46 protein-coding genes and 1 pseudogene (1 of these 47 running past the window's edge) are annotated in these 57,671 nt (G+C 67.7%); 11 read left to right on the top strand and 36 right to left on the bottom strand.

The features are described 5' to 3' along the window. Nucleotides 1-630 precede the first annotated feature (630 nt). Nucleotides 631-3,669, bottom strand: a complete 3,039-nt coding sequence (locus MMF96_RS09320; protein WP_256883385.1) for a bifunctional [glutamine synthetase] adenylyltransferase/[glutamine synthetase]-adenylyl-L-tyrosine phosphorylase — start codon at nt 3,667-3,669, stop codon at nt 631-633. Nucleotides 3,670-3,677: 8 nt separating this feature from the next. Beyond that, the gene (locus MMF96_RS09325) at nt 3,678-5,018 is read right to left on the bottom strand and encodes a glutamine synthetase family protein (protein WP_176618391.1); all 1,341 of its coding nucleotides are present in this window, start codon (nt 5,016-5,018) and stop codon (nt 3,678-3,680) included. 166 nt (nt 5,019-5,184) lie between these two features. Here MMF96_RS09325 and panB point away from each other — a divergent pair, with 166 nt between their 5' ends. Then, nucleotides 5,185-6,093, top strand: a complete 909-nt coding sequence (panB, locus tag MMF96_RS09330) for a 3-methyl-2-oxobutanoate hydroxymethyltransferase (protein ID WP_256883386.1) — start codon at nt 5,185-5,187, stop codon at nt 6,091-6,093. A gap of 22 nt (nt 6,094-6,115) precedes the next feature. Here panB and MMF96_RS09335 read toward each other — a convergent pair whose 3' ends face one another. Continuing rightward, the gene (locus MMF96_RS09335) at nt 6,116-7,144 is read right to left on the bottom strand and encodes an SGNH/GDSL hydrolase family protein (protein ID WP_256883387.1); all 1,029 of its coding nucleotides are present in this window, start codon (nt 7,142-7,144) and stop codon (nt 6,116-6,118) included. Nucleotides 7,145-7,151: 7 nt separating this feature from the next. Beyond that, complete coding sequence (locus MMF96_RS09340) at nt 7,152-7,316, bottom strand: SPOR domain-containing protein (protein ID WP_256883388.1); 165 nt, start codon at nt 7,314-7,316, stop codon at nt 7,152-7,154. 82 nt (nt 7,317-7,398) lie between these two features. On the opposite strand from MMF96_RS09340, the gene map reads away from it, so the two are divergent. Next, nucleotides 7,399-8,277, top strand: a complete 879-nt coding sequence (map, locus tag MMF96_RS09345; RefSeq protein ID WP_256883389.1) for a type I methionyl aminopeptidase — start codon at nt 7,399-7,401, stop codon at nt 8,275-8,277. A gap of 60 nt (nt 8,278-8,337) precedes the next feature. After that, nucleotides 8,338-9,132, top strand: coding sequence for a polyphosphate--glucose phosphotransferase (ppgK, locus tag MMF96_RS09350; RefSeq protein ID WP_176618396.1), 795 nt, complete (start codon nt 8,338-8,340; stop codon nt 9,130-9,132). Nucleotides 9,133-9,160: 28 nt separating this feature from the next. Here ppgK and nrdR read toward each other — a convergent pair whose 3' ends face one another. The 26 genes from nrdR to dinB all read right to left on the bottom strand — a co-directional run bounded on the left by nrdR (nt 9,161) and on the right by dinB (nt 39,333). Continuing rightward, complete coding sequence (nrdR, locus tag MMF96_RS09355) at nt 9,161-9,637, bottom strand: transcriptional regulator NrdR (protein ID WP_176618397.1); 477 nt, start codon at nt 9,635-9,637, stop codon at nt 9,161-9,163. 91 nt (nt 9,638-9,728) lie between these two features. After that, nucleotides 9,729-11,027: a histidinol dehydrogenase gene (gene hisD, locus MMF96_RS09360; protein WP_256883434.1), complete on the bottom strand. Its 1,299-nt coding sequence runs from the start codon at nt 11,025-11,027 to the stop codon at nt 9,729-9,731. A gap of 120 nt (nt 11,028-11,147) precedes the next feature. Next, nucleotides 11,148-11,672 (bottom strand): hypothetical protein, encoded by a 525-nt coding sequence (locus MMF96_RS09365; RefSeq protein ID WP_176618398.1) that lies wholly within the window; start codon nt 11,670-11,672, stop codon nt 11,148-11,150. Beyond that, nucleotides 11,657-15,223, bottom strand: a complete 3,567-nt coding sequence (gene dnaE, locus MMF96_RS09370; RefSeq protein ID WP_176618399.1) for a DNA polymerase III subunit alpha — start codon at nt 15,221-15,223, stop codon at nt 11,657-11,659. The genes MMF96_RS09365 and dnaE overlap by 16 nt, the downstream gene beginning before the upstream one ends. Nucleotides 15,224-15,476: 253 nt before the next feature. Next, complete coding sequence (locus MMF96_RS09375) at nt 15,477-16,400, bottom strand: RluA family pseudouridine synthase (protein WP_256883390.1); 924 nt, start codon at nt 16,398-16,400, stop codon at nt 15,477-15,479. After that, on the bottom strand, nt 16,393-17,052 hold the full coding sequence (gene lspA, locus MMF96_RS09380; RefSeq protein ID WP_176618150.1) for a signal peptidase II: 660 nt from the start codon (nt 17,050-17,052) through the stop codon (nt 16,393-16,395). The genes MMF96_RS09375 and lspA overlap by 8 nt, the downstream gene beginning before the upstream one ends. A 219-nt stretch (nt 17,053-17,271) precedes the next feature. Further along, the gene (locus MMF96_RS09385) at nt 17,272-17,958 is read right to left on the bottom strand and encodes a DivIVA domain-containing protein (RefSeq protein ID WP_176618151.1); all 687 of its coding nucleotides are present in this window, start codon (nt 17,956-17,958) and stop codon (nt 17,272-17,274) included. A gap of 145 nt (nt 17,959-18,103) precedes the next feature. Then, a complete protein-coding gene (locus MMF96_RS09390; RefSeq protein ID WP_256883391.1) occupies nt 18,104-18,418 on the bottom strand; it encodes a YggT family protein in 315 nt (104 codons plus the stop codon). 133 nt (nt 18,419-18,551) lie between these two features. Further along, nucleotides 18,552-19,079 carry a cell division protein SepF gene (locus MMF96_RS09395; RefSeq protein WP_176618152.1) on the bottom strand — a complete coding sequence of 176 codons (528 nt, stop codon included), beginning with the start codon at nt 19,077-19,079 and terminating at the stop codon, nt 18,552-18,554. Nucleotides 19,080-19,170: 91 nt separating this feature from the next. Continuing rightward, the gene (locus tag MMF96_RS09400) at nt 19,171-19,911 is read right to left on the bottom strand and encodes a YggS family pyridoxal phosphate enzyme (RefSeq protein ID WP_256883392.1); all 741 of its coding nucleotides are present in this window, start codon (nt 19,909-19,911) and stop codon (nt 19,171-19,173) included. Then, nucleotides 19,908-20,696: a polyphenol oxidase family protein gene (locus MMF96_RS09405; RefSeq protein ID WP_256883393.1), complete on the bottom strand. Its 789-nt coding sequence runs from the start codon at nt 20,694-20,696 to the stop codon at nt 19,908-19,910. The genes MMF96_RS09400 and MMF96_RS09405 overlap by 4 nt, the downstream gene beginning before the upstream one ends. Nucleotides 20,697-20,752: 56 nt before the next feature. Next, nucleotides 20,753-21,931 carry a cell division protein FtsZ gene (ftsZ, locus tag MMF96_RS09410; RefSeq protein WP_176618154.1) on the bottom strand — a complete coding sequence of 393 codons (1,179 nt, stop codon included), beginning with the start codon at nt 21,929-21,931 and terminating at the stop codon, nt 20,753-20,755. A gap of 234 nt (nt 21,932-22,165) precedes the next feature. Beyond that, the gene (locus tag MMF96_RS09415) at nt 22,166-23,281 is read right to left on the bottom strand and encodes an FtsQ-type POTRA domain-containing protein (RefSeq protein ID WP_256883394.1); all 1,116 of its coding nucleotides are present in this window, start codon (nt 23,279-23,281) and stop codon (nt 22,166-22,168) included. Then, a complete protein-coding gene (murC, locus tag MMF96_RS09420; RefSeq protein WP_176618156.1) occupies nt 23,274-24,743 on the bottom strand; it encodes a UDP-N-acetylmuramate--L-alanine ligase in 1,470 nt (489 codons plus the stop codon). Before murC ends, MMF96_RS09415 begins: the two co-directional genes overlap by 8 nt. An 8-nt stretch (nt 24,744-24,751) precedes the next feature. Then, nucleotides 24,752-25,861, bottom strand: a complete 1,110-nt coding sequence (gene murG, locus MMF96_RS09425) for an undecaprenyldiphospho-muramoylpentapeptide beta-N-acetylglucosaminyltransferase (RefSeq protein ID WP_176618157.1) — start codon at nt 25,859-25,861, stop codon at nt 24,752-24,754. Continuing rightward, nucleotides 25,858-27,084 carry a putative lipid II flippase FtsW gene (ftsW, locus tag MMF96_RS09430; protein WP_256883395.1) on the bottom strand — a complete coding sequence of 409 codons (1,227 nt, stop codon included), beginning with the start codon at nt 27,082-27,084 and terminating at the stop codon, nt 25,858-25,860. The genes murG and ftsW overlap by 4 nt, the downstream gene beginning before the upstream one ends. Then, on the bottom strand, nt 27,084-28,628 hold the full coding sequence (murD, locus tag MMF96_RS09435) for a UDP-N-acetylmuramoyl-L-alanine--D-glutamate ligase (protein WP_256883396.1): 1,545 nt from the start codon (nt 28,626-28,628) through the stop codon (nt 27,084-27,086). The genes ftsW and murD overlap by 1 nt, the downstream gene beginning before the upstream one ends. Beyond that, complete coding sequence (mraY, locus tag MMF96_RS09440) at nt 28,625-29,737, bottom strand: phospho-N-acetylmuramoyl-pentapeptide-transferase (protein WP_176618159.1); 1,113 nt, start codon at nt 29,735-29,737, stop codon at nt 28,625-28,627. The genes murD and mraY overlap by 4 nt, the downstream gene beginning before the upstream one ends. Further along, a complete protein-coding gene (gene murF / locus MMF96_RS09445) occupies nt 29,734-31,296 on the bottom strand; it encodes a UDP-N-acetylmuramoyl-tripeptide--D-alanyl-D-alanine ligase (RefSeq protein ID WP_256883397.1) in 1,563 nt (520 codons plus the stop codon). The genes mraY and murF overlap by 4 nt, the downstream gene beginning before the upstream one ends. Before the next feature lie 6 nt (nt 31,297-31,302). Next, nucleotides 31,303-32,940, bottom strand: coding sequence for a UDP-N-acetylmuramoyl-L-alanyl-D-glutamate--2,6-diaminopimelate ligase (locus tag MMF96_RS09450; protein ID WP_306295816.1), 1,638 nt, complete (start codon nt 32,938-32,940; stop codon nt 31,303-31,305). Nucleotides 32,941-32,960: 20 nt separating this feature from the next. Continuing rightward, nucleotides 32,961-34,769: a penicillin-binding protein 2 gene (locus MMF96_RS09455; protein ID WP_256883398.1), complete on the bottom strand. Its 1,809-nt coding sequence runs from the start codon at nt 34,767-34,769 to the stop codon at nt 32,961-32,963. Nucleotides 34,770-34,830: 61 nt separating this feature from the next. Continuing rightward, a complete protein-coding gene (locus MMF96_RS09460; protein WP_256883399.1) occupies nt 34,831-35,463 on the bottom strand; it encodes a hypothetical protein in 633 nt (210 codons plus the stop codon). Then, complete coding sequence (gene rsmH / locus MMF96_RS09465) at nt 35,460-36,458, bottom strand: 16S rRNA (cytosine(1402)-N(4))-methyltransferase RsmH (protein WP_176618163.1); 999 nt, start codon at nt 36,456-36,458, stop codon at nt 35,460-35,462. The genes MMF96_RS09460 and rsmH overlap by 4 nt, the downstream gene beginning before the upstream one ends. 226 nt (nt 36,459-36,684) lie before the next feature. Beyond that, the gene (gene mraZ, locus MMF96_RS09470; protein WP_176618164.1) at nt 36,685-37,122 is read right to left on the bottom strand and encodes a division/cell wall cluster transcriptional repressor MraZ; all 438 of its coding nucleotides are present in this window, start codon (nt 37,120-37,122) and stop codon (nt 36,685-36,687) included. Nucleotides 37,123-37,566: 444 nt separating this feature from the next. Then, nucleotides 37,567-37,932: a DUF3040 domain-containing protein gene (locus tag MMF96_RS09475; protein WP_176618165.1), complete on the bottom strand. Its 366-nt coding sequence runs from the start codon at nt 37,930-37,932 to the stop codon at nt 37,567-37,569. A 216-nt stretch (nt 37,933-38,148) separates the two neighbouring features. Further along, complete coding sequence (gene dinB, locus MMF96_RS09480; RefSeq protein ID WP_256883436.1) at nt 38,149-39,333, bottom strand: DNA polymerase IV; 1,185 nt, start codon at nt 39,331-39,333, stop codon at nt 38,149-38,151. Between the two features lie 243 nt (nt 39,334-39,576). Between dinB and MMF96_RS09485 the strand changes: the two genes are divergently transcribed. Next, entirely contained in the window at nt 39,577-40,140 is a 564-nt protein-coding gene (locus MMF96_RS09485; protein ID WP_256883400.1) for a hypothetical protein, read from the top strand. Between the two features lie 80 nt (nt 40,141-40,220). Continuing rightward, nucleotides 40,221-41,324: a polyprenyl synthetase family protein gene (locus MMF96_RS09490; RefSeq protein ID WP_256883401.1), complete on the top strand. Its 1,104-nt coding sequence runs from the start codon at nt 40,221-40,223 to the stop codon at nt 41,322-41,324. Nucleotides 41,325-41,342: 18 nt separating this feature from the next. Here the strand turns inward: MMF96_RS09490 and MMF96_RS09495 are convergent, their stop codons facing one another. Further along, nucleotides 41,343-41,696, bottom strand: a complete 354-nt coding sequence (locus MMF96_RS09495) for an Rv2175c family DNA-binding protein (RefSeq protein WP_176618167.1) — start codon at nt 41,694-41,696, stop codon at nt 41,343-41,345. 197 nt (nt 41,697-41,893) lie between these two features. On the opposite strand from MMF96_RS09495, the gene MMF96_RS09500 reads away from it, so the two are divergent. After that, the gene (locus MMF96_RS09500; protein WP_256883402.1) at nt 41,894-43,456 is read left to right on the top strand and encodes a LysM peptidoglycan-binding domain-containing protein; all 1,563 of its coding nucleotides are present in this window, start codon (nt 41,894-41,896) and stop codon (nt 43,454-43,456) included. An 82-nt stretch (nt 43,457-43,538) separates the two neighbouring features. After that, a complete protein-coding gene (locus MMF96_RS09505; RefSeq protein WP_256883403.1) occupies nt 43,539-45,629 on the top strand; it encodes a Stk1 family PASTA domain-containing Ser/Thr kinase in 2,091 nt (696 codons plus the stop codon). 32 nt (nt 45,630-45,661) lie between these two features. Here MMF96_RS09505 and MMF96_RS09510 read toward each other — a convergent pair whose 3' ends face one another. Continuing rightward, nucleotides 45,662-47,071 (bottom strand): class II 3-deoxy-7-phosphoheptulonate synthase, encoded by a 1,410-nt coding sequence (locus MMF96_RS09510; protein ID WP_375141418.1) that lies wholly within the window; start codon nt 47,069-47,071, stop codon nt 45,662-45,664. A 94-nt stretch (nt 47,072-47,165) separates the two neighbouring features. Continuing rightward, nucleotides 47,166-48,176 carry a 1-acyl-sn-glycerol-3-phosphate acyltransferase gene (locus MMF96_RS09515; RefSeq protein ID WP_375141419.1) on the bottom strand — a complete coding sequence of 337 codons (1,011 nt, stop codon included), beginning with the start codon at nt 48,174-48,176 and terminating at the stop codon, nt 47,166-47,168. Between the two features lie 159 nt (nt 48,177-48,335). Between MMF96_RS09515 and MMF96_RS09520 the strand changes: the two genes are divergently transcribed. Together MMF96_RS09520 and MMF96_RS09525 are read left to right on the top strand one after the other, a co-directional pair. Next, nucleotides 48,336-49,112 carry an alpha/beta hydrolase gene (locus MMF96_RS09520; protein WP_375141420.1) on the top strand — a complete coding sequence of 259 codons (777 nt, stop codon included), beginning with the start codon at nt 48,336-48,338 and terminating at the stop codon, nt 49,110-49,112. After that, a complete protein-coding gene (locus tag MMF96_RS09525; protein ID WP_256883404.1) occupies nt 49,102-49,665 on the top strand; it encodes a hypothetical protein in 564 nt (187 codons plus the stop codon). Before MMF96_RS09520 ends, MMF96_RS09525 begins: the two co-directional genes overlap by 11 nt. Nucleotides 49,666-49,703: 38 nt before the next feature. On the opposite strand, the gene MMF96_RS09530 is transcribed toward MMF96_RS09525, so the two are convergent. Then, nucleotides 49,704-50,774, bottom strand: a complete 1,071-nt coding sequence (locus MMF96_RS09530; RefSeq protein ID WP_256883405.1) for an ROK family glucokinase — start codon at nt 50,772-50,774, stop codon at nt 49,704-49,706. Between the two features lie 164 nt (nt 50,775-50,938). Here MMF96_RS09530 and MMF96_RS09535 point away from each other — a divergent pair, with 164 nt between their 5' ends. Both MMF96_RS09535 and MMF96_RS09540 read left to right on the top strand, forming a co-directional pair. Further along, the gene (locus MMF96_RS09535) at nt 50,939-52,753 is read left to right on the top strand and encodes an AMP-dependent synthetase/ligase (protein ID WP_176618726.1); all 1,815 of its coding nucleotides are present in this window, start codon (nt 50,939-50,941) and stop codon (nt 52,751-52,753) included. Nucleotides 52,754-53,423: 670 nt separating this feature from the next. Further along, nucleotides 53,424-54,236 (top strand): annotated as a pseudogene (locus MMF96_RS09540) (IS110 family transposase); the annotation flags it as partial. 106 nt (nt 54,237-54,342) lie between these two features. Here the strand turns inward: MMF96_RS09540 and MMF96_RS09545 are convergent. Next, on the bottom strand, nt 54,343-55,623 hold the full coding sequence (locus tag MMF96_RS09545) for a MinD/ParA family protein (protein WP_256883406.1): 1,281 nt from the start codon (nt 55,621-55,623) through the stop codon (nt 54,343-54,345). Nucleotides 55,624-55,754: 131 nt separating this feature from the next. Next, a protein-coding gene (locus MMF96_RS09550; protein WP_256883407.1) for a pyruvate carboxylase crosses the window boundary here: on the bottom strand, nt 55,755-57,671 show its 3' portion. Its footprint extends 1,479 nt past the window's final position; the window shows 1,917 of its 3,396 coding nt (coding positions 1,480-3,396); the start codon falls outside the window, past its right edge — the gene reads right to left on this strand; it ends in the stop codon at nt 55,755-55,757.

Below are 57,671 nucleotides of genomic sequence, written 5' to 3' on the forward strand. Positions count from 1 at the left end.
GATCCACTGACCCGCCAACGCCGTCGAACCCTTCGCCGAATACGGCCAGATCCACTGACCCGCCAACGCCGTCGAACCCTTCGCCGAATACGGCCAGATCCACTGACCCGCCAACGCCGTCGAACCCTTCGCCGAATACGGCCAGATCCACTGACCCGCCAACGCCGTCGAACCCGACTCCGTGATTGAATACGGCCAAATCCACTGGCCCTGTGAGACCGCGGCAGCCGGGGCAACCTCCGTGCGGGAGACGTTCATGGCAGCCTGTGGGGCAGTGGCAGCTGAAGCCGCGCCAAATCCAAACAACATGGCCGCGGCGGTCAGCAGCGCACCCAGCACCGCAATCCTGCCGACCCGTGGTCGTTTAACCGCTTGACTTCTTAGCATGGAAGACCCCTCGAATGGTAGTACGTGCGACCGGCCGGACGGCCCCAAGGCCCTCCCCCAGGAAGGATTACCCTTGGCAGGCATAACTTTTGGAAGTATGCGCTTGTCACTTACAGTGTCAGCCACCCGCACCCAAAATGTCCAACATTAAACCACCCAAGTTGGTGCCAGCGTTACAACGGGCCATAACGGGCAGCAGCCGGGCCCAACATCCGGCCATCACCGGAAGCCGCCCGGCGCCCGCTATCCGTAGAAGAGGCGCTCAAAGACGGCCCGGGCCCGACGTGTGAGACCCAGGTAGTCCTCCTCGAAGGCGGCCGCATTGCCGGGTTCGTAGCCGCACCACCGGGCCACGGCCTCCAGGTCCCCGCGGGCGGACGGCAACACGTCCGAGGGCTTGCCGCTCCAAATGACATTGGCGTTGCGGATCTTGCCGGCCAGCCGCCAGGCGCCTTCGAGGACGCCGGCGTCCTCCCGGTCAACAATCCCCAGCGCAAGGGCGGCATGGAGCGCCCCGATGGTCTGAGTGGTCCGCAGGGACGCTTCGGCGTGCGCATTTTGCAGCTGCCACAGCTGCACCAGCCATTCAACATCGCTCAGGCCGCCGCGGCCCAGCTTCACGTGCCGTGCCGGGTCGGCGCCGCGGGGCAGCCGCTCCGATTCCATGCGGGCCTTCAGGCGCTTGATCTCACGCAGTTCGGTCTCCCCCAGCGCCGCCGGGTACCTGACCGGGTCAATCATGGCGATGAAGTCGGCGGCCAGTTCGTCGCTGCCGGCCATCGGCCGGGCCCGGAGCAGCGCCTGCGCCTCCCAGGGTGAGGACCATCTGGCATAGTACTCGCGGTACGCCTCGAGGGAACGCACCAGCGGCCCGTTCTTGCCCTCGGGACGCAGGTCCGCGTCAATGCTCAGCACCCGCTCGGCCATGATGGCAGGGCGGACGGGCTGGGTGAGCATGGACGTCAGTTTCGCCACGACGTCCTTGGCCTGCGCCTGGGCCTGCACCTCGTCGGCGCCGTCCACGGGCCGGTGGACAAACATGACGTCGGCGTCGGATCCGTAGCCGATCTCGCGTCCGCCCTGCCGGCCCATGGCCACCACCAGGACCCGGGTCAGGGCGGGCGCACCTGCCTGGACGTCGGCCTCGGCCACCAGCAGCGCCCCGAGCACCGCCGCCCGGTCCGCGTCACTGAGCGCCTTCGAGACCTGGTCCTGGGACAGGAGCCCGGAACAGTCTGCGATGGCCGTGCGCAGGACCTCGCGCTGGCGGATCAGGCGGATCAGCCGGATGGCCTCGGCGGGTTCCGGGTGCCGCGACATCTTGGATTGGATTTCAGCCCACTGGGCCTCAAACGCCACCGGGCGAAGTTCCTTGTCATTGCCGAACCAGGCCGTGGCTTCGGGGGAAACCTCCAGCAGGTCGGTCACGAGCCGGGAGCTGGAGAGGACATGGCACAGCCGCTCGGCAGCCGCCTGGTGGTCGCGCAGCATCCCCAGATACCAGTGGGAGGTCCCCAGCGCCTCACTGACCCGGCGGAAGGCCAGGAGCCCGGAATCGGGGTCGACGCCGTCCGCCAGCCACCCCAGCAGCACCGGCAGCAGCTGGCGCTGGAGGGCCGCCCGGCGGCTCACCCCGGCCGTGAGGGCCTCGATGTGGCGCTGGGCGCCGACGGCGTCGCGGTAGCCCAGCGCGGCCAGGCGGGCCCGGGCGGTGTCGGTGGTCAGGGCGGCATCCGCAGCGCTCAGGTGCGCGGCCGAGGCCAGGATGGGACGGTAAAAAATGTGTTCGTACAGCGCATGGACCTGCCGCTTGACCCGGCCCCAGTCTTCCATTAGGGATTCGGCACTGGGCCGCTTGAGGTTCATGGGGCCTGCCACGGCGCGCGCCAGGGCGCGCAGCTGGTCCGGTGCGGTGGGCATCAGGTGGGTCCGGCGCATGTGGACCAGCTGGATCCTGTGCTCCAGCACCCTCAGGTAGCGGTATGCGGCATCCAGCTTGGCGGCGTCGGTTCGGCCGATGTAGCCGGCCGCCGTCAGGGCCTGGATGGCCGCGGTTGTCCCCCGCTGCTGCAGGGAAACGTCGTTCTTGGCGTGGACCAGCTGCAGGAGCTGGACCGTGAATTCAACGTCGCGCAGCCCGCCCTTGCCCAGCTTGATCTGCCGGCCGGCCTCGGAGTCGCGGATGTTGGCGGTAACGCGCCGGCGCATGGCCTGCACGGAGGCCACAAACCCCTCCCGTTCCGAGGAGGTCCAGATCAGTGGCGCCACGGCGTGTTCGAACCGTTCACCCAGCTCCTGGTCGCCGGCCATCGCCCGCGCCTTCAACAGTGCCTGGAACTCCCAGTCGGCGGCCCAGCGCTGGTAATAGCTCAGGTAGGATCCCAGCGTGCGCACGAGGGGCCCGTCCTTGCCCTCCGGGCGCAGGTTGGCGTCCACTTCCCACAGCCCCGGTTCACGTTCCGGGGCGTAGATGGTTTGCGACACGGCAGAGGCCAGCGCACTGCCCACAGTGACGGCCTGCGCCTCATCCGGCAGCCCGGCACCGTCCACCTCGATCACGTACATGACGTCGACGTCGGAAATGTAGTTCAGTTCGCGGGCACCGCACTTGCCCATGCCGATGACGGCAAACTTGACGGCGGCAACGTCCCCGGCCGGGAATTGCGCTGCGAGCTCGGCCCGTGCCACGGCCAGGGCGGCCTCCAGCGCGGCTGCGGCCAGGTCCGCAAGTTCGGCCCCCACCATCGGCATGACGTCCTGCGGCGAGGCGGCACAAAGGTCCCGGATGGCCAGTTCCACCAGGTGCCGCCGGTACTGGGTCCGCAGCGCGATCCTTGCCTCCGTGCCGGTCAGCCCCGCCCCGGGAACGGCCGCCCCGGGGGAAGCGCGCACCGAGGACAGGAGCGAGTCACGCAGCACGGCCTGCGGAACCGCTGCCGGCTCCGGGGATGCCGGCGTGTCCAGGACGTCAAGGTGTTCAGGGTGGCGGATCAGGAAGTCCACCAGGGCCTCCGAGGCACCCAGCAGCCGGAACAGCGCCTCGTTGGGCACGGCCGCGCCCGTTTCGGGGTCGACGGCGGTGAGCCTGCCGCGGGCGGCCGGCACGGCGCTGAGCAGCCGCACCAGGGATTGCAGGGCCAGGTCCGGGTCGTTGGCGGATTTCAGTGCCGTGAGCAGTTCGTCCCGGTCGATGTCGGCAAGTTCCCGGAAACCCAGGAACCTCTCGCTCTTTTCCAGGTCGGAGAAGCCCAGGGTGATCAAGGTGCGCGTCAGGGAACTCATGGGTGGGCCTAAAGCACCCCCAGGTAGCGGTCGATCTCGTACGGGGTGACCTGGAGGCGGTAGTCCTGCCATTCGTCGCGCTTGTTGCGCAGGAAGTGGTCAAAGACCTGTTCGCCGAGGATCTCGGGCATGAGCTCGGATTCCTCCATCTGACGCACGGCGTCGTGCAGGCTGGACGGCAGCGGATGGTGGCCCAGGGCGCGGCGTTCGGCGGTGGTCAGGGCGCTGACGTCCTCCACGGCCGCCGGCGGCAGCTCGTAGCCTTCCTCAATACCCTTCAGCCCGGCCCCCAGCAGCACCGCATACGCCAGGTACGGGTTCGCTGCCGAGTCGATCCCGCGGTATTCCAGCCGCGAGGCCTGGCCCTTGCCGGGCTTGTACAGCGGCACGCGCATCAGCGCCGAGCGGTTGTTGTGGCCCCAGGAGACGTAGCTGGGCGCCTCTCCCCCGCCCCAGAGGCGCTTGTAGGAGTTCACGAACTGGTTGGTGACGGCCGTGAATTCCGGTGCGTGGCGCAGGATGCCGGCCATGAACTGGCGGGCCGTCTTGGACAGCTGGTACTCGGCCCCGGGCTCATGGAACGCGTTGGTGTCCCCCTCGAACAGGGAGAAGTGGGTGTGCATGCCGGAGCCGGGATGCTGTGAGAACGGCTTGGGCATGAACGTGGCATAGGTGCCCTGCTGGATGGCCACTTCGCGGATGACCGTGCGGAACGTCATGATGTTGTCCGCCGTGGCCAGCGCGTCGGCGTAGCGCAGGTCGATCTCGTTCTGGCCCGGTCCGCCCTCGTGGTGGCTGAACTCCACCGAAATGCCGACGTCCTCGAGCATCGTCACGGCCGTACGGCGGAAGTCCTGGGCCACCCCGCCGGGCACGTGGTCAAAGTAGCCGGCCTGGTCGACGGGAATGGGGATCCCGTCCGGGCCGGGCCTGTCGCTCTTGAGCAGGTAAAACTCGATCTCGGGGTGCGTGTAGCACGTGAATCCCATGTCGGCGGCCCTGGCCAGGGTGCGCTTGAGCACGTTGCGGGGATCAGCGGCGGAGGGTTCGCCGTCGGGCGTAAGGATGTCGCAGAACATGCGCGACGTCTGCTCGGTGGTCCCGCGCCAGGGCAGGATCTGGAAGGTGGACGGGTCCGGCTGGGCCAACATGTCGGACTCAAACACGCGCGAGAGGCCCTCAATGCTTGAACCGTCGAAGCCCAGGCCTTCGGTAAACGCGCCTTCAACCTCAGCCGGGGCCAGCGCCACCGACTTCAGGCTGCCCACCACGTCGGTGAACCACATCCGGACAAAACGGACGTCCCGTTCTTCGATGGTGCGCAACACAAATTCCTGTTGACGGTCCACTATGGCCCTCACTTCCTTTTCATTCACCGCGGATGGCTGAAGCCCTGTGCAGGAACCCGGCATCCATGGCTGGCGCCACCACCTCGGGCCTTCGAGTCATACTCTACTCAGTACTCCCGGGTGCCAGGACAAGAACTTGTGAACCGACTCGTAATAAGCTCTAGGCATGCCTTCAACAAGCACCCCAGAGCCTGCCCTGTCCGCCCCTGCATCGTCCGCCGCGGAGGCGCCCGTCCCCGCCGAAGTGGCCGCACCCTATGGCCGGGCCATTCCCGCGACGGCGGCCCGCGTCCGCACCCACCATTTGCAGGCGGCCAAGCGCAACGGCGAAAAGTTCGCCATGCTCACCGCCTATGACCAGTACACGGCCCAGATCTTCGACGAAGCCGGCATCGAAGTGCTGCTGGTGGGCGATTCGGCCTCCAACAACGTCCTGGGCAACGAGACCTCCCTGCCCATCACGCTCGATGAAATGATCATCTTTTCCCGCGCCGTCACCGCCGGCGCCAAGCGCGCCCTGGTGGTGGCCGACCTCCCCTTTGGCAGCTACGAACAATCCCCCGAACAGGCCATCGCCTCCTCCGTGCGGCTCATGAAGGAGGGCCTGGTCCATGCCGTCAAGATGGAAGGCGGCGCCTACTACGCCCCCACCGTCCGGGCGCTGACCCAGGCCGGCGTCCCCGTCATGGCGCACATCGGCTTCACACCGCAAAGCGAGCACATGCTGGGCGGCTACCGGGTCCAGGGGCGCGGTGACGCCGCCCGTGCCATGGTGGACGACGCCGTTGCCCTGGCCCGGGCGGGCGCGTTCTGTGTGCTGATGGAAATGGTCCCGGCCGACACGGCCGCCGCCGTGGAGGCCGCCATTGACGTGCCGACCGTGGGCATCGGGGCCGGGAACGGCACCACCGGCCAGGTACTGGTGTGGCAGGACATGGCCGGGCTGCGCACCGGCAGGATCGCCAAGTTCGTCAAGCAGTACGCCCAGCTGCGCACCGTGCTGGCCGACGCCGCCCACGCGTACGGCGACGACGTGCGCTCCGGCGCGTTCCCCGGCCCGGAGCACACTTTTTAGCCCTCCCGGGACCCGCGCAGGTTCACGCCCGGCCGGGGCCGGCCTTCCGGCGGACATGCGGGACGTGCCGGACGGAAATGTCGCGTCCCCGCCGGCCCGAGACGAGCCGCACTTCCGTCCCCGAGCGCCGCGAGGCCCGGAAGGCAAACCAGGCCAGGGGCCTCCGGCGCCCCTTCCGGTAGACCCGGTGCGGGACACCGGCCAGGCCGCCGTTGTTGTAGCCGGCAGCAGCCACCACACTGGGCAGCATCACCATGGCCGCCTGCGCATAGCCGTGGGCGGACGGGTGCAGGCGGTCGGTTGAGAACATCTGCTTGGGCTTGCGCCGGAAGATCGGTCCCAGGAGGTCCGCCAGGGAGACGGTCCGCCCGCCATTGCGCAGCACCACAATGGTCTGTCCGGTGGCCAGCATCAGGCTCATCCAGTGCGCGCTGAAGCGCAGCGGCTGCAGGAACACCGAGACGGTCCCCAGGTCCGGGCAGGAAGCGAGGACCACCTGGCTGCCGCGCCGCCGCAGGGCCCGGACCGTCTCGGCCAGGGCGGCCAGCGAGCGGCTGAAGTTGCGCAGGTGCAAGATGTCGTTGCCGCCAACAATGATGACCGCGACGTCGGGGCGCAGCCCCCGGGCATCAAGGGCGGCCACCTGGAGCACCAGGTCCTCGGAGGTGGCCCCGATGAGCGCCACGTTGTCCAGGGTGACGGGGCGGCCGGTGGCTGCGGCCAGGCCGTCGGCCAGCATGTAGCCGACCGAGCCTTCCGGCACGGCGGCGCCGTAGCCCACGGCCAGCGAATCGCCCAGCAGCGCCAGGCGCAACGGTTCCCGGCCGTCGTCGTGCCGGCCAAAATATCCGGTGGCGGGAACGGCGTCCACGCGTTCCTTCAGGGCCAGCCGTTCATAGGCCAGCAGTCCCTCGAGGACCGTGAGCACAGCCAGCCCGGCCACGGCCCCGCAGGCGATGGCCGCCGCCCTTCCGGCGCGGCGAAGAAGGGACTGTCCGGCCGGGTTCCGGCCGGCCAGGGCCCCGGGGCCCGCATCGACTGGCTGCTTCACGGCAGGCTCAGTCCTCGTCCCGGGCTTCCCACTCCTCGTTGCGCTGGTGGACCTTGGCCAGGGCCGCCTCGGCCTCCTCCCGCGTGGGATAGGGGCCGATCAGTTCCTTCCAGCCGGACTGCGCATCCTGTTCCACCTGGTGCGTGTTGACGTTGTACCAATACTGCGGCATTTTTCCTCCAGTGCGGCGGGACGGTTGTTGCCATCATAGGCCCGGCGCCACGGCCGTGCAGCAAAACTTATAGGATGGGTCCATGTCTTCCACTGCCGCCACCGCACCCCTTGGCACCCTGGTCCAGGGCACCGTCAGCCCGCAGCTGCCTGTCCCCGCCTCCATCGCCCGGCCCGAATACGTGGGCAAGGCAGGTCCGGCGCCGTTTACCGGCTCCGAAGTCAAGGACGCCGGGACGCTGGAAAAAATCCGCATCTCCTCCAAGATCGCCGCGCAGGCCATCGTTGAGGTGGGCCGGCACATTGTCCCCGGCGTCACCACGGACCAGCTGGACCGCGTGGGCCACGAATTTTTGCTGGACCACCACGCCTACCCGTCCACGCTGGGCTACCGCGGCTTCCCTAAGTCGCTGTGTTCCTCGCTCAACGAGGTCATCTGCCACGGCATCCCGGACAGCACGGTGGTCCAGGACGGGGACATCATCAACATCGACATCACGGCGTACAAGAACGGCGTCCACGGCGACACCAACTGGACGTTCACGGTGGGCGACGTCGACGAGGAGTCACGCCTGCTGGTGGAGCGGACCCGGGAATCCCTCAACCGCGCCATCCGGGCCGTGGCGCCCGGCCGGGAGATCAACGTCATCGGCCGCGCCATTTCCGCCTACGCCAAGCGCTTCGGCTACGGGGTGGTGCGGGACTTTACCGGCCACGGCGTCGGGGAGGCCTTCCACACCGGCCTGATTATTCCGCATTATGACGCCGCGCCGGCCTACAACACTGTGCTGAAGGAAGGCATGGTGTTTACCATCGAACCTATGCTGACCCTGGGCGGCATCGAGTGGGACATGTGGAACGACGACTGGACGGTGGTCACCCGGGACCGCAAGCGCACCGCCCAGTTCGAGCACACCCTGGTGGTCACCGGCTCGGGCGCCGAGGTCCTGACCCTGCCCTGAGCCTTTCCCGCCCGAACCAGTCCCCGCGAGAACCTGCCACTTCCACGTCTGGAGCCCTGCATGTCCAAGAAGCACTCGTCCACGGAAACCGTCATCGGCATTGACATTGGCGGCACCGGCATCAAGGGCGGGATCGTCCGCCTGGAAACCGGCGAGATGGAGGGCGACCGCTACCGGATCGACACGCCCCAACCGTCCACCCCGCAGGCCGTCGCCAAGGTGGTCAAGGAGATCGTGGACGAACTCATGACCCGCAAGCATGCCCCGGCCGCCGACGCGCCGGTGGGCATCACCTTCCCGGCCATCATCAGCCAGGGCATTGCCCGCTCCGCCGCGAACGTGGACAAGTCCTGGATTGACGCGGACGTGGACAAGATTTTCACCGATGAGCTGGGCCGCGACGTCCAGGTGATGAACGACGCCGACGCCGCCGGCCTGGCCGAGGCCCGCTACGGCGCCGGCAAGGGTGTCAAGGGCACCGTCCTGGTCATCACCCTCGGCACCGGCATCGGCTCCGCCTTCATCAACGACGGCCGGCTCATTCCCAATGCGGAGCTGGGCCACCTGGAAATTGACGGCTTTGACGCTGAATCACGGGCCTCGGCCAGCGCCCGTGAACGCGACGGCCTGAGCTGGGAGGAATACGCCGTGCGGCTGCAGCGCTACTTCTCCCACGTCGAATTCCTCTTCTCCCCCGAACTGTTCATCGTCGGCGGCGGGATCTCCAAGCGCAGCGAGGACTACCTGCCGGCCCTGAAGCTGCGCACCAAGATCATCCCCGCGGAGCTGGCGAACAACGCGGGCATTGTGGGCGGCGCCTTGCAGGCGGCCGTCCACTTCAAGATCACCAAGTAGCCCGGGGTCGCGGGTCCGGCGGCCCGGCCTAGGGGTTCAGCGACCCCGGCCGGCCCGCCGGATATTCGCGGCGCAACGCCTCGATGGACTTTTCAAAATCGTCCAGGGACTCGAAGGCCTGGTAGACGCTGGCAAAGCGCAGGTAGGCCACCAGGTCCAGGCGCTGCAGCGGTGCCAAGATAGCCAGGCCGACGTCGTGCGCGTCAATTTCGGCGGCGCCGCTGGCCCGGATGGATTCCTCGACCTCCTGTGCCAGCAAGGCCAGGTCGTCGTCCGTGACGGGACGGCCCTGGCAGGCCTTGCGCACGCCGCTGATGACCTTGCTGCGGCTGAAGGGTTCGGCCACGCCGGAGCGTTTGGTCACCGACAGGCTGGCCGTTTCCACTGTGCTGAAGCGGCGCCCGCACTCGGTGCACTGGCGCCTGCGGCGGATGGAGGACCCGTCGTCGGACACGCGCGAGTCAACCACGCGCGAGTCGGGATTGCGGCAGAACGGGCAGTACATCCGGCTCCCTCCAGGAACAATTGCTGTCAGTCTATGGCTACATATGGGGAAATTACAATCGCGTAAGTACCATATGTAGTGGTTTGCCGTCTCAGGCGAAGCGTGCCGAGACGGCGTCGCCGTGCGCGGGCAGGCCCTCGGCCTGCGCCAGCGCCACGACGTGCCCGGCCACCTGGCCCAGGGCCGCCTTGTTGTAGTTGATGAACTGGACGGCGCGCAGGAACGTGGTGACGTTCAGGCCGGAGGAAAAGGCCGCCGTGCCGCTGGTCGGCAGCACGTGGTTGGACCCGGCACAGTAGTCGCCCAGGCTCACGGGGCTGTAGTCCCCCACAAAAACGGCACCGGCGTTGGTGATCCGCGCAGCCACGCCCGCCGCGTCCTCGGTCACGACCTCGAGGTGCTCGGCCGCGTAGGCATTGCACACGGCAACACCTTGGGCGATGTCGTCCACGAGGACGGTGCCCGACTGCGGCCCGGATAGCGCCGTCTCCACACGTTCCCGGTGCCCCGTCCGGGCCACCTGGACTGCCAGTTCACGGTCGACGGCGTCCGCCAGCTCCATGGAGGTGGTCACCAGGACGGAGGCCGCGTTGGGGTCGTGCTCGGCCTGGCTGATCAGGTCCGCCGCAACATACGCCGGGTTGGCCGTGTGGTCGGCCAGCACGGCAATCTCCGTGGCCCCTGCCTCGGCGTCGATCCCCACCACGCCCTTGACCAGCCTCTTGGCGGTGGCCACGAAGATGTTCCCGGGTCCCGTGACCACGTCGACAGGCTCCAGGGCGTCGCCGCCGCCCTGGGCCGTGGTGCCGGCCGGGATGCCGTAGGCGAACGCGGCAATGGCCTGCGCCCCGCCCATGGCATAGACCTCCTCAATGCCCAGCAGGGCTGCGGCGGCCAGGACAGTCAGGTCCGGCAGGCCGCCAAATGCCTTTTGCGGCGGTGACGCCAGCGCCACGGATCCAACGCCGGCAGCGAGGGCGGGGACCACGTTCATGACGACCGAGGACGGGTAGGCCGCCAGGCCGCCGGGAACATACAGCCCGACGCGTCGCACCGGGATCCAGTGCTGGGAGACGACGGCGCCGTCGGCGACGGGATGGTCGACGTCGGCCGGGCGCTGGACGGCGGCAAAGGCCCGGGCCCGGGCAATGGACTCCTCCAGGGCCGCACGCACGGCGGGGTCCAGCTTTTCCAGGGCTTCGCGCAGCGCCGCGGCGGGGACGCGCGGGTGGGCCTGCTCCACGCCGTCGAATTTTTCAGCCAGCTCGGACAGGGCCGCAAAACCGCGGGTGCGCACGTCGGCGATGATGCCGGAGACGGCGTCCTCGGCCGTGGCGGCGGTGGCGGCTGCTGCGCGCGGGACGGCGCCCTTGAGCCCGGTCAGGGTCATGGTCTGCCCGCGCAGGTCGGTGCGGGAAAAGGTGAAACGGGCGCCGCTCCCCGGGGCGGTTGCCGCCGCGGCGTCGGAGGGATTGGACACGGGGGTTTCAGGGATGCTCACACGGCAAGTTTACCGGGTGGTGCGGGGCTGTGGCACAAAGGTGTAGGCGAGGAACGCGTAAACGAACACCACGGCGGAGGCTGCCAGGGGCCACAGCAGCAGGACCGAGGGCGACCGCAGCGAGAAGACCATGCTGGGGCTGGGCATGTTGTCCGGCGGCGTCTGGAAGAGGTCCCCCGCAAAGACACCGACCCGCCAGGCCAGGACCGAGCCGAGCAGCCCTCCCGCCAGCACCGCCAGGAAACGTGCGGCTGCGCCCGTCCCGTACCGGGCGGCGTGGCGGGCCAGCAGCATGCCCGCAAGGAGGCCACACAGTACGCACACGCCCGCCAGGACCAGGTCACGGCCCGGCCAGACGGTGTAATCCTTCCCCTGGCCGTAAAAGGCTCCGCCGGGAGCGGCGAGCCACCATACGATTCCCGCCACGATGCCGGCGGCCATGGAGAGGGCAAGCCACCGCAGCCAGCCCGGACGGGCCGGAGCCGTGGTACGCCGGGAACTGCGCCGCACCTCCACGTTCAGCCTTCCAGACATGCCGGACCCAACAGGACCTTGAGGTCGCCAAAGAGCGCGGGGGTCGGGTTGACCCGGTGGTGCAGGGGCAGCTTCATGACCTTGATGCTGCGGGTTCCGCTGAGGTGCATCTTGACCTCGGTGTTGCCCCGGTGGGTGCCCAGGACGTCCTTGAGGGCCAGCAGCACCGGCTCGGTGGCCTTGTGCTCGGGCAGGTGGAGGACCAGCGGGCCCGCGAGCCCCTCGCTGAGGTCCGGCACCGAGAGTTCCATGGCGTTGAGGGTGATGGCGCCGTCGTCGCGCTTTTGCAGCCGGCCCTTGATGACCACGATCAGGTCCTCGGCGAGGACATTGGCAATGGGGCCGTACACCTGGCCGAAGAACATGACCTCCACGGACCCGCCCAGGTCCTCCACCTCGCAGCGCGCGTAGGGGTTGCCGCTGCTCTTGGCGATGCGTCGCTGCAGGCTGGTGATCATGCCGGAGATGGTGATGATGTGCCCGTCCGCAGGGCCGTCGTCGGAAAGCACCTGGGTGATCGACATGTCCGCGTTTTGGCTCAGGATCCCTTCCAGGCCCTGCAGCGGATGGTCCGAAACGTACAGGCCGAGCATGTCGCGTTCAAAGGCGAGCTTGTCCTTCTTCTCCCACTCGGGCAGGTCCGGGATGTCGGTGACGAGGGCCGATTCGGGTTCCGCGTCCCCGCCGAGGCCGGCGAAGAGGTCGAACTGGCCCACGGCCTCGTTGCGCTTGAGCGTGATGACGGAGTCGATGGCCTCTTCATGGATCATGGCCAGCGCCCGTCGCGGGTGCCCCAGCGAGTCGAAGGCACCGGCCTTGATCAGGGACTCAATGGTGCGCTTGTTGCAGACCACGGCCGGGACTTTCATGAGGAAGTCGGAGAAATTCTCGAAGTGGCCCTTTTCGGTGCGGGATTCGACCAGGCCGTTGACCACGTTGGCGCCCACGTTGCGGATGGCGCCCATGCCGAAGCGGATGTCCTTGCCCACAGGGGTGAAGTTCAGCGCCGATTCGTTGACGTCCGGGGCCAGGACCGTGATGCCCATGTGGCGGCATTCGTTCAGGTAGAGGGCCAGCTTGTCCTTGTCGTCGCCAACGCTGGTGAGCAGCGCGGCCATGTATTCGGCCGGGAAGTGGGCCTTGAGGTAGGCCGTCCAGTAGCTGACCACGCCGTAGGCCGCCGAGTGGGCCTTGTTGAACGCGTAGTCGGAGAACGGCAGCAGGATGTCCCACAGGGTGGTCACTGCCGCGTCGGAATAGCCGTTGTCCAGCATGCCCTGGTGGAAGCCGGCGTACTGCTTGTCCAGTTCCGACTTCTTCTTCTTGCCCATGGCACGGCGCAGGATGTCGGCCCGGCCCAGCGAGTAGCCGGCGAGCTTCTGCGCAATGGACATCACCTGCTCCTGGTAGACGATCAGCCCATAGGTGCCGCCCAGGATTTCCGCCAGCGGTTCCTCCAGCTCGGGGTGGATCGGGGTGATGGGCTGCAGGCCGTTCTTGCGAAGTGCATAGTTGGTGTGCGAATCGGCGCCCATGGGGCCGGGCCGGTACAGGGCCAGGACGGCGGAAATGTCCTCAAAGTTGTCCGGGCGCATGAGCTTGAGGAGCCCGCGCATGGGACCGCCGTCGAGCTGGAAAACGCCCAGCGTGTCACCGCGCGCCATGAGTTCGTAGGACTCGGCGTCGTCCAGTTCCAGGTGCTCCAGGTCCAGGTCGATGTCCTGGTTGGCCTTGATGTTCTCCAGCGCGTCCGTGATGATCGTGAGGTTCCGCAGCCCCAAGAAGTCCATCTTGATCAGGCCCAGGCCCTCGGCGGTCGGGTAGTCAAACTGGGTGATGACCTGCCCGTCCTGGAAACGGCGCATGATCGGGATGACGTCGATGATGGGGTCCGAGGACATGATCACGCCCGCCGCGTGCACCCCCCACTGGCGCTTGAGCCCTTCCAGGCCCTTGGCTGTCTCAAAGACCTTGGCTGCCTCCGGATCGCTCTGCAGCAGCTGCCTGAAGTCCCCCGCCTCGCCGTAGCGCTTGGCTTTGGGGTCCTCAATGTCGGCCAGCGAAATGTCCTTGGCCATGACGGCCGGCGGCAGCGCCTTGGTCAGGGACTCGCCCATGCTGAACGGGTAGCCCAGGACGCGGGAGGAGTCCTTCAGGGCCTGCTTGGTCTTGATGCTGCCATAGGTGACAATCATGGCCACGCGCTCGTCGCCATATTTTTCGGTCACGTACTTGATGACCTCATGGCGGCGGCGGTCATCGAAGTCGACGTCAAAGTCAGGCATGGAGACGCGTTCCGGGTTCAGGAAGCGCTCAAAGATCAATCCGTGCCGGAGCGGGTCCAGGTCGGTGATGCGCATGGCGTAGGCCACCATGGAACCGGCACCGGAGCCGCGGCCCGGGCCCACCCGGATGCCGTGGTCCTTCGACCAGTTGATGAAGTCGGCCACCACCAGGAAGTAACCGGGGAAGCCCATCTTGATGATGACCTCGAGCTCGTAGTCGGCACGGGCCCGGACGTCGTCGGGAACGCCGTTCGGGTACCTGTATTTCAGCCCCGCGTCGACCTCCTTGACCAACCACGACGTCTCGTCGTCGCCGGGCGGGCAGGGGAACTTCGGCATGTAGTTGGCGTCGGTGTTGAACGAGACTTCGCAACGTTCGGCAATGAGCAGCGTGTTGTCGCAGGCCGACGGCAGCTCGGAGAAGAGGGCCCGCATTTCCGCCGGCGACTTCAGGTAATAGCCGCTGCCGTTGAAGGCGAAGCGGGAACCGCCCTGGTCGTAGGAGGGCTCCAGCAGGGTGGAGCCGGACTGCAGCGCCAGGAGGGCCTCGTGGGCCTTGGCATCGTGTTCGTGCGTGTAGTGGAGGTCGTTCGTGGCGACGAGCGGGATGTCCAGTTCCTTGGCCAGCTTCAGCAGGTCCTTGGTGACACGGCGCTCTATGTCCAGCCCGTGGTCCATGAGCTCGCAGAAATAGTTCTCCTTGCCGAAGATGTCCTGGAATTCGGCTGCGGCGGCCTTGGCCTCGTTGTATTGGCCCAGCCTCAGCTTCGTCTGGACCTCGCCGGAGGGGCACCCGGTGGTGGCAATCAGGCCCGGATGGTATTCATTGAGCAGTTCCCGGTCCAGCCGCGGGTACTTGCCGAACACGGAGTCCAGCGATCCGATCGAGGAGGCCCGGAACAGGTTGCGCATGCCCTGGTTGTTGTAGCTGAGCAGCGTCATGTGCGTGTAGGCGCCGCCGCCGGAGACGTCGTCGCGCTTTTGGCTTTCATCCGTGCGCCACTTCACGCGCGTCTTGTCGGTCCGCGCCGTGCCGGGGGTCACATAGGCCTCGACGCCGATGATGGGCCGCACCCCGGCGTCCGTGGCCTTCTTCCAGAAGTCGAACGCGCCGAACAGGTAGCCGTGGTCTGTGGTGGCCAGCGCCGGCATGCCCAGCCGGTTGGTTTCCTCGAACAATTCCGTCAGGCGGGCGGCGCCGTCGAGCATGGAGTATTCGGTGTGCGTGTGAAGATGGACAAAACTGTCGGTCGATGAGGAAGCCACCCCACCATCCTACGTGCCGCCCCGCCTTCACACACCCGCCCAGCGGCTGCCCCTGCCCCACAAACCCTCCCGCACAACCGGGGCCAAACCCACAAACCCTCCCGCACAAAGCGGCGTAGCTATGCCCCGTTGGAACTCCTATTGCTCCAACAAGGGGCCAAGAACGCCCCGCTCCCGCAGGAGCGTCACGACAAAACGCCCCGGTTGCGCGGGAGCATCACGACAAAACGCCCCGGTTGCGCGGGAGCGTTGCTTAGGGCTCGCCGCGGAGCGCCTTCAGGGCATATTGCAGGTCCTGCGGGTAGGGGCTGGTGACGGCCACAGGCTTTCCTGTGGAGGGGTGGGTGAAGCCGAGCTGGTGGGCGTGCAGCCATTGGCGGGTCAAGCCGAGCTCGGCGGCAAGCTTGAGATCGGCGCCGTAGGTGAGGTCGCCCGCGCAGGGGTGGCGCAGGGCGGAGAAGTGCACGCGGATCTGGTGGGTCCGACCCGTTTCCAGGTGGACCTCCACCAGGGTCGCCTTGCCGAAGGCCTCCAGCACCTCGTAGTGGGTGACCGAAGGCCGTCCGTCCTCGATGACGGCGAAACGCCAGTCGTGTCCGGGGTGGCGGCCGATGGGCGCGTCGATGGTGCCCTGCAGCGGATCGGGCAGGCCCTGCACCACGGCGTGATACACCTTGGACACGGTGCGGTCGCGGAAGGCCTGTTTGAGGACGGTGTAGGCGTGCTCGGTCTTTGCCACCACCATGGCGCCGGACGTTCCCACGTCCAGGCGGTGGACAATTCCTGCCCGCTCCTGCGCACCGGAGGTGGAAATGCGGAAGCCGGCCGCGGCGAGGCCGCCCACGACGGTGGGTCCCACCCAGCCTGGCGACGGGTGCGCGGCAACTCCCACGGGCTTGTCCACGACGACGAATTCCTCGTCGTCCAGCAGGATCTCCAGCCCGTCGACCGGCTCCACCACGACGGCGAGCGGGTCGCGCCGTTCGGGAATCGTCACCTGGACGCTCGCACCTGCCCGGAATTTCTCGGACTTGCCCGCCACCGCACCGTCCTGGAGCACATTGCCCTCCGCGCACAGCAGGGCCGCCGCGGAGCGGGAGATCCCCAGCAGCTCGGCCAAGGCCGCGTCGATGCGACGCCCGGCGGCCCCTTCGGGAACGGTAAACGTCTCAGTCATTGCCGGTCTCCCCCGCGTCCAGCTGCGGTCCGGGCTCCCCCGGGTCCCTGTCGGTGTTGTCCCGCCGCCCGCCAAGGGGCACGCCGATCAAGGTCAGCAGGCAGATGGCGATGACGCCGCCCACCACGCCCATGTCCGCCATGTTGAAGATGGCGAAATGCGGGAAGGAGATGAAGTCCACCACGTGGCCCATGCCAAAGGAGGGTGCACGGAAGAGCCTGTCGGTCAGGTTCCCCAGGGAGCCACCCAGCAGGAGTCCCAGTCCCAGTGCCCACCAAAAGGATCCGATCCGCTTCGCCAGGAAGATGATGATGAACGCAGCGACCGCGGCCATCACCAGGGTGAAGAACCACGTGAAGCCCTCGCCGATGGAGAACGCGGCGCCGGAGTTGCGGATGTAGTACCACTGCAGCACCCCTGGGATGACGGTGGTGCGTTGGCCCTCCACCATGGTGGAGGTGACCCACAGCTTGGTGAGCTGGTCACACACGTAGGCCAGCGCCGCAAAACCCAGCCAGACCGCCAGCAGGCCGCGCCTGCGGGGCAGGGCCCGCACGCCTGCCGCGGTCGCGGGCTCCGTGCCGGGGGTGTCGCCGGGATTGCGGCTCGCGTGTGCGTTGGTTGCAGGTTTCTGCGGGGAGTCGTCGCTCATGGCTCTTTCATTGTCACTGCTGTTGGTGTCAGCGGCGGAACCGTGGGATTCCGTCGTGCGGGGACACAACAATCATAGGTTGCCGGCCGGCCTTCGGAAGGCACGGGCCGTTCGGCCGCCACCCGTGGGGCCCGCCGGGTTAAAGGCAACAGGCCGGTGGTGCGGGAATTCCCGCACCACCGCCCTGCCGGCTGCCCGGTCCCTCAGGGACCGGCGTGCCTAGGACTCGTTGGCCCCTTCGGCGTAGTCCGGTGAAGCCACCGAGCCACGGGCGTCGAGGTCGCGAAGCTGGCCCTCGATGTAGGTCTTCAGGCGTGAACGGTAGTCACGCTCGAAGCCACGGAGCTGTTCAACCTTGCGCTCCAGGACGGAACGCTGCTGCTCCAGGGCGCCGAGCGTCTTGCGGCTCTTCTCCTGGGCATCGTTGACGAGCGAGCTGGCTTCAATCTGGGCCTCGGCGATGATCTTGTCGCGCTGCTCAACACCTGCATTGACGTATTCGTCGTGCAGCTTCTGGGCCATGGCAAGCACGCCTGCCGCTGATTCAACTCCCGTGGCGGCGGCTGCGGGGGCCGGTGCAGGGGCAGCTGCAACGGGCGCGGCTTCAGCCACGGGCGCTGCCGCGGCTGCCGGCTCGGCCGGCTTGCCCTTGGCCGGAGCCTCCGGAGCGGTTTCCGCTACTTCAGGAGCCTTGGACGCCAGGGGCGCCGCAGCGGCGGGTGCAGCCTTGGGGCTGTTTCCGCCATCGGCGAGCTGCTTGCGCAGTTCGTCGTTTTCCTGGTGAAGCCGGCGCAGTTCCACGACAATCTCGTCAAGAAAGTCATCGACTTCGTCCTGGTCGTAGCCTTCACGGAACTTGGTCGGCTGGAACCGCTTGTTGACAACGTCTTCTGGCGTAAGCGCCATCTAGTCACCTCGTTGGTCTAAGTAAGTTTCGAATCCGGCCGAAGCCGTTCAAACTACGGTACCTAATACAAATCATGTGATCCGTACTTGGGCTGTTTCGTTTTCACAATATAACCTTTTGGCCTTGAAAACTAACGGCGCGGCCCTAAACCGCCAAATTCCATGTGACGCTCATCCCTATGCCCACCGCCACCAGCAACAACAGGAACCCGATATCCAGCGCCATGCTGCCGATCCGCAAGGGCGGAATCAGGCGTCGGAGCGTGCGAAGGGGCCGGTCCGTCATCCGGTAAATAAACGACGCGCCCACCAGGGCGGCCCCGCGCGGACGCCATTCACGGGCAAAGACCTGGATCCAGTCAAATACCAGCCGGACCATGAGCGTGAGGAAGTACAGCAGCAGCAACAGGTAAAGAAGCCCAAAAACCAGGCTTAATGGATTTGACACGTTGGTGAACACATTCCCTAGGGAGCAGATGAAAGCGGAGCCGAAACGAATTAACCGTACCTGTTTTCCACAGTTACCGTATATAACGGATTGCCCGGGCACTTAGTGCCCGGGCAATCCGTTAAGGCTGGTGCGGTTGCGCCGCTCAGCTCTGGTTGAAGAAGCTGGCCTGGGTGTCCGAGACCTTCTTGTCGTCCCCCAGGACTTCAATATAGGAGGGCGAGAGCAGGAACACCTTGTTGGTGACGCGCTCGATCGAGCCGCGCAGGCCGAAGACCAGTCCGGCGGAGAAGTCCACCAGGCGCTTGGCGTCGGCTTCACCCATGTCGGTGACGTTCATGATGACGGGAATGCCGTCACGGAAGCTTTCACCGATGATCTTCGCGTCATTGTAGGACCGCGGGTGGACAGTGGTAATTTGACGCAAGCTTGCAGCCTCTTCCCGATTCGATGCGGCACGCTTGATGGGGGTCACCGGTGCCCGGTATTCTTCATCGCCCGCCTTGGGCGTTGCGGGCTCGGCCACGGGTGCCGGGGCGGCCTCCCGTACTCGTTCGAGATCCGGACCGGATTCCTCGCCCTTCTGGATTGAGGGGGCCTGTTCGGCCTCGTAATGCTCGTCACCGTCGGCGAGCCCAAGATAGATCATTGTCTTGCGCAGAGCGCCAGCCATGGTAGCTCCTCATTCGTTACGCGCTCTGCCAGTGCGGCATTGTGCGGGTGGGTCGAGTCGAATATTGCCGTTGTTGCCAACACCCAAAACGCTACAGCACGGCGGGGCGCGGGCCGAGTATATCGGAACCGACACGCAGGTGTGTCGCCCCGGCGGCAATGGCCTCCTCCAGGTCCTGGCTCATGCCTGCGGAGATGCCCGTGGCCGCGGGGTGGTCACGGACCAGGGCCGCTGAAATGCCGGCCAGCATTTCGAAGGCGGCGACGGGGTCGCCGCCCAGCGGAGCCACGGCCATGACGCCGGCCAGCGTGAGCCCGGGCGTCCCCGCCACGGCGTCGGCCAGGGCGGGGATGAGCGACGGCGCCGCCCCTCCCCTGCCGCCGGGGCCGGCGGCACTTCCGCCCGCGGATTCGGCGAGGTCCACCTGCAGGTAGCATTGGAGCGCGTCGCGGCCGTCCAGGTCCTGTTGGACGGCCATGGCCTTGCCCAGCGCGGCCACGAGTGACGCCCGGTCCACCGAGTGCACCGAGTGGGCGTACTTTACGACGGACTTGGCCTTGTTGCCCTGCAGCTGCCCGATGAAATGCCAGCGCAGGGCCGGATCGGCCACCTCGGCCGCCTTGGCCGCGGCTTCCTGGTCGCGGTTCTCCCCCACATCGGCCACGCCGAGGCCGCGCAGGAGCCTGACGTCCGCAGCGGGGTGGAACTTTGTCACCACGATCAGTGCCGGCATGGTGGCACGGGCGGCGGCGTCGGTGGCCCGGCGGATCCGCCCGTTGACCATGGCCAGGTTGTCGGCAAGCTGCACGGCCCGGGTGTCCAGGGAGTTCATGGGTGGGAAACTTTCACTTCGGGCCCGTCCAACGGGCCGGCGAGGGCGGCGAAACCGATGAACCTGCCCTCCGCTTCGCCGTCACGGACCGCGCGGCGGTGGGAAAACAACGTGCCGTGTTCAAGGGTGCAGGCCCCGACCTGGCGGGCCGGGACGCCGAGCCTCCCGAGCCGGGCGGCAACGGCTGCGGGCAGGTCCAGGGCCGGGGTCCCCCACGAGGTGGTGGAGTAGGCCGCCGGTTCAACGGCCGACACCGCGGCCCGCATCGGTGCGGGCACTTCGTAGCAGCGCCCGCACACGGCCGGACCGATCCAGGCCTGCAGGGACCCGGCGCCCGCGGCGCGCAGCCCTGCGACGGTGGCGGCGACGACGCCCTTTTCGACGCCGAGGCGGCCGGCGTGGGCGACACCCACGAGCGGGGCGCCGCCGGCGCCCGTCCCGGCAAACACGACGGGCACGCAGTCGGCGACCATGACGGCAAGGCTGGCCGCGCGCGAAACCATCCCATCCGCCGTCGGACCGGCAGGCAGCTGCCCGGCCACGGCTGCGGAGGCCGGCGCCTCCACCACGGCCACCTCCCGGCCGTGGACCTGGTCCATGTACTGCAGGTGCAGTCCGCCGGCCGCACCGGCAAGTTCAGCCAGCCGGGCATCCAGGGCGGCGCGGTTGGCGGCAACGCGGGCAGGGTCGTCGCCAACGTGAAAGGCCAGGTTCCCTGCTGCGGCGGAGGTGAAACCCACCCACAATCCGGGGCGGACCTCCTGGGAAAACCACAACTCGGGCACACTGGCCTTTCCACAAGGCAGCGCGCTGCGCTGCCCTGCTGTCACACGGGCGGGAGCTACTTCAGGAAGTCCGGCACGTCGAGGTCGTCGGAACGGTGGCCGGTGAGGTCCGGCTCAACGATCGCCGGCAGCTCCACGTCGAAGCCGCCGTCAGCCGGCACGTGCGCCGCAGACTGCTGGCCCCACTGGTTCAGGCTGGTCACTGAGGCACCGGAGGAGGGCACCGTGGCGGGGACCGGAGGCGCGGACTGGGCGGCTGCAGCCTGCTCGGGGGCCTCGGAGGCGCTGTCCGGGGAGTCGAAGCCGGCAGCGATGACGGTAACGCGTGCCTCGTCGCCCAAGGCGTCGTCGATGACGGCACCAAAGATGATGTTCGCCTCGGGGTGGGCCACTTCCTGGACCAGGCGGGCGGCCTCGTTGATCTCGAACAGGCCCAGGTCGGACCCGCCCTGGATGGAGAGCAGCACGCCGTGGGCGCCGTCGATGGAGGCCTCGAGCAGCGGGGAGGCGATGGCGAGCTCAGCGGCCTTGACCGCGCGGTCCTCGCCACGGGCCGAGCCGATGCCCATGAGGGCCGAGCCGGCGCCCTGCATGACCGACTTGACGTCGGCAAAGTCAAGGTTGATCAGCCCGGGGGTGGTGATCAGGTCGGTGATGCCCTGGACACCGGAGAGCAGGACCTGGTCGGCGGAACGGAACGCGTCAAGGACGGAGACGTTGCGGTCGCTGATGGAGAGCAGGCGGTCGTTCGGGATGACGATCAGGGTGTCAACCTCATCACGCAGCGCGTCGATGCCGTTCTCGGCGCTGGTGGCGCGGCGGCGGCCCTCAAAGGTGAAGGGACGCGTGACGACGCCGATGGTCAGGGCGCCGAGCGAACGGGCGATGCGGGCCACGACGGGCGCGCCTCCGGTGCCGGTGCCGCCACCTTCACCGGCGGTCACGAAGACCATGTCGGCGCCGCGGAGCACCTCTTCGATTTCTTCCTGGTGGTCCTCGGCGGCCTGGCGTCCGACGTCGGGGTTGGCGCCGGCCCCGAGGCCGCGCGTCAGTTCACGGCCGACGTCGAGCTTGACGTCCGCGTCACTCATCAACAGCGCCTGGGCGTCCGTGTTGATGGCAATGAACTCAACGCCGCGCAGGCCCACGTCGATCATGCGGTTCACTGCATTCACGCCGCCGCCGCCGATGCCGACGACCTTGATGACGGCCAAGTAATTCTGGGGTGCTGCCACGTTAAGTGTCCCTTGTTCGTAGTCTTGCTTGAAGTTCTGTGGGTGCTGCTGGGCCATGCAGCTTCAAGCAGTACTTGAAACTGTCTAGCTTAACCTTCAAGTTGAAGGTTATAGTTATGTCAACCAACTCTTGTCAGTGACGCTATGGTGCATCCGCCGCGCTTGCAATAACCGCCGCCGCGTGTCGCGTGAATCCGGGAGAAAAAAGCGTCCCGGAGGTCCTTCCGCACACCTCTAGCGTGTCACAGGATGGAGCGGCGCGCTGACGTCGTACACCTTCACCGGCGGTGCGGGGGGTGCCCCGTTGACCGGTACGGGTGCCGGGGCATTGATCAGGGCATCCAGGACCTGGGCCTTGAGCACCATGTCCGAGGCATTGCCCCAGACCACCGTCTTGCCGTCGACCATCTGCAGTTCGACGGCGTCCGGCGACTTCGCCGAGGCACTCGCCAGCTTGCCCAGGACGGACTGGGGCAGCGTGGCCAGGACCGCGGTGACCGCCCGGAACGTGGGAGTGCCGATGGCGGCCGTGCCCCCGTTGATCAGGGGCAGCGGCACCTTCGACTGGTCCGCGACCTTGCCCAGCGCCACGCCGTCCTGGTCGACCCGGATCCATCCCACGCCGGTCTTGAGCAGCGCCACGGGGACCCGCTCGACCACATGCACCAGCAGCGTTGACGGCGGGCGGGCCTCAATGCTCGAGGACTTGATTTGCGGCACCTTCGCCAGGAGCGCGTCCACGTCCGCCTGGGTCACCTGCGGCAACGGGCGGTCCAGCAACGGGGCAACCGTTGCCTGGAGCGTCTTGGCCGCCACGAGCCTGTTCCCGGTGAATGTGACCTTCTTCACCGCCAGGGCGGGGGAAAACAATGCCAGCGCCATGACCACGGCAAGGACGACGGCGGTTCCCGCCACTCCCAGCCAGGCCCGGCGGCGCCGGCGCTTGTGCGCCGGTTCCGGGAAGGCCAGCACCCGGGCGCCGGCCGCTCCCCCGCCGGTGCTTTGGCCGGCGGCGGCCGCCTTCGGCGGGCCGGAGCGAAGGTTTCGCCAGTTTCGCCAGGTCCCGTCCGGCTTGCCGGGCCCGGCATCGGCGGACTGTGCCTTGGGTGCCTTGGGTGCCTTGGGTGCCTTGGGTGACTTGGGTGCGCCGGATTCCTTGTCGGTCCTGGCCCGGCGGTTTCCCGTCCCTGCCGCGTCGTCCGCCGGCACCGGAGTGACGGTGACCTTGGGGCTCGTGCTGCGGGCCTTTGCTGCAGGCGTGCCGGTCTCCTGGTCCGGGGCGTCCTGCATGGCGCCCTTTGGGGTCCCGGACCGGGAGCTGATGATGCGCGGACGGCGGGGCTCAGCCATGGGTGCCGCCTGTTTCATTCCCGGCGGGTGCCGCGTTGAGTGCCGCGACCAGGGCAGGGCCGTAGGCCGTGACATCGCCGGCGCCGACGGTCAGGATGATGTCGCCGTCCCGGGCAGCCGCGGCGAGGGCGGCGACGGCGGCGTCGGGGTCGGGCGCGTAGCCCGGTGCAGCGGTCAGCGCATCGGTGACCAGCCTGCTGGTGACGCCCGGGATGGGTTCCTCGCGGGCCGGGTAGATGTCCAGGACGGCCACGGTGTCCGCCAAGTCCAGGGCGCGGGCAAAGTCGGCCGCGAACTCCCGGGTGCGGGAAAACAGGTGGGGTTGGAAGAGCACGTGCACCCGGTGGCCGGCGGCCACCGTCCGGGCCGCCGTGAGGGCGGCGGTGACTTCCGTGGGATGGTGGGCGTAGTCGTCAAAGACGCGGACGCCGCGCCCCTCCCCCTTGGGCTCAAAGCGCCGCGCCGCCCCGGTAAAGGCGGTCAGGGCGGCCACGGCGGCGTGGACATCCACGTCCAGTGACAGCGCCACGGCGACGGCGGCGGCCGCGTTGCTGACGTTGTGGGCGCCGGGCACGTGCAGGTGCAGCGGCACGGAAAGGTCCGCGCCGCTGCCCAGCAGGCGTCCGGGGATGGCCAGGGTGGTGTCCGAATCCAGGCCGACGCCGGAACCGGGCGCGATGCGGAGGTCGGCGGCGTCGGAAAATCCGTAGGTGACGGTGCGCGTGCCGGCGGCCGCCGCCAGCGCTGCCAGGCGGGCCGAGCCGGCGTCGTCCGCGCACGCCACGAGCACGCCGTCCTCCGGCAGCAGGGCCACAAAGGCCTCGAAGGCGGCGAAGACAGCCTCGGCGGTGCCGTAATGGTCCAGGTGGTCGGCCTCCAGGTTGGTCACCACCGCCACGAGCGGGCGGTAGTTCAGGAAGGAGGCGTCCGACTCGTCGGCCTCGGCGACGAACACGTCGGCCGTGCCGTGGGCCGCGTTGACGCCCAGCGCCTGCACGGTCCCGCCAACGGCAAAGGACGCGTCCACGCCCGCGCCGCGCAGCATGACGGTGATCATGGAGGTGGTGGTGGTCTTGCCGTGGGTGCCGGCCACCGCCACCACCCGGTCCGCGGCCATGGCGGCGGCCAGCGCCTGGGAGCGGTGCAGCACACGCAGCCCGGCCGCCTGCGCGGCCGTCAGCTCCGGGTTGTCGGCCCGGATGGCGGTGGAGACCACCACGGTGTCCACGGCGGCAACGTTTTGTGCGGCATGGCCCACGTGCACCTCGGCGCCGAGGGCCGCCAGCTCGGACAGCCCGGCCGAGGCCTTGGCATCGGAGCCGCTGACGGGCACGCCCTGGCCAAGCATGATCCGCGCGATCGCGGACATGCCGGCACCGCCCATGCCGATGAAGTGGACGCGGCCCAGCTCCGCCAGGGACGGGACCGCATAAGCGGCCGGGACGCCGTTGCTCTCAGGCATTGTGCCGCTCACTTTCGGGCTGCTTCGAGGACCATGCCGGCCATGCGGTCGGCGGCGTCGCGGATGCCCAGCCCGGAGGCCCGGGCGCCCATGGCGGCCAGCCGTGCACCGTCCAGGCACAGCGGAATGATGTTGTTTTCAATCCAGGCGGCGTCCAGCTGCGTGTCCGGCACCAGCAGGGCGGCGCCGGCGGCCACCAGTTCGGCCGCGTTGCGGGCCTGCTCGCCGTTGCCCACCGGCAGCGGCACAAATACTGCCGGAAGCCCGACGGCGGCCACCTCGGACACGGTCCCGGCGCCCGAGCGGCACAGCAGGACGTCGGCCGCGGCATAGGCGTCCTCCATGGCGTCCACGTACTCCACCTGACGGTACAGGGGCGCGGTGAGCGGTGCGCCCTCGCTCCCCGTGACCTGCTTGCCGTTGCCGGTGATGTGCAGGACCTGGATGCCCGCGGCCCCCAAAGCGGGTGCGGCACCGGCCACGGCCCGGTTCAGCCGCACGGCACCGAGCGAGCCGCCCGTCACGACCAGGGTGGGCAGTCCGGGGTCCAGGCCCAGCCGTTCGCGGGCCGGGCCTTGTGCCGCGGTGCGGTCCAGGGATGCCACAGCCGGGCGCATGGGCATGCCCACCACGCGGCCGTTGCGGATTTTGGTGGCGGCAAAGGCGGTGCCGACGCGGCTGGTGTAGCGTGCGCCGACCTTGTTGGCGAGCCCGGCCTTGGTGTTGGCCTCGTGGATGACGATCGGCACGCCCAGCGACTTGGCAGCCAGGTACATGGGCGTGCACACGTAGCCGCCCACCCCCACCAGGACGTCGGCGTGAGCCTCGCGCAGGATGTCCTTCGAACGCGTGACGGCCCGGCGCATCCGCCCGGGGAGCTTCAGCAGCTCCGGCGACGGCCGGCGCGGCATGGGGATGCGCTCGATGGTGGCCAGTTCGTGGCCCGCGGCGGGCACCAGCCGTGACTCGAGGCCGTCGGCCGTCCCGACGGCCAGGATGGCGGCGCCGGGCACGCGGGTGCGGATGGCTCCGGCGATGGCCAGCAGCGGGCTCACATGGCCGGCGGAGCCGCCACCGGCCAGGACCACGGAAAGTGCGGAGGGTGTGGTGTCAGTCATGGTTCCTTCAGGGCAGTTCTTTTGAGGGCCGGGTCTGCGCCCCGGCCGTGTTCCGGGGCCGACCGGGCAAAGGAGAGCACCACCCCCAGGGCGGCCAGGGTCACCACCAGGGCGCTGCCGCCATAGGAAATCAGGGGCAGGGGCACGCCGATCACGGGCAGGAGGCCGGCCACCATGGCGATGTTGACAAAGGCCTGGCCGATGATCCAGGCCAGGATGGAGCCGCAGGCAACGCGGGCAAAGGTGTCGTTGCGCTTCATGATGACGCGGAAGATCGCGAAGGCCAGGATGGCGTACAGCAGGATGATCACCAGCGTGCCGATCAGGCCCAGCTCTTCGCCGAGGATGGCGAAGATAAAGTCGTTGTGCGCTTCCGGGATCCAGCTCCACTTTTGCCGGCTCTGTCCCAGGCCGACGCCAAACCAGCGGCCGGAGGCCAGTGCGTAAAGCCCGTTCTGGGCCTGGTCGCACAAGCCCTGTCCGTTGTCACAATTGCCCAGCCAGGCGGACAGCCGGGAGGTGCGGTTTCCGCTTAGGGCGGCGAGCAGGACGGCCGCGAGCAGTCCGCCACCGCCGGCGGCGAGCAGCACCCGCTTGCTGCCGCCGGCAAAATACAGCCCGGCGGCGACAATGGACATGGTGATCACGGAGGTGCCGAGGTCGTGCCCCAACAGCACCAGGCCCACCACCGCACCGCCGACGGGCACGACGGGCAGCAGGGTGTGGCGCCATTCCCGGATGAGGTCCCCCTTGCGGGCCAGGACCATGGCCATCCACAGCGCGAGGGCCAGCTTGGCGGCCTCGGAAGGCTGAAAGCTCATGGTGTCGCCGAGGTTGATCCAGTTCCGGTTGCCGCCCACTGACTTGCCCATCGGGGTGAAGACGAGCAGGAGCAGGAACACGGACAGGCCCAGCACGGGCCAGGAGAGCCTTTTCAGGCCGGAGGGCGGCACGAAGGACAGGCCCATCATCAGCGCCAGGCCCGTCACGGCAAAGATGCTTTCCTTGATGAACAGGCTGTACGGGTCCTGGCCTTGGGAGATCGATTCGGCGGCCGAGGCCGAGAGCACGGTCATCAGGCCGATGCAGGTCAGCGCCAGGGTGGTGCCGATGATCCAGTAGTAGGAGACGCTGGGGCGTCCGGCCACTTCATTGAGGCGCCGGCGCAGGCGCTGCAGGCGCCCGTCTGCGGTGGTTCCCGGTTGTGCCGGCGTTCTGGCCACTATGACTCCTTATTGGCGCTCGCCCGTCGTTCCAACAACTCGCGGACTGCGTCGATGAACGCCTGCCCGCGGTGGGCGTAGGAGGAAAACTGGTCCATGGATGCGGACGCCGGGGCCATGAGCACGGTGTCGCCGTCCGCTGCCAGTCCGGCTGCGGCCGCAACGGCCTGTGCCATGACGGCGTCCCCAAAGATGGGTGTTTCCACCATCCCTTCCTTGCCAGTGTGGGCCCTCCCGGTCTCAATGACCGGCACATCGGGGGCGTGTCGGGACAATGCACCGGCCAGGGCGCTGCTGTCCTCCCCGATCAGGACCACGGCCTTGAGCCTGTCCGCATGGGCGGAGACAAGCGCGTCGTATTCCACGCCCTTGGACAGCCCGCCGGCAATCCAGATGACGGGATTGAAGGCCGACAGCGAGGCGGCGGCCGCATGCGGGTTGGTGGCCTTGGAGTCGTTGACCCAGAGCACCCCGCCCGCCTGGGCCACCGGCTGGATGCGGTGGTCGCCGTTCTCGTAGGCCTTCAGGCCGTCGCGCACGTTTTCCGGGGTGAGCCCGTAGGCGCGCACCAGGGCGGCGGCTGCGGCGGCGTTGGCCACCAGGTGCCGCGGCACCAGCTCACCAATGTCGCCCACGTGGGCCAGTTCGACGGCGGAGTCCTTGCGTTCGGCGATGAACGCCCGGTCCACGATGAGCCCCTCGACCACCCCGACCATGCTGATGGCCGGCATGCCCGTGGTGAAGCCGACGGCCCGGCAGCCGTCCAGGACCTCGGCCGCCTCCACCATGTGCTCGGTTTCGATTTGTTCGGCGTTGTAGATGCAGGCGACCTTGGTGTTGGCGTAGACCTTTGCCTTGTCGGCCGCATAGGCCTCGAAGCTGCCGTGCCAGTCGACGTGGTCCTCGGCCAGGTTCAGGCACACGCTGGAGACCGGTTCCAGGGACTGCGTCCAGTGGAGCTGGAAGGTGGAGAGTTCCACGGCCAGGGCGTCCCAGCCTTCCGGGTCGCGTACGGCGTCCAGGATGGGGGTGCCGATGTTTCCGGCGGCAATGGCGCGCAGCCCGGCGGCCTGGAGCATGTGCTCGACCATGGTGGTGGTGGTGGTCTTGCCGTTGGTGCCGGTGATCGTGATCCATTCGGCCGTCTTGCGGCCTTCGCGGATGCGCACGCGCCAGGCCAGCTCAACATCGCCCCAGATGGGGATGCCGGCGTCGGCGGCGGCAGCGAGCAGCGGGTGGGTGGGCTTGTAGCCGGGGCTGGTGACCACCAGTTCCGCCGTCCCGCCGTCCACGAGGGGCAGCACGGTGGAGGTTTCCTGGCCCAGGATCACCTGGTGCACGCCCACGATCTTCAGCGTGTCGGCGGCCCGGCGGGCGGCGTCGTCGTCCGAGGCGGCCACCACCACCACGCGTGCGCCCAGCTCGGCCAGGGTGTCCGCGACGGAGAAGCCGGTCTTGGAAATGCCGGTGACCACCACGCGCAGGCCCGACCAGTCCGCGTCCCAGCTGGTCAGTCCGGCCAGGCGGTTTTCCACGGTGCTCATAGTCGTACGATCCATTCTGCGTAGAAGGCACCCATGCCGACAGCCACCATGAGCCCGGCCAGTATCCAGAAGCGCACCACCACGGTCACCTCGGCCCAGCCCTTGAGCTCAAAGTGGTGCTGCAGCGGGGCCATGCGGAACACCCGCCGGCCCTTGGAGAGCTTGAAGAAGCCGACCTGGATGATGACGGAGAGGGTGATCAGCACAAACAGCCCGCCAATGATGAAGAGCAGGATTTCGGTGCGGGAGAGGATCGCGAAGCCGGCGATGGCACCGCCGATGGCCAGTGAGCCGGTGTCGCCCATGAAGATCTTGGCCGGGGAGGTGTTCCACCACAGGAAGCCGATGAGTGCGGCAAACATGATGACGGCGATCAGGGAGAGGTCCAGCGGGTCACGGACCTCGTAGCAGACCGTTTCCGAGGGGATCTTGCGGGAGCCGCAGCCCTGGCTCGTCTGCCAGAGGCCGATGAGCGTGTAGGCGCCGAACACGAGGATGGCGGCGCCGGTGGCCAGCCCGTCCAGGCCGTCGGTGAGGTTCACCCCGTTCGTGGTTCCGGCAATGATGAGGTTGGACCAGATGACGAACAGGACCACGCCCAGTCCCGCGCCGGCGAAGGCGAGGTTGAGCGAGGGGATGTCGCGGGCGAAGGAGATGAACGTGCTGGCCGGGGTCCTGCCGGCGCTGTCCGGAAACCCGAGCGCCATGATGGCGAAGGCGATGCCGATCACGGCCTGCCCCACCAGCTTGCCCTTCGCGTCCAGGCCGAGGCTGCGCTGGTTGGAGATTTTCAAGAAGTCGTCCAGGAAGCCCACCAGGCCCTGGCCCACCATCAGGAAGATCATCAGCAGCCCGGAAGCCGTGGGCCCCGGCGAGGCGGGGTTGACCAGCCACAGGATCAGGTGTGTCAGGAAGTACGCCCCCACCACGGCCCCGACCACCACGGTGCCGCCCATGGTGGGGGTGCCGCGCTTGATCTGGTGGGTGGTGGGGCCGTCGTCGCGGATGATCTGCCCGTAGCCCTTTTTCACCAGGAGCCGGATGAACAGCGGCGTGCCGACCATGGCGAACGCCAGGGCCAGGCCGGTGCCAATAAGCAGTGCAATCATGCCTGATTGGTCCTTTCACCGGGTGTCGGGGGGATGGTGGGGGTGGAGGTGCCGCCAGCAGCCAATGCTATCGGATGCTCCAGCAGCCGGTCCCCCAGGAAACGCAGGCCTGCGCCGTTGGACGACTTGACCAGCACCACGTCCCCCGGTGCAAGTTCACGCTCCAGGACCGTGAAGGCCGCATCGGCGTCGGGCACGAACATGGATTCCTCGCCCCACGAGCCTTCCATGACGGCCCCCACGTGCATGGACCGGGCCGGGGCGCCGACCACCACGAGGCGCGAGATGTTCAGCCGCACGGCCACCCGGCCGACGGCGTCGTGCTCCAGGACGGAATCATCGCCCAGTTCAAGCATCTCCCCCAGGACGGCCCAGGTGCGGCGGCGTCCGCCGTCGCCCAGCTCGGCCAGGGTTCGCAGGGCGGCCCGCATGGACTCCGGGTTGGCGTTGTAGGCGTCGTTGAGGACGGTGACGCCGTCCGGGCGCTCCGTGAGTTCCATGCGGTAGCGGCTGGCGGCACCCTGGGTGTTGAGGGACGCGGCAATCTGCGCGGGGGCGGCGCCGGCTGCGTGCGCAGCGGCGGCCGCGGCCAGCAGGTTTGCGACGTGGTGCAGGCCCAGGAGTCGGCTTTTGACGGGGTAACTGCCGGCATCGCCGGGAAAGGAAAGCTCGAATTCCGGGTGTCCGGCGGTGGTGCGCACCTTGCGCGCCTGGACGGCGCCGGCCCCCGTGGTGTCGGATTCAGTGGTGCCGGATTCAGTGGTGCCGGATTCCGCGGTGTCGGCGCTGGTGAACCAGGTGACGGGCGCGGTGGCCCGGGCGGCCATGGCCCGGACGCGGGAGTCGTCAAAGTTCAAGATGGCGGTGCCGCCGGCGGGAAGGGCGGCCACCAGTTCACCCTTGGCCTGGGCAATGTTGTCGATGGAGCCGAATTCGCCGGCGTGGGCGCTGCCCACGCACAACACCACGCCGATGTCCGGCTTGACCAGGTTCGCCAGGTAGTTGATGTGCCCGATCTTCGTGGCGCCCATTTCGATGACGAGGTAGCGGGTGCTTTCCACGGCGCGGAACACCGTCAGGGGCACGCCCACCTCCCCGTTGTAGGAACCCACCGGGGCCATGGTTGCGCCCAGCGGGGCCAGGATGCCGGCCAGCAGGTCCTTGGTGGTGGTCTTGCCGGCGGATCCGGTGATGCCGATGACCGTCAGGGGCGAGTGGGCGCGGATGCGGCGCACCACCTCGGCGGCCAGCAGGCCCATGGCCAGCACGGCGTCGGCGACGACGACCGTCGGAAAGGGCTCGCCGGCACCGGCCGTTTCCGAAGGGCGGGGGACGTCCCGCTCGGCCAGGGCCAGCACGGCCCCGGCGTCAAACGCTGCGGCAACAAAGTCGTGGCCGTCGGCGTGTTCGCCGGCCTTGGCCACATACAGGCTGCCGGCGGCGGCGTCGCGGGAGTCGGTGGCCACCTGCGCCACGTCGATGCGGATGTGGGGATCCGTGCCCGCGGAAAGCCGCCCGTTGCATAGCTCGGCAATCTCAGCCGCTGAAAAATCAATCATCTCGGTTTATGACTCTATCCTGCTGGCTGTGGCGGCGGGGAATCCAAAGTGCGCCAGGGCCGACCGCAGTTCCACCCTGTCGTCAAGGGCCACGTTGACGCCCTTGATCTCTTGGTAAACCTCGTGGCCGCGTCCGGCAACCAGGATGGTGTCCCCCGGTCCGGCAAGCTCGACGGCGCGGAATATCGCGTCGGCCCGGCGGTCAAATTCCTCGATGGTCCGTGCTGCGGCGCGGCCGGCGTTGGCCTCGGCCGCACCCTTGAGAACGTCCGCCCGGATGGCCGCCGGGTCCTCGTCGTGGGGGTCGTCGTCGGTGATGATCACCACATCCGCCCCGGCCACGGCCACGGCGCCCATGATGGGCCGCTTGCCCGCGTCGCGCTCTCCCGTGGCGCCGAACACGACGATGACCTTGGATCCGGCCGCCGGCGGGCGGACGGCCGCCAGCGCCCGTTGCAGGGCGTCAGGGTTGTGGGCAAAGTCCACCACCGCCACAGGGGCGGTGCCCACGAGCTGCATGCGGCCGGGCACGTCAACGGTGAAGGGGTCGTGGGCGTCCAGGGCGGCCTGGAGCACAGCCTGGACGGTGGACAGGGGGGTGCCGCCGTCGGGCGCCACGGACAGCTGCGCCGCCACCATGACGAGCGCCAGGGCCGCGTTGGAGACGTTAAAGTCCCCGGGCAGGCCCGTGTGCACGGTAAAGGAAGCACCGTGCGGGCCGTCCAGGCGGAAGCGCGAGCCAATGCCGTCACGTTCGACGCCGGAAACCTGCCAGTCCGCCGTGGTCCCGGGGACGGTGGCCAGGGTCTGCACCGGAACGGTGGCCCCGGCGGCCATGCGCCGGCCCCAGTCGTCGTCCACGGTGACCACGGCCCGCTTGGAACGGGCAGGGGTGAACAGCTGCGCCTTGGTGGCAAAGTAGTCGTCCATGCCGCCGTGAAGGTCCAGGTGGTCCTGGGTGAGGTTGGTGAAGCCCGCCACGTCAAACACCACGGAGTCCACCCGGCCAAACGCCAGGGCATGCGAGGACACTTCCATGGAGGCCGCGCCGAGCCCCCGTTCGGCCATGGCCGCCAGGAGGGCGTGCACCTCGGTCGATTCGGGGGTGGTCAGCTTGCTGGGGATGGGCTCGTCACCGGCCAGGATCTCGATGGTGCCGATCAGCCCCGTCGACCTGCCCAGGGCGCGCAGCAGCGAATTCAGGAAGTAGGTGGTGGTGGTCTTGCCGTTGGTGCCGGTCACGGCGAAGAGGGGCATGGCCGCGGCATCACGGTCCGCCGTGCCGTAGACCAGGGCCGCAATGGCCCCGGTGGCCCGCCGGGGGTCGGCACAGCTGAGCACGGGTACGGCCAGGGTCCCGGCGAGTTGGCGGGCGCCGGCGCGGTCCGTCAACACCGCCACGGCACCCGCGGACACGGCCGAGGCGGCAAAGGAAGCCCCGTGCGTGTGCGCCCCGGGCAGGGCGATGTAGAGGTCCCCGGGCTGGATGCTGCGGGAGTCGAGGCTGGCACCGCTGACGGCCACCTGCGCATTGTTCCCGTCCGCCGCCCCTGCGAGGTCCGCAATCTTTCCAAGCGCCACCGCGGCGTGATGAACCGGTCGCACCGGGGCTGCTGGCTTTTCCACCAAATCCTTGTCTTTCATGTTGGTCGTGCCGGGCCGGGCTACTTGTAGAACTTCGGCGGCTTGGCGGGCGGGGTGGTCGACGGCGGCACGTTGTAGGTGCGCAGGACCTCCCCCATCACCTGGTTAAATGTAGCCCCCTGGGTCACCCCGTAGATGCTTCCCTTGGGCCGCTGGACCGTGATTGACACCACGTACTGCGGGTCCTCCATGGGCGCCATGCCAATGAACGAGGACGTGTATCCGTCAAACCCCACGCCGTTCGCGGCCGGGGCCTGCGAGGTTCCGGTTTTCCCGCCCACGCGGTATCCAGGAATGCCGATGGCGTTGTAGTGCGACATGGTGGCCACGCCCTCCAGCATGAGCCGGTCCTCGGCGGCGGTCTTTGGCGTGATCACCCGGATGCCGGGGGCCTGCTTGACGGTGTCCACCGTGCCGTCTGCGGCGGTTGTGGAGTCGATGATCTGCGGCTTGAGCCGCAGCCCGTCATTGGCCACCGTCTGGTAGATGAACGCGGACTGCAGCGGGGTCTGGGCCACGCCCTGGCCGAACAGCACCGTGTATTCCTGCCGGCCGTCCCACTGCTGCCAGGGCACCAGGATGCCCGGGCTTTCACCCGGCAGGTCGATCCCCGTCTTCGTGCCCACGCCGAACTTTGCCAGCCAGTCGTAACGCTCCTGCTTGGTCATTTTGGAACCGGCCATGACAGTTCCCGTGTTCATGGAGTCTGCGATGATGCCGGCCAGCGTGCGTTTTTCCGTGCCGTGGACAAAGGCGTCGTCAAAGGTCTGGCCGCCAATGGTCAGTGACGGCGGGACGAGGAAATGGCTCATGGGCGTGAACAGGCCTTTTTCCATGACACCGGAGGTGGTGACGATCTTTTCGGTCGATCCAGGCTCCACCACGTCGCTCACCGTTCGCGAGCCGATGTCCGACTTCTTGGAGGCGCCGGGGTTGTTGGGGTCGTAGGAGTCGCTGTCCGCGATGGCGATGACCTTGCCGGTCTTGACCTCCAGCACGGTGATGCTGGCCCAGTCGGCGCTGTACTGCTCCTTCTGCTGCTGGGCCGCCTGTTGGGCGTAGTACTGGATGTCCTCGTTGATGGTGAGCTTGACCGTCTGCCCGTCAACGGCCGGGACGGTCGTGACGGGTGCCGTGGGAATGATGATGCCGTTCTTGCCGGCCTGGTAGATGCGGTAGCCGGGGGTGCCGGTGAGCTTGGCGTTCATGGTCTGTTCAATGCCGGCCAGGCCGTTGCCATTGGAGCCCACAAAGCCGACGATCGGCCCGCCCACCTGGCCCATTGGGTAGACGCGCTTGGTCTGGGCCTGCGAATAGATGCCCGGCACGCCGAGGGCCGCAACCTTGTCCTCCACGGCAGGACTGACGTCGCGCACGATGTAGTTGAACACCTTGGTCCCGGTGGCGGCCTTCTTCACCTGGTCAACCGGCAGCGAAAGGACGTCAGCCAACTGCTGGAGGCCTTCGGCGCGGGTGAAGGTCTGCGTTTGCTTCGTGTCCGGGTCATAGTGCTGGTAGCTCGGGTACAGGGCGCTGTTGACCTGGTTGACGGTGATGTCGTACCGCAGGATGCTTTCAGCCAGCACCTTGCCGTTGGCGTCCACGATCTTTCCGCGCATGGCGGGCAGGACCTGCTTGACGGTGCGCTGGGATTCGGCGGCCTCGGCCATCTTCCCCACGTCCAGGCCCTGGATCATGACCAGCTTGCCGGCGATGACCAGCAGGAACACGATCATGGCAATGAAGCCAATGCGCATGCGTCCGCGGCCGACCTTGTTCAGTTGGTGTGCACCTGCACCCCGTCCTGCCTTGGTGGAGTCTTGTGCCACTGCGTTTCCTTGCCGTCTAGCCTATGCGGACCCCTCGGCCCGCCGTGTGCCTGTCTCTACCCTAGCTGGCCCGCTGCGCCGGGGCCGGGATGGTGCCGCCATTCAAATCCGGTGTCACGGCCGACGGCGCCGCTGCGGCCGGGGTGCCCCCCACCGGCTTTTCGGCCTTGGGCTGGTCCACAGTGGTGGTGGATTTGACGCCCGCCGGCGGACGGTTGACGTCGGCCGGGGGAAGGACCACCAGCCCCTTGGTGTCTGCCGAGGCCGGCTGCGGATTCCCGGTCACCCGCTTGGTGCGCACATCGATCTGGCCGGGGGCCGCGGCCGGGACCATGCCCATGGCCGTGGCCTGTGCCACGAGGGCCTGCGGGGCCTCCTTGGCGGACAGTTCAAGGTCCAGCGCCTGGTTGGACTTTTCCAGGGCCACCTGCTGGTTCTTCAGGTCAACCAGCTGGTACTGGCCCTGTGAGACGGACACACTCATCACGAGCACTGCCGTCAGGGCGCCGAGCACCAGCAGGAACAGTGAGACCACGACGGGCTTCCTGCTTCGCCGCGGCGCGGACACCACCAGGGACAGCGGGGTACGGGGCGACTTGGCTGCCCCCGCCGGAGGATGCAGCTCCTCCAGGGACAGTGCGCGGGCGGTGTTGCCCACTGTCGTGGGGACTCTGCGTGATGCGGCCTGGCTCATGCGGCGCTCCTGACTTTCACTTTTTCCACTGCCCGCAGCCGCGCGGAGGCGGCCCTGGGATTTTCCTTTATTTCTTCGTCTGTGGGAATTTCCGTGCCCTTGGTCAGGCGCTTAAGCGTCGCCTGGTGTTCCTCAAGTTCCACGGGGAATCCGGCGGGGGCGCTGGATCGCGATCCCGCGGCAAAGACCGCCTTGACGATCTTGTCCTCCAGCGAGTGGTAGGACATGACCACGGCGCGCCCGTGCAAGGCCAGTGCGTCCACCGCGGCCGGGACGGCGCGTTCCAGGACGTCCAGTTCCTCGTTGACCTCAATGCGCAGGGCTTGAAAGGTCCGCTTGGCAGGGTGCCCGCCGGTGCGTGCCGCCCCGGCCGGCACCACGTTGCGGATGATCTCCACCAGTTCACCGGTGTGGGTCAGGGGTGCCTTGTCGCGGGCGGCCACGATGTGGTTCGCGATGCGGCCGGCGAACTTTTCCTCGCCCCACTTGCGGATGATGCGCACCAGGTCCTCTTCCGAGTAGCTGTTGACGACGTCGGCCGCCGTCTGCCCCCGGCTGGTGTCCATGCGCATGTCCAGCGGGGCGTCAAAGGAGTAGGCGAAGCCGCGGTCCCGCTCGTCCAGCTGCAGCGACGACACGCCCAGGTCCATCAGGACGCCGTCGACGGACGGTATGCCCAGCCGGGCCAGGACTGCTTCGATTTCGTCGTAGACGGCGTGGACCAGGTCGGTGCGGGCGGCGAACGGTGAGAGCCTCTCCCCGGCGAGGGCGAGGGCTTCGGTGTCCCTGTCGATGCCGACGAGGTGGAGGTCGCCAAAGCGCTCCAGCATGGCCTCGCTGTGGCCGCCCATGCCTAGGGTGGCGTCCACTACGACGGGGGTGCGTCCGGCGTGCCGGGCCGCTTCAAAGGCGGGGGCCAGCAGGTTGATGCAGCGGTCCTTCAAAACGGGTGTGTGGCGGGCGGACGTGGGTGGCGTGGGGGTCTCCGACGTCATCACGCCTCCGTTTCTCATGGCTATGGATGGGTCTGTCATGCTGCCCGGGTTTGGCCTGGACTGGCGTGCCTGGTTCCGTTCTTGAACCAGATCCCCCTCCGCGCCGGGCCGTGTCCCGCCTGGCTCCGGGGAAGGTGAGCCAGGTTTGACACTGCCGGGCGGGTGGAGATCTCATGCAAGATCCGGCCACCTGCGCTCTCAACGGGTCATTTCCGCTGGTGCGAGGTTACTGCGGGGTGCTGCCGGGGATGGTGTTCTCATCAATTTCCGAGAACGCCTTCTCCTGTGCTTCGAGGTAGCTGTTCCATGCGGTGGCGTCCCAGATTTCTGCCCGGTTGCCGGCGCCAATGACCACCAGCTCCCGTTCAAGACCTGCATAGGCGCGCAGTGTGGCCGGGATGGTCACACGCCCCTGCTTGTCCGGAACTTCATCCGACGCGCCGGAGAGAAAGACGCGGATATAGTCCCTGGCCTGCCGATTCTGCATTGGCGCGCCGACCATGTCCGCATGGACCTTTTCAAACTCCCTGGCACTGAAGACGTAAATGCAGTTTTCCTGCCCCTTGGTCAGGACAAGTCCGCCGGCCAGTTCCTCCCGGAACTTGGCAGGAAGGATGATCCGGCCCTTTTCATCAAGGCGCGGCGAATGTGTTCCGAGAAACATCCCCCACCACCTTTAGATTGAGACCCCTGGACTGCCTTCCACCATTCCCCTCTTACGCGCTCCACCTTACTCCACAATCCTCCACCGTCAACGCCAAACGACACAATCTGCGGGCGTGTCGTGGGGCCACTTCCGCGCCAATGCTTGGATCCGGCCGGTGGTGCGTGGTGGAGGGAAATTTCGGCACTCCGGCGCGGAGTCCTCCAGGCAGCGTCAGGAGTTGCCCCACAGCCCCCTTTTGCCCACCCGGGCAGGCCGGATTCCAGCCCCGGTGGGGCGAAGTGGAGGACCCCGGTGGGGCGAAGTGGAGCGGCTGCGTTCGGGCACAAAAAAAGCCCGCTCAGCGGGCTTGGATCGCACTCCCCCGTCGTGCACATGCATCTCGCGCAGGGATTCGCCCCATGGCGCGGGGGGCGTCGTGGGGCGGTCGGCTGTGTTATTCGGCTACTGGTCCTTGCGGCGTTCTTCCCAACGCTCTTCAAGGTTGTTCATGAAGCCGCTCTTTGGCTTGGTGGCGGACTTGGCACCGCCTGCGGGGCCGCGGCTGAACTTGGGCCGCGAAATGGCAATGTACACGCCGGCTCCCATGATGAGGAATCCAATGATCCCCACCACGATCACCTTGATCGCAACGCCACCCAGCAGCACCATGATGCCGGCAATCATGACCAGGATGCCGATCACAATGTGCCGTGTGGACAATGAACGCGCTGGATCCGATGCCAGGGTGTGGGCAAATTTCGGGTCCTCGTCGTGCAACTGCTGCTCCAGTTGGTCAAGCAGTCTTTGCTCGTGCTCCGAGAGGGGCATGACGACCTCCTTCATATCAGTGCCATAGGCGTCTTAAACCCATTAACGCCTTCACTGCCCGGAATAGTTCCCCGCGGCGTGCCGGCCCAAGCAATGGACCGCGTCCTGCGGAGCGCCAACGGGCCGTGAAGCCATTGATAAGCCAACTCCTACTACTAACAATAGGCGTGTTTTCGTTGAACTGAAACCCGGCGCCGGGCGGTTCGACAGGCGGTGTCAAAAACCCTCCCGGCCGCCCCGTTCCGGGGTGTTCCGGGTGGTCTTGAGCAGTCTGGCAGGCACGATTCCGGCCCGGCCAAACTTCGCCGCAATCGCGTCCCCCACCACCTCGGCGGCCCGGCTGTTGTCCTCACGCGGGTCCAGTGCGAGTTGCAGCGGTGCCGAGCTGGCCGGCTCCAGGGACTCCACCCGTACGCCGATCAGCCGTACGCTTTGCGGCCGGATGCCCAGGGCGCGCAGCAGGCCCGTGGCCCCGGCATATATTTGCCCGGCACTGTCAATGCCCGCGGGCATGGCCTTGGACCGGCTGATCGTGGAAAAGTCGGAGTACTTGATCTTCAGCGCCAGCGTCCGACCGGCCAGCCCAGACTCGCGGAGGCGGCCGGCCACGCGGTGCGAGAGGCGCAGCAGTTCCTTGGTGAGGACGTCGTCGTCGAACGTGTCGACGGCAAAGGTTTCCTCGGCGCCGATGCTCTTTTCCACCCGGACCGGGGTGACGGGACGCGGGTCGATGCCCCAGGCCAGGTTGTGAAGGGCCACGCCGCCGGCGCCGAGCGCCTTGTGCATGACGGCCACGGGGGTGGCGGCGACGTCGGCCACGGTAAAAATGCCCAGCCGCTGCAGGGACTCGAGGGTCCTGGCACCGACGCCCCACAGCGCCTGGACCGGCAGCGTGTGCAGGTACTCCACGGTGCGGTCCTTTTCAATGAGCAGCATGCCGTCCGGTTTGCACCGCGTGGATGCGATCTTGGCCACAAACTTGGTCGCCGCGATTCCGACCGACGCCGTAATGCCCAGTTCGGTGGCCACGCGCCGGCGCACCATGGCCCCGATGTCCAGGGGCGTGCCCAGGCGGCGCAGGGCACCGGAGATGTCCAGAAACGCCTCGTCCACGCTCAGCGGCTCCACCTTGTCGGTGATGGAGTTGAACAGGCCCATCACCTGCCGGGAAACTTCCTGGTAGTCCCCGTGCCGCGGTTCAATGACGACAGCGGAGGGGGCCATCCGCAGGGCCGTCGCCATGGGCATTGCCGAGCGCACCCCCAGCGCCCTGGCCTCGTACGATGCGGAGAGCACCACCGAGCGCCCCTCCGGAAAGCCCACAATCACCTGCCGGCCCCTTAGCCCGGGGCGCCGGCGCAGCTCCACCGAGACAAAAAACGCATCCATGTCCACATGCATGATGGTGCAGCCGGACTGGTCCAGCACGCGTCCGGCCTGCCCGCGGCGAAGCGCCTCCTCGGCGCGGCTGCTCTCCGGCCGGCGCGGTCGTTCCGGGATGCGGCGCGGTTGCTGTTCCACGGAACCAAGCTTACTGGCCGGCGGGCGCTTCCGGCCGAGGGCCCCACACGTGCGCCCGGCAGGCATTGGGTAAACTTGGAGGCGATCCGTTGCACCGCTCCCGGCAGCTAAGGAAACCAAGTCATGACCAGCAGCAACATTGCCCCCTCGCGCCCCTTCCGGCGGTGGCGGTGGGCCGGCCCCTCGGCGGCAGCCCTTGCCGCCGCGATGTTGCTGACGGGCTGCTCCGGCGGCACCGCCCCCGCCGCCACCGTGGCAACCACCGCCGCGGCGGTTCCGGCCAAGGCGGGCCCGACGTCGTCGTCCCCCTCCTCCGCCACGGCCGCTGCCACCCCCACCGCGCTCACGGCCAAGGACAAACTAGTGGCCGGATTCCCGGCCAGGCTCATCCCGGTCATGAAGGGCGCACAGGTCCAGTCGTCGAGCCTGCAGCACTCGACGCCCCTGTCGGTGGCAACCCTGATCGAGACCGTGACCGCCAAGCCCGCAGACGTGCTTGCCTTTTACACCAAGGTCTACGAGGGCCAAAAGTTCACCGCCCTGAAGGGTGAGAAGGTGGACGGGACCCCCTTGAAAACGTTTGTGCGCTCCGCCGGCCAGGAGACTGTCAACGTTGCCGTGGTGGAGACGGGCAACACCGCAACGGTGACCATCGGCGCGAATGTCCTGCCGGCGTCGCTCAAATAGTCCCGCCTTCACCTCCCGTTTTTTACGACAGCGACGGCCACGGCCGTCCCCCGCTCCACACATAGCAAGGATCCGCCCGCATGACCGCATTTGCCGCCACCCCCAAGGAATCAACGGCCGTTGAACAGGACGCGTTCGTCGCAGCGGTGGCCGTGAAACTGAAGGATTTCCTGGCTGAAAAGAGCGCCCTGTTGGCAGGCATCTCCCCCGATTCCCTGGTCCTTGTTGATTCAATCGCAGCCCTGGCCACGGGCGGCAAGCGCATGCGCGCGCTCCTTTGCTATTGGGGCTGGCGTGGAGCCGGCGGGGCCCCGGACGCGGCTGAAGTCATCATGGCCGGTGCCGCGCTGGAGCTGTTCCAGGCCGCCGCACTCATCCACGACGACATCATCGACCGTTCGGACACGCGCCGCGGCGGCCCCAGCGTGCACCGCCAGTTCGGCACCCTCCATGCCGCGAACGGCTGGTCGCTGGATGAGGAGCGGTTCGGCCACGCGGCCGCGATCCTCGCCGGGGACCTGTGCCTTTCCTTCAGCGAGGAGATGTTTGCCGCCATCGGCACGGGCCCGGACAGCCGCGCACGCGCCGTCTTCAACCTGATGCGCACCGAGGTCATGGCGGGGCAGTACCTGGACATCCTGGAGGAAGTTTCCGGACCGGCGAAGCCGCACAGCACCGCCGTCGCCCGGGCCGCGGCGATCATCCGCTTCAAGAGCGCCAAGTATTCCTCGGAGCATCCGCTGGTCCTCGGCGGGGCGCTGGCGGGAGCGTCCCCGGAATTCCTGGAGGGCTACAGCGCCTTCGCACTGCCCCTGGGCGAGGCGTTCCAGTTGCGCGACGACGTCCTGGGGGTGTTCGGGGACCCTGCACAGACCGGCAAGCCGGCCGGCGACGATCTCCGGGAGGGAAAGCGCACCGTGCTGGTTGGCCTGACCATTGACGCGGCGGGCGAAACTGACCGGGAATTTGTTGACAGCCATCTGGGCCGCCAGGACCTCAGCGACGCAGAAATCGACAAGCTGTGCTCGATCATCGTCGGCTCCGGCGCCTTGGCGGGGACCGAGGCGATGATCTCCGAACTCAGTGCCAGCGCCTTCGCCGCCCTGGACGGACTGCCCATCGACGACGAAGTTTCGGCAGCGTTGTCCGCCCTGGGCCGCGGCGCGGTCTCCCGCACGTCCTAGCGGCCAGGGCGGGCCCTGCTACCAGCCGAGGGCTGCGGCCCGGCGGCGGATTTCGGTTTTGCGTCCCTCGTGCAGGGCGTCGATGGGCCGCCCCGGCAGTGAATCGTCGGCAGTGAACAGCCAGGTGATGGCTTCCTCGTCGTCGAACCCGGCGTCGTGAAGGACCGTGATGGTGCCGCGCAGGCTCTCGATGATGTGGTCGTCGATGAAGAATTCGGCCGGCACGGCGCGGATCGAGCGCTCGCCCACACGGGCCGCCAGCAGGGATCCGTCCTTCACGAGGGCGTGGACTTTGGTGATGGAGACATCCAGCTTGGCCGCGACATCGGGCAGGGGCAACCATTCACTGACTACATTTTCAACTTTACTCACGTGTCCAAGGTTCCCACAGGAACGACCCGTCCGCACACCGGCGCCACGGGCCGGCGGCAAATTACACATCTGTGGTTTAGCCAGTTTACGCCCGGGGCACTGCTTGCTGAGCGGTTTTGGTGTAAATTCACATTAGTCACACAAGTAACATCATCATCATGAGCACCAATCGTCACGGAAACCAGAGGATCACACCCATGACTTCCCAACGTCCCTCCCGGCCCGCGCCCTCAAGCGGCAGGCAGCTGGCGGCTGTTGCCACGGCCGCCATTCCGGTGGTGATGCTTTCATCGCTGGCGCTGGCCCAGCCCGCCTCGGCGGCCGCTGTCCCGGCCGGCCCCAAAATCCTTCCCTCCGCAGTGACCCACGGCGGGCTTGCCACGGCAGTCCAGTCCGGACCGAAGGCGGCAGGGATCCCCGCCTCCGTGGTGGCCGGGTCCATTCCGACGCGGATCGCACCGCAGGCCCCTGCGGCGAAGACCTACAAGGTTGTCCCCGGCGACACCATTTCCGCCATTGCCGCCCGCCACGGGCTGTCCACGAACGCCGTGCTGGCGCTGAACAGGCTCAGCGCCACGAGCATCATCTACCCGGGCCAGCTGATCAAGGTCAGCGGCGGCGCCGCTGCCCCGGCACGGGCCAAGGCCGCGCCCAAGGCCGCGCCCAAGGCATCCACCTACACCGTCAGGGCAGGCGACACCATCAGCGGCATTGCCGCAAGGCATGGATTGTCCACGGCCTCCGTCCTCTCAGCCAACGGCATGAACAACTCCACCGTCATCTTCCCGGGCCAGACCATCAAGCTCAGCAGGTCCGCTGCCCCGGCCAAGGCTGCCCCGGCCAAGGCCGCGCCCGCCAAGGCCGCCCGGCCGGCGTCGTCCGCGGCCAGCTACGTGGTCAAGTCCGGTGACACCCTCTCGGGCATCGCCGCCCGGCACGGGGTGTCCCTGGCATCGGTGATGAGCGCCAACGGCATGAACAACGCCACCGTCATCTACCCCGGCCAGACCATCAAGCTCGCCAAGTCTGCGCCGGCCCCGGCGGCAGCTCCGGCCAGGGCCTCCAGCACCACGCCGGCGTCGAACGGCAGGTACGTCATCAAGTCCGGTGACACGCTATCCGGCATTGCCGCCCGGCACGGCGTCCCACTGAAGTCGCTCGCCTCCGCCAATGGGATTTCGGTCAACGGCATCATCTATGCCGGGAAGACACTTTCCATCCCCGGCGTCAGTGCGGCATCCAGTTCCATCACGCCGATCAAGCCGGCGGTCCCCAAGGTGCCCAGCACGTTCCTGCACTACACGTACCCGGCCGCCGTGGTGGCCGATGCCAACAAGAACCTGCAGGCCCTGCTCGCCGCACCCGTGCCGTCGCAGGCACAGATGAAGGAAATGGTGGCCCGGACCGCTGCCAGCATGGGCGTGGACCCGTCGCTGGCCATGGCGTTCGCCTACCAGGAATCCGGCTTCAACCAGCAGGTGGTCTCGCCCGCCAACGCCATCGGCACCATGCAGGTCATCCCCGACGCCGGCGACTGGGCGTCCGGGATGGTGGGGCGCAAGCTGAACCTGCTCGACCCGCAGGACAATGTCACGGCGGGCGTCGCCATCATCAGGGCGCTCCTGAAGGACGCCAAGACGGAGGACCTGGCGATTGCCGGGTACTACCAGGGGCAATATTCCGTCAGCGTCCACGGCATGTTCGCGGACACCAAGGCCTACGTGGCGAGCGTGAAGGCCAACCGGAAACTTTTCCGCTGATCCACTGCTTCCATGCAGGGCCGGGGGCCGCCAGCGAGTGTTGCTGGCGGCCCCCCTTCGTTTCACCCAATAAGATCGAAGGGTGCAAGACGAGCCGTTTGATGCCCTGATCGGGACCACAGTTGACGACCGCTACCTGGTGCTGGCCAAGGTGGCCCGCGGAGGCATGTCCACCGTCTACCTGGCCAAGGACGTCCGCCTCAACCGCAACATCGCACTCAAAATCCTGCACCCGCACCTGGCCACCGACAACGCCTTCCTCGAACGCCTGCAACGTGAGGCGTGGAGCGCGGCCAGCCTGTCCCACCCCCACGTCGTGCAGATCCATGACCACGGCGTCGGCGCGGAGCATGCCTACCTGGTGCTGGAGTACATAGACGGCCACACCCTGCGGGAGGTCATCAATGCCACGGCACCGCTGACCGCCGGGGCGGCGCTGGAACTACTGGACCCGATCGTTGAGGGGCTGGCCGCTGCCCACGCCGCAGGGCTCGTGCACCGGGACGTGAAACCTGAAAATGTGCTGGTCTCGCGCAGCGGCTGGGTAAAAATCGGCGACTTTGGCCTGTCCCGCGCCGTCACGACCACAACGAACACGGCAACCTTGATGGGCACCGTGGGCTACATCGCCCCCGAACTGGTCAACGGCGGCGGCGGGGACGCCCGCAGCGACATTTATTCCGCCGGCATCATGCTGTACGAGCTCCTTACGGGCCAGCAGCCCTTTCACGGCCAGGTGCCCATCGCCGTGGCCATGCAGCACGTGCGCGACGACGTGCCGGCGCCTTCCGCCGCCGTGCCGGGGCTCCCGGCGGAGATGGACGAGCTGGTGCGCTACATGACCGAAAAGGACCCGGACAACCGGCCGGCCAACGGTGCCTCGCTCTTGGAGGACCTGCGCCACATCCGCCGCACGCTGACGCCGGAACAGCTTGCCGCCGGCGGAATCGGCGCGGGATCCCGCCCCCTGCCCCCGGGCGCGGTGACCGAGGCCCTGGCCCCGCCCTACGGCAGCCCGGGCAACGAGACCGCCGTCATCGCCGCACCGGCAAACCCCACGAGTGTGCTTCCGTCCCCCGGCAGGTTGTATGTCGACGAGAACGGCCGTCCGTCAGCCTATGCCACGCCCAACATGACGATGGCGCTGGAGCCGGGGGCCGGCGTCGGCCGGAACGCAGCCGGGACGGGCGGGCAGGCGCCTTCCAAGCGGTCCGTGCGCATGGCAGCCCGGGAGCGCGCCCGGACCGCCGCCCAGCCGATCGCCACCCTGGGCACGGCCCATCCACGGCGCCGGGCCACCCTCTGGATCCTGGTGGTGGCCCTGCTGGCGCTGCTGGTGGCCGCGGCAGGCTGGTTCCTGGGGATGGGTCCGGGCGCGCTGGCCACCGTGCCGGACGTCCACAACAAGACCGTGGCGCAGGCGCAGGCACTGATCCAGGCCCGCGGGTTCCAGCTGGCCGCAACGTCGGAGGTCTTCAACGAAAAGACCGCCGCCGGACTGGCCGTGGACACGGACCCCACGGGAGGGACCGAACAGCGCAAATTCCAGGGCGTGACGATCCTGGTTTCCAAGGGTCCCGTCCTGTACCCCGTGCCGGCCCTTGCCGGCAAAACGCTCGCCGCGGCCCAGGCGGCGCTCTCGGCGGGCCACCTCGCCACGGGCACCGTGACGGAGGCATACGACGAAAAGGGCGCAGCCGGCACCGTCGTCAGCCAGAATCCGGCCTCCGGCACACAATTCCGGGGCAACACCAAGGTGGACATCGTGGTTTCCAAGGGCCCCAGGCCGATCCCGGTGCCGTCCGTCGTGGGCAGGCCCGCCGCCGCGGCACAGGCCGCGCTCAAGGAACTTGGCCTCGTGCCCGCCGTCGCGGCGGGGCAGGTCTACAGCACCACCGTCCCTGCCGGCTCCGTTGCCGCCCAATCGCCCGCCGGCGGCAACCTCACCGCCGGGGGCACGGTCACCCTGACCCTTTCCAAGGGCCCCAAAATGGTTGAGGTGCCCGATGTGGTGGGCAGGCAGCTGGACGACGCCCGCTCCCGGCTCGAGGCCCGCGGCTTCACCGTGAAGGTGGAAAAGCTGTTTGGCGGCTTCTTCGGCACGGTGCGCTTCCAGGACCCGCAGGGCGGGAAGGCCCCCGAAGGCAGCACGGTCACCCTGCAGGTCATCTGACCCGGCCGCCGGAGCCCGGCGGCCGGGCGGTGCTACTTGCTTTGGCTCAGCGCCCCCGCCACGAGGAAGGCCATCTCGAGCGACTGCTTGTGGTTCAGGCGGGGGTCGCACACGGATTCGTAGCCGGTCAGGAACGCTTCCTGGTCGATGGGGTCGGCGCCGCCGAGGCACTCGGCCACGTCGTCGCCGGTCATCTCCACGTGCAGGCCGCCGGGGAAGGTGCCCAGTGCCTGGTGGACCTCGAAGAAGCCGCGGACCTCGTCGATGACGTCGTCGAAGTTGCGCGTCTTGTAGCCGTTGGGCGAGGTGACGGTGTTGCCGTGCATGGGGTCGGTGACCCAGAGGACCTGGGCGCCGGAGGCGGTGACCTTCTCCACGAGGTTCGGCAGCTTCTCGCGAATGTTCGTGGCGCCCATGCGGGTGATGAACGTCAGGCGGCCGGGCTCGCGGTTCGGGTCCAGTTTCTCGATCAGGCGCAGCGCGTCGTCCGGTGAGGTGGTGGGGCCGAGCTTGACGCCGATCGGGTTCCGGACGCGGGAGAGGAAGTCCACGTGCGCCTGCTCCAGGTCGCGGGTCCGCTCGCCGATCCACAGGAAGTGTGCCGAGGTGTCATAGGGGGTTCCGGTGCGGGAGTCGATGCGGGTCAATGCACGTTCGTAATCGAGCAGCAAGGCCTCGTGGCTGGCAAAGAATTCCACCGTCTTCAGCGCCTCGAAGTCGGCACCGCAGGAGGCCATGAACTTGATGGCCCGGTCGATGTCCTTGGCCAGCTTCTCGTACCGGCTGTGCGCCGGGTTGGAGGTGAAGCCGCGGTTCCATTCGTGGACCAGCCGGAGGTCGGCGAAGCCGCCCTGGGTGAACGCCCTGATCAGGTTCAGCGTCGACGCGGAGGTGTGGTAGGCCTTGAGCATGCGCGAGGCGTCATGCCTGCGCGACTCGGGCGTGAATTCAAAGCCGTTGACAATGTCGCCGCGATAGGCCGGCAGGGTCACGCCGTCGCGGGTTTCGTCGTTGGATGAGCGCGGCTTGGCAAACTGGCCGGCCATGCGTCCCATTTTGATGACGGGCAGCTGGGCACCGTAGGTGAGCACCACCGCCATCTGCAGGATCGTCTTGACGCGCGAGCTGATCCGGTCGGCCGTGGCGGCCTCAAAGGTTTCGGCGCAGTCGCCGCCCTGCAGCAGGAACGCCTTGCCCTGCGCGGCCTTGGCCAGGCGGGAACGCAGTACATCGACCTCGCCGGCAAACACGAGCGGCGGCAGCGAGGAGAGCTCCTTCACGCTGGCGGAAAACGCCTCGGGGTCGGCCCAGGTGGGCTGTTGCGCGATGGGCAGTTCACGCCAATCGTCAAGGCCGGGATACACGGCAGCGCCGGGGAGGGACATGCCGGGAACGGACATGGCGGCGGGTGTGGGCGCTACGGGGGCATTTAGCTCAGTCACCCCTCAAGACTAACCCCCTGCGCAACTGCCGCGGGAACCTGTCCGAGTCATGAGATGCGACGGCCTTTCCGTGCGCACTCCCCTCCGCTTGGGCCTACCGTGGCGCTGTTTCCGGCGGCATTTCGCCCGGATCCGGTTCGTTCACGGCATCGGCCCCTCCTGCCGCCGGCAAAGGGTCCGTCAGGATGCCATCCGCCGTAACGTCATCGGCCGTAACGTCTTCCGCAATAATGCGCGGACGCTTCGGCCCGGCCTTGGCGCCGATCACGGTCACGGTCCCCGGGGCCACGGTCTCAGAGGGGTCGATGCGGACGGCGTCCGCGGCTTTCGCGCCGTCCTCCGGGGCGGCCGCTGCCTGGCCCGGCGCCTTGGGTTCAGCGCCGGACTTGGCACCGGCCTTGGCGCCGGCAGTCCTGCCGGCCTTTTCCGCCGCAATCCGGTCCTTGACGGTGCTGGCGTAGGAATCGACGTATTCCTGTCCGGAAATGCGCATCAGCTCATACATGATCTCGTCCGTCACGGAGCGTTGGACAAAGCGGTCGTCGTGCAGGCCCTGGTAGCGGCTGAAGTCCAGGGGTTCGCCAAAGATGACACCCAGGCGGCGGATGTTGGGGATGCGCCGGCCAATGGGCTGGACCTTGTCGGTGCCGATCATGGCGACGGGGATCACGGGCACGTTGGCGGTCAGGACCAGCTTGGCCACCCCCACCTTCCCGCGGTACAGCCGGCCGTCGGGGCTGCGGGTTCCCTCGGGGTAAATGCCCAGCAGGCCGCCGTCCTTGAGGACTTCCACCCCGGTCTGCAGCGAGTTGGCGGAGGCCTTGCCGCCGGAGCGGTCCATGGGCAGCTGGTTGGTCAGCTTAAAGAAGGCAGCGGTCAGCCGGCCCTTGAGGCCGCGTCCGGTGAAGTAGTCACTCTTGGCCAGGAAGACGACGGGGCGCGGGACCATCAGGGGCATGAAGATGGAATCGGAAAAGGAAAGGTGGTTGCTGGCCAGCACGGCCGGGCCGTCCACCGGCAGGTTGTCCAGGCCCTTCGTCCAGGGGCGAAACAGGATTTTAAGCACCGGTCCGAGGAAGATCTTCTTGAGCACCCAATAAATCACGGTAATAATCCTCTCCGGCGGGACCGGGTTCAGCCAGGCGTGCCCGATGCGTCCACCCGCACCCAACGTAACAACAGTAGTCTAGTAAGTGGGGCGCCATGGGTGGTGACGCGGATGCGTCGCACCTTTGGTGTCTGCCCGAAAATGGTGCTTATACTCATGGCACCTGACTTCACGGAGGCCACCATGGCAACGGCGCAATCCTTCCGCTCGGACGGACATGGCAGTTTGGCGCGCGTCGGTGTGGCACTCAGCCACGGCTTTACCGGCTCCCCCGTCAGCCTCCGCTCCTGGTCGGAGTCCCTCGCCAACGAAGGCTATGCCGTGAACATGCCGCTGCTGGCGGGCCACGGCACCACGTGGCAGGACCTTTCGCGCACGCCGTGGACCAACTGGTACCGCGACTTTGAAGCCGCCTATCTGGAACTCTCCGCCCGCTGCGACACCGTCTTTGTGGCCGGGCTGTCCATGGGCGGCGCCCTTGCCCTGCGGGTCGCGGCCAACCACCCGGTGGCCGGCGTCGCCGTCGTCAATCCCGGCCTGACGTTCAGCGACGGCCGGGCCAAATATTCGGGCCTGTTGCGGCACATGCTCAAAAGCGTGCCGGCCATTGGCGACGACATCAAGGCCCCGGGCATCACCGAGGGCGCCTACCTGCGGACGCCGGTGGCCGCCGTCCATGAACTCTCCAAGCTGTTCGCCGACACCATCGCCCAGCTGCCCCGCGTGGTGGCACCCACCATCGTTTTCCGTTCCACCGTGGACCACGTGGTGCCGGAATCCAGCATGACCGCCTTGCGGGCCGGCATAGGTGCGAAGGAGTTCGAGGTGGTGCCGCTGGGCAACAGCTACCATGTGGCAACCATGGACAATGACGCCGCACAGATCTTCTCCCAGTCCAGTGACTTCTTCCGGAGGCATGCACGTGCAGTCTGACCATGGCCACGACACCCCGAGCACCGGCGGCGACGACCGCGACGAGGCCGTCTGGCTCGACCTGGTGGCCCGGCTCCAGGAGCCTGACGACAGTTTCATGGAGGGCGCCCTCCCTGAGGCGGCGGACGAAGCCGGCACGCCCCCCGCTGCCCCGGCTGCCGGCCCGTCGAAGGGCGTGGACGACTTCGACCCCCTGGGCGTGTGGCGCCGGCAGCTTTCGCCCGCCCCGGAGGAACCGCCCTACGGCGGCGGCCGCGGCGGGTCCGCCTCCCCGGACACCGGTCCGCGCGACTACGCGGCAGCGGATCCGGACGACGAATTTGTCCCTCCGGTGCCGCCGAGCCTGGCCGGGGCGGAACCTGCCATGGTGCTCGCCTGGATCGGCGCCGCCGGCGGACCCATCTTCCTGGTGCTGGCCGCGATCTTTTGGCGCGGCATGCCGTTGGTGGCTGTCATCGGCGTGATCCTGGCCTTCCTGGCGGGCACCGGCTACCTGATTTACCGGCTGCCGAAGAACCGCGATCACGAAGGCGGGGACGGCGCAGTCGTCTAGCCGGCCTGGGCGCCCGGCCCATGTGGCGGCTGTTGCCCTTAGCTGCCCAGGGTGCTGCGGGCGTGCCTCGTGTGCCGGCGCCGCACCCCCAGGCGGTCGGACTGGCGTACCCGTGAGAGGTCCGCGGCACCGATCAGGCCGGCGGAGGGCCCCAGCTGCGCCCCCGTGATGACGGCCTCCTGCCGGAAGCCGCGGCCCGTGAGGTTCTTGGCGTAGGTACGCCGGGCCGGGGCCAGCAGCAGCTCGCCGGCCGCGGACAGGCCGCCGCCAATGACGAAAAGCGCCGGGTCCAGCGCCGCGGCCAGGTTGGCAATGCCCAGGCCGAGCCAGTCCCCCACTTCCTCAACCAGTTCCCGCGACGTCGGCTCCCCGGCCAGGGCAAGTTCCGTCACCACGGTCCCGGTGATGTCCTTGGGGCGCCCGTCAACGGCGGCCAACAGTTCGGTGGCCATCGGCGACTTCGCCCGGGCCAGTTCCCGTGCCTCCCTGCCCAACGCGTTGCCGGAGGCGTATTGTTCCCAGCAGCCGCGGTTGCCGCACTCGCAGCGGTGCCCGCCGGGCATGATGATTTGGTGGCCGAACTCCCCCGCCATGCCGAAGCTGCCCCGCTCCACCCGGCCGTCGACGACGAGTGCGCCGCCAATGCCGGTGCCCAGGGTCAGGCACACCAGGCGGTCGTGCCCGCGCCCGGCGCCGAAGCGCCACTCGGCCCAGGCGGCGGCGTCGGCGTCGTTGGCCAGCGCAACGGGCCGGTTCAGGAGCCTCTCCAGGTTTTCCCGCAGGGGCTCGTTCCGCCAGGCGAGGTGCGGGCTGAAGACGACCGTGCCGCCGTCGAGGTCCATCCATCCGGCGGCGCCAATGCCGACGCTGCGCAGCTCGTGGCGGGCGCCCAGCTCGCGGACCAGGTCCACGATGACGGCCTCCACGGCCCTGGGGTCGCGGCCCGGGGTCTCACGGCGCAGCTCCTCGCGGATGTTTCCCATGCCGTCCACGACGCCCGCGGCAACCTTCGTTCCGCCGATGTCTATGCCCAGGGCCAGGCTTCCACCGACGGCCGCCCGTCCTGGAAATCGCAGGGTGGGCCTGAAGACGGGGCGAGGTTGCTGCATCCCCCGAGTCTAGCCACCGCGGGCGGCACGGTCCCCGAATTGAATGTGTGATCCAAACAACATAAAGTTACTGATGAGTAACTTATTTCTTCGGACCGGCTGCTGCGGGCTCCGGATAGAGTAAGGCCAAGCCTTGTTTGGACTGTCATACGTAAGGAGCCACAGTGCGCGAGATTACCGTTCCGGCCCAGGTGGTCAGCCCGCGGACCATGAACACCACGGACCTTTTACTGCGCCAGTCGCGGTTGGATTCAAATCCCGCCCTGTTCTCCCGCCGCAACGCGGACAATGTCTGGGTGGACGTCTCCGCCAAGGAATTCCACGCCGACGTCTGCGCCATTGCCAAGGGCCTGATCGCCTCGGGCATCGGGGTGGGCGACCGTGTGGGCATCATGGCCCGCACCCGCTATGAATGGTCGCTGGTGGACTTTGCCATCTGGTTCGCAGGTGCCGTGTCCGTGCCGATCTACGAAACGTCGTCGCCGTCGCAGGTGGCCTGGAACCTGGGCGACTCCCAGGCCGTGGCCGTCATTGCCGAATCCGCCGGCCACGAAAACGTGATCCGACAGGCCGCGCACAATGAGGGGCTGGCGGCGCTGAAGAATGTCTGGCAAATGGAAGGCGACGGCCTGGACGCCCTGCGGGACGCAGGCCGCGACGTGCCCGACGCAGTGCTGGAGGTCCACCGCACCTCCAACAGCCTCGATGACATCGCCACGATCATCTACACCTCCGGCACCACGGGCCGGCCCAAGGGCTGCATGCTCATGCACCACAATTTCGTGGAACTGAGCGAAAACGCCTTGGCCGTGCTGGGCAGGGATGTTGTCCCGCCCGGCTCACAGACCGTCATGTTCCTGCCCCTGGCGCACGTGTTTGCCCGCTACATCTCCGTGCTGGCCGTGGCAGCCGGCGCCAAGGTGGGGCACACCCCCGACATCAAGCACCTGCTCGAGGACCTCCAAAGCTTCAAGCCCACCTTTATCCTGGCCGTGCCGCGCGTCTTTGAGAAGGTCTACAACTCCGCCGTGCTCAAGGCCGAGGGCGAAGGCAAGGGCAAGATCTTTGCCGCAGCCGCCCAGACGGCGATCGATTTCTCCCGCGCGGGCCAGGCAGGGAAGGTGCCGCTGCTGCTGAAGGCCAAGCATGCCCTGTTCGACAAACTGGTCTACGGCAAGCTGCGCGCAGCCATGGGAGGCAACGTCCGCCATGCAGTCTCCGGCGGCGGACCGCTGGGCGAACGGCTGGGCCACTTCTTCCAGGGCATTGGCCTGCAGATCCTCGAAGGCTACGGCCTGACGGAAACCACTGCACCCGTCACGGTCAACCGCCCCGAACTCATCAAGATCGGCACAGTCGGCGCCCCGCTGCCCGGCAACGCCGTGAAGATCGCCGACGACGGCGAGATCCTCGCCAAGGGCGTGTGCGTCATGAAGGGCTACTTTGGCCGCGATGACCTCACCGCCGACGCCTTCGCCGACGGCTGGTTCCGCACGGGCGACATCGGCGAGCTGGACGAACAGGGTTTCCTGAAGATCACCGGGCGCAAAAAGGAAATCATCGTTACGGCCGGCGGCAAGAACGTGGTGCCGGCACTGCTCGAGGACCAGATCCGCGCCGACGCCATCGTTTCCCAGTGCCTGGTCATCGGCGACAACCGCCCGTTCATTGCCGCCATCGTGACCCTCGACGCGGATGCCCTGCCGCAGTGGGGGCGCCACAACGGCCTGCCCGAGGGCATCACCGTGGAGCAGGCGGCGAAGGAGCCGGTGGTCATCGCCGCCGTCCAGCATGCCATCGACAAGGCAAACGGCTCGGTTTCCCAGGCCGAGTCCGTCAAGGCGTTCCGGATCATCGACACCGACTTCACCGAAACCTCCGGCCACCTCACCCCCTCCATGAAGGTCAAGCGCGCCCAGGTCCTGAAGGACTTCGACGCCGTGGTGGAGGACATCTACTCCGCAAAAAAGCCCGCCTGACCCACTTCCAACGCTCGGTTGCAACCGGGGCTGTTTTTCGCGACCGTCGGTTGCAATTGGGCGTGTTTTCCCAAACCCTCCCGCGCTTCCCCCGCGTCGACCCGCGATCGGGGCATGTTTTCCAACGCCCGGTTGCAACCGGGGCTGTTTTGGTAGACGCTGCCGCACGTTCGAGGGCGTGCTCATCGAGGCTGGGTTGCAACCGTCGGGAGGACTCGGCTGGGTGGCGGGGCCTGCATCACTGTGGTCACGCCGTGGGCCGCAGCCCCGGCAGCTGGGCGGAACGGGCGTGTCGGTCCTCTGCCTGTTGGGGCCCTATAGGGATGCAGAAACCGGCGTGTTCCCCCGGAGGCGGAGCCTTCAATCGAGTCCCGGACCCGGGCACGGGACAATTCGGATCCAAGGCCCACCAGGGGCCGAGGGGGTGTTGAGTCACCGTCATTGAAGAACAACCAGTACTTACCCTGCCAGCTAGTCACAGACCAGCCACTACAAAGACTTACAGGGGGGTGTTGTCACCGGGACGCAATAGGCGCCAGGGATATCGCTAATGGGGACCAGACCAGGAGAGGGAATCAGAGTGTAGGTCAGCCGTAACCAAAGATGCCGAGCCTTGCCGCCTTAGGACAAGCCAACGCGGTTTCATACGACAAATTCTGGGAGTTGTGCGTTGATCAAGAACCACGACGAAATCGATGTTTTCATAGGTGTTGATGTTGGCAAGAGCAATCACCACGCGGTCGCCATCGACCGTGCCGGCAAGAAGCTCCTGGATCGGGCGCTGCCCCAGGATGAAGCCAAACTCCGTGCAATCATCAAGGCCGTGGCCGGCAAAGGCACCGTATTGTTGGTCGTGGATCAGCCCTCGACCGTTGGTGCCCTACCAGTCGCTGTGGCCCAAGCTGAAGGCATCATGGTCGGCTACATTCCGGGACTGGCCATGCGCCGCATCGCCGACCTGCACCCCAACGAAGCCAAGACAGACGCCAGGGACGCTGCGATCATTGCTGAAGCTGCCCGGTCCCTGCCGCACACGCTGCGTTCCATCGTCCTCGCCGACGAACAAGCCGCCGAACTCTCCATGCTCTGCGGGTGTGACGATGATCTGGCCAAGCAGGCCACGGCGACTTCCAACCGGATTCGGGGCCTGCCCACGCAGATACATCCGGCGCTGGAACGCGTCATTGGTGAGCACCTGGATCACCCGGCCATGGCCGAGTTGCTGATCAAATACCCGACCCAGGAAAAGCTGCGCAAAGCCGGGCAGGCCCGCTTGGCGACACTGCTCTTGAAATATGCGCCACGGGCCGGGAAACGCTGGGCCGCCGATGTATTCACAGCCTTGAATGAGCAGAGTGTGGCGGTCTCAGGCACCGGCGCTGCAGGCGTTGTCTTCCCTCAGCTCGCCGCCATGCTCAGGCAACTCCGCACGGCCCGGGATGAGCTCCTCACCCAAGTCGAAGCACTCGTGGAGGCCCACCCCCCCCCCCAGAACGAACCACCGACCGGACGAACCACCCGGCCACCGGCGGCTTCAGGTCCCGACCGCAGCGGCGCCGCTGGCACGACTACAGGCGCCCCCGCCACGACTACCGCCGCTGCAGCTCCGTGACAACGAGTGACGCAAGTTCCTTGACAGCCAGGCGCGTGGCCGGGCGCAACTTGGCCAACTCGACGCGGGACCCTTCTGCCAGGTGCTTGTCATACGGAATGCGCAAGACATTGCGCACCCGGGACCTGAAGTGTTCCTCGATCTGGGCAATGTCCACTTGGGTTTCCCCGCCCGACATGTTGACCACCACGATGGCGTTGGCGACCAGGTCGTGGCGTCCGTGGGCTTCCAACCAGGAGAGCGTCTCCGAGGCGAGTCTTGCCTCGTCCACGCTTCCGCCGGAAACCAACACCACGGCGTCGGCCTTTTCCAGGGTGCCCTTCATGACCGAGTGGACCATGCCGGTGCCGGAGTCCGTGAGGACAATGGAATAGTACTTGCTGAGGATGTCCGTGACGGCCCGGTAGTCGGAATCGTCAAAGGCCTGTGCCACCGTGGGATCGGTATCGCTTGCGAGCACGTCCAGGCGTGAACCGTCGCGGGCCACATAGTTGGACAACTGTGAGAATGTGGTGACGTTGAAACGGTCCTTGACCAGGTTCCGGGCGGTAAAGTCCGCACTGCCGGGCGATCGGTCTGACAACGTGCCGCGGTCCGGGTTGGCGTCCATTGCAATGACGCGGTCCTCACGGGTGTCCGCCAGGACCATCCCGAGCAGCGTGGTGACGGTGGTCTTGCCGACGCCACCCTTCCGGGACAACACCGGCACAAAGCGGGTGCGCTCCCCCAGGCGCGAGGCAATCAGGTTGTCCTGCGCCCGTTCCAGGCGGACCTTGTCCGAGTCCCCCATATTGACCGAGCCGAAGCTGGCCTTGTACAGCCACAGCCGCCAGCCGCCTACGGGAGGCGCAGCGACCTTGTTCAGCAGGCGGTCGCTGGTGAGCGCCGCTGCGGGTTCGGGCCCGTCCTCACGCTGCCGGCGGGGGCTGGTGCCCTGCTGCACCGGTACTTCCAGGGGTTCCACCGTGGTCTGCGGCATGGAGGTGGCTGTAGCGCGAACGGCGCCTGAAGCCGGTTCAGTCTGCGGCCGTTCCGGGAGGGTTCCCAGGGTCACCTGCGTAATGGTTTCCACCGCTCCCGTTGACGCCGGATCGGCCGCCGCGGGCGCGAGGGCAACCCCGCCCGCCAGGTTCTCGGACGCCGGTGTCACGTCGGTGTCCAGCCCGTCCAGTTCGTCCAGCTCAGCCAACCCGCCCGCCGGGGCCTCCCCTGCCACGGGCCTGCCGGCTTCTTTCGGCTTGGTGTTTTTATTCGCCATGTCTCCGTTACCCACTAAAAATGCCACCGCGGCCGGAAGGAATTTTCCGGCCGCGGTTGCGGTGCCTGTTTGGTTTTTAGTGTAGCGCAGGGCGTTGGGGCGCCTTTCGGCACCCGACGCCGGCATCGGTCCTAGCCCACCACCACCAGCAGGTCCCCGCCCTGCACCTGTGACACGCCGTCCACGGCGAGCCGGGAAACGGTGCCGCCCACCGGCGTCGTGATGGAGGCCTCCATCTTCATGGCCTCGATGGTGGCCACGGTGGCCCCGGCCTCCACGACGTCGCCCACGGCAACCTTGAGGCTGACGGCGCCGGCGAACGGCGCGGCGATCTGTCCGGCCACTGCATTGTCCGCCTTTTCCGCGGCCTTGACCTTGCTCTCGACACTGTTGTCCCGCACAATCACCGGCCGGCTTTGGCCGTTGAGCTTGCACGTTACGGTGCGCATGCCCTTCTCGTCGGCCTCCGAAATGGTTTCCAGGGAGACAATCAGGCGTACGCCCTTGTCCAGTGCCACGACGTGCTCCTGGCCCCGCTGCAGCCCGTAAAGGTAGTCGCGGGTGTCCAGCACCGATACGTCGCCGTACGTTTCGCGGACCTTGGCGAAGTCCGTGGTGGGACCGGCAAAAAGCAGCCGGTTCAAGGCCGCGCGCCTCGTTTCGCTGTCCGCCGCCAGCTCTTCGCTGTCCTGCGGGCTGAGCGTGCCCACGCGTTCGACGACGGTGCGCCCCTGCAGCGCCTTGGTGCGGAACGGCTCGGGCCAGCCGCCGGGAGGTGTGCCCAGTTCGCCGCCCAGGAAGCCCACCACGGAATCCGGGATGTCGTAGTTCTGCGGGTTTTGCTCGAAGTCGGCCGGGTCGGCCTTGATGCCCACCAGGTGCAGGGCGAGGTCGCCCACCACCTTGGACGACGGCGTCACCTTGACCAGGTGCCCCAGGATCCGGTCGGCGGCCGTGTACATGTCCTCGATTTCCTCGAAGCGCTCCCCCAGGCCCAGGGCGATGGCCTGTTGGCGCAGGTTGGAGAGCTGGCCGCCGGGGATCTCGTGACGGTAGACGCGGCCCGTGGGCGCGGCCAGGCCGGACTCAAACGGCGCGTACACGCGCCGCACGGCCTCCCAGTAGGGTTCCAGCGAGCTGATCGCGGCCAGGTCGATCCCGGTGTCGCGGTCGGTGTGCGCCAGTGCGGCAACCAGGGCCGAGGCGGACGGCTGGCTGGTGGTGCCGGCCAGGGAGGCGGAGGCGACGTCGACGGCGTCGACCCCGGCGTTGACGGCGGCCGTCAGCGTCGCGAGCTGGCCGCCTGCGGTGTCGTGCGTGTGCAGGTGGACGGGCAGGTCAAAGCGCTCTCGCAGTGCCGTGACCAGTTTGGCCGCGGCCGCCGGGCGCAGCACGCCGGCCATGTCCTTGATGGCCAGGATGTGCGCGCCGGCGTCGACGATGCGCTGGGCCAGGTCCAGGTAGTAGTCCAGCGTGTAGATGGTTTCCGCCGGGTCCAGGAGGTCGCCGGTGTAGCACAGGGCCACCTCGGCCACGGCCGTGCCGGTGGCGCGGACCGCCCGGATGGCCGGTTCCATCTGGTCCACGTCATTCAGGGCGTCGAAGATGCGGAAGATGTCGATGCCGCTGGCGGCGGCCTCTTGCACAAATGCGTCGGTGACTTCTGCCGGGTACGGGGTGTAGCCAACGGTGTTCCTCCCGCGCAGCAGCATCTGGAGGCAGATGTTCGGCAGGGCCGCGCGCAGCTTGACCAGGCGCTGCCACGGGTCTTCGCCAAGGAAGCGCAGCGAGACGTCGTAGGTGGCCCCGCCCCAGGCCTCCACGGAGAGCAGCTGCGGCGTCAGCACGGATACCGCAGCGCCGGCAGTGGCCAGGTCGCGGGTGCGCACCCGGGTGGCCAGCAGGGACTGGTGGGCGTCGCGGAAGGTGGTGTCGGTGACCGCGACGGCGGTTTGCGCGCGCAGTGCGGCGGCAAAGCCCTCCGGGCCCAGCTCGGCCAGCCGCTGGCGTGATCCGGCCGGCGCCGTGTCCACGTCCACAAACGGCAG

Source organism: Arthrobacter sp. STN4 (assembly GCF_024539665.1).
Classification (GTDB): Bacteria; Actinomycetota; Actinomycetes; order Actinomycetales; family Micrococcaceae; genus Specibacter.

Bases quoted from the DNA above. Each gene is read 5' to 3' on its own strand.
- MMF96_RS09530 (WP_256883405.1), bottom strand. From the start codon at position 50,774: ATGCAGCAACCTCGCCCCGTCTTCAGGCCCACCCTGCGATTTCCAGGA.
- murD (WP_256883396.1), bottom strand. From the start codon at position 28,628: ATGAGCACCGTGGAAAACCGCCTGGCCGGACTGACCAGCTGGGACGCG.
- MMF96_RS09520 (WP_375141420.1), top strand. From the start codon at position 48,336: ATGGCACCTGACTTCACGGAGGCCACCATGGCAACGGCGCAATCCTTC.
- ppgK (WP_176618396.1), top strand. From the start codon at position 8,338: ATGTCCAAGAAGCACTCGTCCACGGAAACCGTCATCGGCATTGACATT.
- MMF96_RS09415 (WP_256883394.1), bottom strand. From the start codon at position 23,281: ATGGCTGAGCCCCGCCGTCCGCGCATCATCAGCTCCCGGTCCGGGACC.
- map (WP_256883389.1), top strand. From the start codon at position 7,399: ATGTCTTCCACTGCCGCCACCGCACCCCTTGGCACCCTGGTCCAGGGC.
- MMF96_RS09490 (WP_256883401.1), top strand. From the start codon at position 40,221: ATGACCGCATTTGCCGCCACCCCCAAGGAATCAACGGCCGTTGAACAG.
- murC (WP_176618156.1), bottom strand. From the start codon at position 24,743: ATGCCTGAGAGCAACGGCGTCCCGGCCGCTTATGCGGTCCCGTCCCTG.
- MMF96_RS09450 (WP_306295816.1), bottom strand. From the start codon at position 32,940: ATGAAAGACAAGGATTTGGTGGAAAAGCCAGCAGCCCCGGTGCGACCG.
- MMF96_RS09395 (WP_176618152.1), bottom strand. From the start codon at position 19,079: ATGGCTGGCGCTCTGCGCAAGACAATGATCTATCTTGGGCTCGCCGAC.
- MMF96_RS09400 (WP_256883392.1), bottom strand. From the start codon at position 19,911: ATGAACTCCCTGGACACCCGGGCCGTGCAGCTTGCCGACAACCTGGCC.
- mraZ (WP_176618164.1), bottom strand. From the start codon at position 37,122: ATGTTTCTCGGAACACATTCGCCGCGCCTTGATGAAAAGGGCCGGATC.
- MMF96_RS09375 (WP_256883390.1), bottom strand. From the start codon at position 16,400: ATGACTGAGACGTTTACCGTTCCCGAAGGGGCCGCCGGGCGTCGCATC.
- MMF96_RS09500 (WP_256883402.1), top strand. From the start codon at position 41,894: ATGACTTCCCAACGTCCCTCCCGGCCCGCGCCCTCAAGCGGCAGGCAG.
- nrdR (WP_176618397.1), bottom strand. From the start codon at position 9,637: ATGTACTGCCCGTTCTGCCGCAATCCCGACTCGCGCGTGGTTGACTCG.
- dinB (WP_256883436.1), bottom strand. From the start codon at position 39,333: ATGCATGTGGACATGGATGCGTTTTTTGTCTCGGTGGAGCTGCGCCGG.
- MMF96_RS09340 (WP_256883388.1), bottom strand. From the start codon at position 7,316: ATGCCGCAGTATTGGTACAACGTCAACACGCACCAGGTGGAACAGGAT.
- MMF96_RS09385 (WP_176618151.1), bottom strand. From the start codon at position 17,958: ATGGCGCTTACGCCAGAAGACGTTGTCAACAAGCGGTTCCAGCCGACC.
- MMF96_RS09545 (WP_256883406.1), bottom strand. From the start codon at position 55,623: ATGGCGAATAAAAACACCAAGCCGAAAGAAGCCGGCAGGCCCGTGGCA.
- MMF96_RS09485 (WP_256883400.1), top strand. From the start codon at position 39,577: ATGACCAGCAGCAACATTGCCCCCTCGCGCCCCTTCCGGCGGTGGCGG.
- hisD (WP_256883434.1), bottom strand. From the start codon at position 11,027: ATGACCCTGACCGGGCTCAAGGGCGCCGTCCCGCGCGCAGCAGCCGCC.
- rsmH (WP_176618163.1), bottom strand. From the start codon at position 36,458: ATGACGTCGGAGACCCCCACGCCACCCACGTCCGCCCGCCACACACCC.
- MMF96_RS09460 (WP_256883399.1), bottom strand. From the start codon at position 35,463: ATGAGCCAGGCCGCATCACGCAGAGTCCCCACGACAGTGGGCAACACC.
- panB (WP_256883386.1), top strand. From the start codon at position 5,185: ATGCCTTCAACAAGCACCCCAGAGCCTGCCCTGTCCGCCCCTGCATCG.
- MMF96_RS09320 (WP_256883385.1), bottom strand. From the start codon at position 3,669: ATGAGTTCCCTGACGCGCACCTTGATCACCCTGGGCTTCTCCGACCTG.
- murF (WP_256883397.1), bottom strand. From the start codon at position 31,296: ATGATTGATTTTTCAGCGGCTGAGATTGCCGAGCTATGCAACGGGCGG.
- MMF96_RS09475 (WP_176618165.1), bottom strand. From the start codon at position 37,932: ATGCCCCTCTCGGAGCACGAGCAAAGACTGCTTGACCAACTGGAGCAG.
- mraY (WP_176618159.1), bottom strand. From the start codon at position 29,737: ATGATTGCACTGCTTATTGGCACCGGCCTGGCCCTGGCGTTCGCCATG.
- MMF96_RS09365 (WP_176618398.1), bottom strand. From the start codon at position 11,672: ATGTCTGGAAGGCTGAACGTGGAGGTGCGGCGCAGTTCCCGGCGTACC.
- lspA (WP_176618150.1), bottom strand. From the start codon at position 17,052: ATGAGCGACGACTCCCCGCAGAAACCTGCAACCAACGCACACGCGAGC.
- murG (WP_176618157.1), bottom strand. From the start codon at position 25,861: ATGACTGACACCACACCCTCCGCACTTTCCGTGGTCCTGGCCGGTGGC.